Below are 56,105 nucleotides of genomic sequence, written 5' to 3' on the forward strand. Positions count from 1 at the left end.
GACTGACACACCGCTTTCGCGAGCAAGCCCGCTCCCACATTGGTTTGTGGTGGTTTTGAAGATTAATTACCCCGGCATCCCGGGCCAGTTATCACACAGCCCCATTTGGGCGTTTTTTTTGCAGCGTGGCGCGGGCATACTAGGCCGTCCTCATCCCTGGTGCTGCCCGCCTCTATGCTTCGCGTCCTGATAGCCCTTGCTCTGACTTGCCTGCTCCAACCGGCCTTTGCGGACGAGCGCGCGCAAACCCAACAGCAGTTGGAAGCCACGCGCCAGGACATCGCCGAGCTGAAGAAGCTGCTGGGCAAGCTGCAGGAAGAAAAATCCGGCGTGCAGAAAGACCTCAAAGGCACCGAAACCGAGATGGGCAAGCTCGAGAAGCAGGTCGAAGCCCTGCAAAAAGAGCTCAAGAAGAGCGAATCCGAGCTGCAGCGGCTCGATGCGGAGAAAAAAAAACTCCAGAGCGCGCGCACTGAACAGCAACAACTGATCGCCATCCAGGCCCGGGCCGCCTACCAGAACGGCCGTCAGGAATACCTCAAGCTGCTGCTCAACCAGCAGAACCCCGAGAAATTCGCCCGCACCCTCACCTATTACGACTACCTCAGCCAGGCTCGCATGGAGCAGTTGAAGAAATTCAACGAAACCCTGCGCCAACTGGCTAATGTCGAACAGGACATCGCCAAACAGCAGGCCCAGTTGCTGGTGCAGCAAGGCAACCTCGATTCCCAGCGCAGCGAACTCGATAAAGTCCGCGAAGAGCGCCAGCAAGCCCTGGCCAAGCTCAATGAAGACGTGAAGGCTCGCGACCAGAAACTGGCAGCCCGCGAGCAGGATCAGGCAGACCTGTCTAAAGTCCTTAAAACCATTGAAGAAACCCTGGCTCGCCAGGCCCGTGAGGCAGAAGAAGCGCGGCAAAAAGCGCTGATCGCCCAGCAGGAAGCCGAAAAAAAGCGTTTACGTGAGGCTCAGGAGCAGGCAAACGCCAGCGACGAAGCCCCACGCAAACCGGTCAGATCGACGCCTGGCGCGCTGGTTTCCAGCTCCGGCGAAACTTTTGGCGGTGCGTTTGCGTCTACTCGCGGCAAACTTCCCTGGCCTGTCGATGGTCGACTGCTGGCACGCTTCGGCGAAACCCGTGGCGACGATGCACGGACCAAGTGGGACGGCGTGATGATCGGCGCCTCTGCCGGCAGCGCCGTACATGCGGTGCACGGCGGGCGCGTGGTGTTCGCCGACTGGTTACGCGGTGCCGGGCTGCTGGTGATTCTCGACCACGGCAACGGTTTTTTGAGTTTGTACGGTCACAACCAGACGCTGCTCAAGTCTGCGGGTGACGTGGTGAAAGCCGGTGAATCCATCTCCACTGTCGGTAACAGCGGCGGACAGGACACCCCGGCGTTGTATTTTGCGATTCGTCAGCAGGGCCACCCAAGTGACCCGGCGCAATGGTGCCGCACGCAAGGATAAGCGTGCCGCCTAATTCAGGAGTTCGTTCGACATGCTGCATTTGTCCCGCCTTACCTCGCTGGCCCTGACGATCGCCCTGGTGATCGGCGCGCCGCTGGCGTTCGCTGCCCAACCCGCCCCGGCCGCCGCGCCTGCGGGCACTGCGGCGACCACCAAGGCGCCATTGCCGCTGGAAGAGCTGCGCACCTTTGCCGAGGTCATGGACCGCATCAAGGCTGCCTATGTCGAACCGGTCGATGACAAGACCCTGCTGGAAAACGCTATCAAAGGCATGCTCAGCAACCTCGATCCGCACTCCGCCTATCTGGGCCCTGAAGACTTCGCCGAATTGCAGGAAAGCACCAGCGGCGAATTCGGCGGCCTGGGCATCGAAGTCGGCGCCGAAGACGGCTTCATCAAGGTGGTGTCGCCGATCGATGACACTCCTGCCTCCAAGGCCGGCATTCAGGCCGGTGACTTTATCGTCAAGATCAACGGCCAGCCGACTCGGGGCCAGAGCATGACCGAAGCCGTGGACAAGATGCGCGGCAAGATCGGCCAGAAAATCACCCTGACCCTGGTACGCGACGGTGGCACGCCGTTCGACGTGACCCTGGCCCGCGCCATCATTCAGGTGAAGAGCGTGAAGAGCCAGTTGCTGGAGTCCGGTTACGGCTACATCCGCATCACCCAGTTCCAGGTCAAGACCGGCGAAGAGGTCTCCAAGGCCCTGGCCAAGCTGCGCAAGGAAAACGGCAAGAAGCTCAACGGCATCGTGCTCGACCTGCGCAACAACCCGGGCGGCGTACTGCAGGCAGCGGTGGAAGTGGTCGACCACTTCATCACCAAAGGCCTGATCGTCTACACCAAGGGCCGCATCGCCAACTCCGAACTGCGCTTCTCGGCCACCGGCAAGGACGAAAGCGAGGCCGTGCCAATGGTCGTGCTGATCAACGGCGGCAGCGCCTCGGCGTCGGAAATCGTCGCCGGCGCCCTGCAGGACCAGAAACGCGCGGTGGTCATGGGCACCAACAGCTTCGGCAAGGGCTCGGTGCAAACCGTACTGCCGCTCAACAACGACCGCGCGCTGAAGATCACCACGGCGCTGTACTACACGCCGAACGGCCGTTCGATCCAGGCCCAGGGCATCGTCCCGGACATCGAAGTGCGCAGGGCCAAGATCACCAGCGAACAGGACGGCGACTACTTCAAGGAAGCCGACCTGCAGGGTCACCTGGGCAATGGCAACGGCGGCGAAGACAAGCCGACCGGTTCCGGCGGCAAGGCCAAGGCAATGCCGCAGGATGACGATTACCAGTTGGCCCAGGCCCTGAGCCTGCTCAAAGGGCTGAGCATCACTTCCGGCCGCTGAGGATGGGTTTGCGCTTCATCTTCGTCCTGTTGTGCTGTCTGGCGGGTACGGTTCACGCCGAACCCGCCGGACAGGTGCCTCACAAGCCCAAGGCCTACCTGAGCCTGATCATCGATGACCTGGGGCAGAACCTGCCCCGGGATCGTCGCGTGCTGGCCCTGCCCGGCCCGGTCACCGCGGCGATCATGCCCGACACACCCCACGCCACCGAGTTCGCCCGCGAAGCCCATCGCGCCGGCAAGACCGTCATCCTGCACATGCCCATGGATCCGGCCACCGGCCCGTTCGCCTGGCACCCTGAACTGCCGCAGGAAGAACTGGAAAAACGCCTCAATGCCGCCTTCAAAATGGTGCCCTACACCGCCGGCATCAATAACCACATGGGCAGCCGAATGACCGCGCAACCGGCGGCCATGGCGTGGTTGATGGCTGAGTTGCAACGGCGCCACAAGTTCTTCGTCGACAGCCGCACCAGCGCCCAGACGGTCGCTGCGCAACAGGCGCAGAAGATTGATCTGGCGAGTGTCTCTCGGGACGTGTTTCTCGATGACGAACGCACGGAAGCGGCGATCTACAACCAGTTGCAGACCGCGATCAATCTGGCCCGCAAACAGGGTTCGGCGGTGATGATCGGCCATCCGTATCCGCAGACCCTGGCGGTGCTCGAGCGTGAACTGCCCAAGCTAAAGGCTCAAGGGATCGACTGGATCGATATCAAATTGATGATCAGCGTACGCAGCAACAAGGCGATGGCAGGGCATGGGAAGGACGGGGTCTACCGCTAAGGCTCGCGATTCTTTCAGCCAATCAGAGATACCGCGCCATGATCTCGTCGACCACACCGTCCTTGCGCAACTGATCGAGCGCGGCCTGCAGCCTGGCGACGGTTTCGTCGGGTACGTCCTTGTTCAGCGCCAGGTAGAGTTCGGCGCTGTTGAAACGCAACACCGTCTTGAGCCCGGTCACGCCGTCCTGCCTTGCGAGGTAACGGCCGGCCGGGTCGCCGGTGGCCCACAGATCGATCTGGCCGTTGAGCAGCTTCTTCGCATTGTCCTGGTCGCGCAGCACCACCAGCGGTTTCAAACCCTGTTTGGTCAGGGTCTCGGCAATCGCATCGCCCTTGTAGGCGCCGATCTTGTACTTGCGCGCATCGTCCAGGGAGTCGAGGGTGATCTTGCTGTCGGCCTTGGCCAGCATGATCCAGTCGTCGGGACCAATAGGGCCAACCCACTTGAACAGATTTTCACGGTCCGGCAGGCGGGCCATGACGAACACGCCATAGCCGGGCTTTTCCAGGGTGAGTTTGTAGATCCGCTCCCAGGGGAAACGCAGCGTCAGGCTGTAGGAAATGTCGGCGCGCTTGAAGATCTCGCGGACGATGTCAGTGGCGATGCCGCTGATGTTTTCGTCCTGGGCGAAGTTCTTGCCGTTCTTCGCCATGTTGTACGGCGGGAAGTTTTCCGTCAGCAGCACCATGTCGACATCGGTGTTGGCGGCGGCAGGTGCAGCGTTTATGAGCAGGGGCGCAACGCTGGCGAGAGCAAGAAGCAGACGTTTGATCATGTCGGGCTACCGAAATCCTTGGCGTACCCAAGAGTGCCTTGAGCGTGTGGTGCTGTCTACTGGCCTTTTGATCTCATTGCACGGCAAACCCTCGGAGCGTGCCGCTCCGAGGGCTCGGCAATCAGCGCATCACGATTCCGCGATGTGCCATATAGGCCTTGGCTTCCTGAACGGTGTATTCGCCGAAGTGGAAAATACTCGCCGCCAGCACGGCGCTGGCGTGTCCTTCGAGGATGCCGTCGGCCAGGTGCTGCAGGTTGCCGACGCCGCCGGATGCGATCACCGGAATGCCCAGCGCATCGCTGATGGCGCGGGTCACACCCAGGTCGAAGCCGTTTTTCATGCCGTCCTGGTCCATGCTGGTCAGCAGGATCTCACCGGCGCCCAGACCTTCCATCTTCTTCGCCCACTCGACAGCGTCGAGGCCGGTCGGCTTGCGGCCGCCGTGGGTGAAGATCTCCCAGCGCGGGGTTTCGCCGGGAGCGGAAACCTTCTTGGCATCGATCGCAACGACGATGCACTGCGAGCCGAAATGCGCCGCCGCTTCGCCGACGAACTCCGGATTGAATACCGCAGCGGTGTTGATCGAGACCTTGTCCGCACCGGCATTGAGCAGGTTGCGGATGTCCTGCACGGTGCGCACGCCACCGCCGACAGTCAGCGGGATGAACACCTGGCTGGCCATGCGCTCGACGGTGTGCAGCGTGGTATCGCGGCCGTCGACGCTGGCGGTGATGTCGAGAAAGGTAATCTCGTCGGCACCCTGCTCGTCGTAACGACGGGCAATTTCCACCGGGTCACCGGCGTCGCGGATGTTCTCGAATTTCACACCCTTGACCACCCGGCCGTTGTCCACGTCCAGGCAAGGGATGATGCGTTTGGCCAGCGCCATGGTCAGTCCTCAGCCTTTGTACGAATCGCAGAAAGCTTGCGCTTCGGCGACGTCGAGGGTGCCTTCGTAGATTGCACGACCAGTAATCGCACCGATGATGCCGGGTGCCTTGGCGTCGAGCAGGGCCTTGATGTCGCCCAGGTTGTGGATGCCGCCGGACGCGATCACCGGGATCGAAGTGGCAGCCGCCAGCGCAGCGGTGAACGGTACGTTGCAGCCCTGCATCATGCCGTCTTTGGCGATGTCGGTATAAACGATGGCGGACACGCCGTCGGCTTCGAACTGCTTGGCCAGGTCGATCACCTGGACCTTGCTGATTTCGGCCCAGCCATCGGTGGCGACAAAGCCATCTTTGGCGTCGAGACCGACGATCACTTTGCCCGGGAACGCGCGGCAGGCTTCAGCGACGAAAGCCGGCTCTTTCACGGCCTTGGTGCCGATGATCACGTAGCTCACGCCAGCCTTGACGTAGTGCTCGATGGTTTCCAGGGAACGGATGCCGCCGCCGATCTGGATCGGCAGGTTCGGGTAGCGCTTGGCGATGGCGGTGACCACTTCGCCGTTGACCGGCTGGCCTTCGAAGGCGCCGTTCAGGTCGACCAGATGCAGACGGCGGCAACCGCCTTCCACCCACTTGGCAGCCATGCTCACCGGGTCATCGGAGAACACTGTGGAATCTTCCATGCGGCCCTGGCGCAGACGAACACAGGCACCGTCTTTAAGATCGATAGCGGGAATAATCAGCATCTGGCAAACCTTCAGAATTGAATGTTCAGCTTGGCTCGGAAATCAGTTTTTCTCGAGCGCCCACAGGTCGCTTTCGATGCTTTCGAACCTCTCTTTGAGGTGCGTCTGCACATCGAAAATCGCCCTGTTGTAATAGTGCGGAGCAATTTCGCGGGTAAACAGCTCAAGAATCTCGGCCGCCTCGAACGAGCCCAGGTCAAGGTCAAAGCGATCTTCCATGAAGCGCTTGATCTTGCGATTGGCCTCGGCCTCCTGCTCAGGGGTGAGCGTGAGGATCGGCGGTCTGGATTTCTTGACAGCCATTTACCAACGACCGTCCCACGCCGCGAAGTTCTGCAACAATTGCAGGCCGTGGGTATGGCTCTTCTCAGGGTGGAACTGCACGGCGAAACGCGAGCCATCGGCCAGCGCCGCGGCGAAGTCGACGCCGTAGTGACCGCTGCCCACCACCTGACGCGCATTGGCGGCGGCGATGTAGTAGCTGTGCACGAAGTAGAAACGCGCCATGTCCGGGATGTCGTGCCACAGCGGGTGATTGACCGCCTGCTTCACTTCGTTCCAGCCCATGTGCGGGACTTTCAGGTGTTCGCCGTCTTCATGCAGGTCCTTGCCGAAGAACTTCACCTCGCCCGGGAACAGGCCGATGCAGTCGACGCCATCGTTCTCTTCGCTGTGGTCGAGCAAGGCTTGCATGCCGACGCAGATGCCGAGAAACGGACGGTCCTGACTGACTTCACGCACCAGCGAGTCAAAACCCAGGCGACGGATCTCCGCCATGCAATCGCGAATCGCGCCGACGCCGGGGAAAACCACCCGGTCGGCTTCGCGAATCACGTTGGCATCGCTGGTGATCAGCACCTTGCCGGCGCCTACGTGTTCGAGGGCCTTGGCCACCGAGTGCAGGTTGCCCATGCCGTAATCGATAACTGCAACCGTCTGCATTACAGAACGCCCTTGGTCGATGGCATTTGCCCGGCCATGCGGTCATCGAGCTCAACGGCCATGCGCAGCGCGCGGCCGAAAGCCTTGAACACGGTTTCGATCTGGTGGTGGGTGTTGTGGCCACGCAGGTTGTCGATGTGCAGGGTGACGTTGGCGTGGTTTACGAAGCCCTGGAAGAATTCCTGGAACAGGTCAACGTCGAAACCGCCGACGGTGGCGCGAGTATACGGAACGTGCATCTGCAGGCCAGGACGGCCGGAGAAGTCGATCACCACGCGCGACAGCGCTTCATCGAGCGGCACGTAGGCGTGGCCGTAGCGACGGATGCCTTTCTTGTCGCCGATGGCCTGGGTGAAGGCCTGGCCGAGGGTGATACCGACGTCTTCCACGGTGTGGTGGTCGTCGATATGCAGGTCGCCTTTGCTGACGATATCCAGGTCGATCAACCCGTGACGGGCGATCTGGTCCAGCATGTGCTCAAGGAAAGGAACACCGATATCAAATCGGGCCTTACCGGTGCCATCGAGGTTGATCGAGGCTTTGATCTGGGTTTCCAGAGTGTCGCGCTCGACAGACGCCTTACGTTCGGCCATCACCAGCTCCGCAAAATCATTGGGCGAAAAAGGCAGCCATTATAGGCGTGCGGGCGCCAAACAGAAACACGGGAGGTGATATCGCTGACGGACAGAACGCCCGGTCATCGGCGATAGACATGTCCATACAAGCCATTTCAGACACCACAAAACCAAATGTGGGAGCGGGCTTGCTCGCGAAAGCGGTGTGTCAGCCAGCACAGATGTCGACTGAAACACTGCATTCGCGAGCAAGCCCGCTCCCACAAGGTGTTGGATGCCCGGACCATTGAGGCCCGGGCCAGAGCCTTAGTGGAACAACACCGCCGTCTTCTGCAGCGTCACCCACACACCCCACGCCAGTGGAATACCCACCACCAGCCAGGCAGCCACCGCCAGCGGCTTGGTGCCAGCAGCGGCTTTCCACTCCAGCACGGTGCTGCCGTCAGCGCCCTTGTCGTGACCCAGCGCCTGTTCGGCCGCCAGTTCGGCGTCGGTCATGAAGTACTTGTCGGCCACCGGGCGCACCATCAGGTTGCACAGGAAGCCCAGCACCAGCAGGCCCGCCAGGATGTACAGGGTGATGTCATAGGCCGCGGCACGTTCAACGCCGATGCTCAGCTGATACTCACGCAGGTAGTTCACCAGCACCGGACCCAACACGCCCGCCGCTGCCCAAGCGGTCAGCAGACGACCGTGGATCGCGCCCACCATTTGCGTACCGAACAGGTCCGCCAGGTAAGCCGGAACGGTCGCGAAACCGCCGCCGTACATCGACAGAACGATGCAGAACGCCGCCACGAACAGGGCGATGTGACCGCCGTGGCCGAGGTTCGGAATCAGCGAGTAGAGCGCAATGCCCAAGGCAAAGAACAGGAAGTAAGTGTTCTTGCGGCCCAGGAAGTCCGAGAACGATGCCCAGAAGAAACGGCCACCGATGTTGAACAGGCTCAGCAGACCGGTGAAACCTGCAGCGATCGCGGCGATCGACGCCAGTTGCGACGCGTCCAGCTGACCGAATGCCAGGTCATTGCCCAGCAACTTGCCGCCGAACACTTCCTGCAGCAGCGGCGAAGCCATGCCCAGGATGCCGATACCGGCCGATACGTTCAGGCACAGCACCAGCCAGACCAGACGGAACTGCGGGGTTTTCCACGCAACGCTCACGTGTACGTGACGGTTGGTGATCATCGCATTCGAGGCTTTTTTCGCAGGAGCGGTCCAGCCTTCAGGCTTCCAGCCGGTTGGCGGAACGCGGTAGGACAGCGCGCCACCGACCATGAACACGAAGTAGATCGCAGCCATGGCCACGAAGCTCTGCCACACGCCGACGCCTTCCGGCGAACCGAAATGGCTCATCAATGCTGTCGCCAACGGCGCACCGACCATCGCGCCACCGCCGAAGCCCATGATCGCCATGCCGGTCGCCATGCCGCGCTTGTCCGGGAACCATTTGATCAGGGTCGACACCGGCGAGATGTAGCCCAGACCCAGGCCGATACCGCCGATAACGCCGGAGCCGATCCACATCAGCCAGATCTGGTGGGTATAGATACCCAGCGCCGAAATCAGCAGACCGCCACACCAGCACAGGGCCGATACGACGCCAGCCTTGCGCGGACCGGCGTGTTCCAGCCAGCCGCCCCAGATGGCTGCCGAGCAACCCAGGAAGATGAAGAACAGGGTGTAGATCCAGCCGAGCATCGAGATCGGCCAGTCGCATTGCGAAGAGAAGACTTGAGCGATGAAGCTCATGTCCGGTGCGCACGCCAGCGGCTTGGAGATGCCCAGCGCCTTGGACAGCGGCAACCAGAACACCGAGAAGCCGTAGGCCATGCCGATGCACAGGTGGATGGCCAGCGCGGCCGGTGGTACCAGCCAGCGGTTGAAACCGGGCTTGGCGATGATTCGTTCCTTGGACAGGAACGAGGGCTGGCCGGCGTAGCCGTCAGCCGCAATACTCGTGGTCATTGGTGTATCCCCCAGATATTAGTATGGTTCGCCAGCCACTCTTCACCCCCAGCCTTGGCGCACGCAGGCACGACTGTTTTTTCAGGTAAAGCTCCATTTTGGTGCGACATCGGGTCGCAGAAGGGCAGGCGAACGGGCGAAGGGTACCATTTGCACGTGACAGAAAAACCAAAGTGACATCACGTTTTTCGAAGTTGTCTGTTCTCGTATCACTATTGGCTCAGACGCTCCCCTTGCCGGGGCACGGTTCAACCCACAGGAGAGACCATGCCGGTCATCGTCCAATTGCTGGTCAATCTATCGACCTGAATCAGCTGGGTCTGGAGAAAATTCACCGATTTCCTGTCCGAATGATCGCTGACCGGTCATCCACTGCGGGGCGCTATACTCCTCGGCTAAATTTTTAATTCGACCAACTGCGTCGACTCACTACAAGGACTCGCCCATGAAAGCGTTCGGCAAAATCCTGGGTCTGGTACTTCTCGGGTTGTTGCTGATCATTGTGGCGCTGGGCTTTGCCCTGACCCACCTCTTCGATCCCAACGACTACAAAGACGAGATCCGTCAGATTGCCCGCGACAAGGCCCACATCGAGCTGACGCTCAATGGCGATATCGGCTGGAGCCTGTTCCCGTGGCTGGGCCTTGAGCTGCACGACGCCGCCGTGGCGACCCTGGCCAAACCGGCCGAACCTTTCGCTGATCTGCAGATGCTCGGTTTGTCGGTGCGCGTACTGCCGCTGCTGCGCCGCGAAGTGCAGATGAGCGATGTACGTGTCGAAGGCCTGAACCTGCGCCTGAACCGCGACAAGGACGGCCACGGTAACTGGGAAGACATCGGCAAGGTCCCGGCCACCGCGAGCACCGCCGGCACCCCGCCTGCCACCACCGGCGAGCCTCAAGCGCCAGCCACCGTCCCGGTGGAAAAGCCTGCGCAGCCCATTCGCCTGGACATCGACAGCCTGACCGTCAACAACGCCCGGGTCGAATACAGCGACGAGAAAACCGGTCGCCAGTTCAGCGCCGAAAGCATCCAGCTGAGCACCGGCCCGGTGCATGATTCGACCAACATCCCGGTCAAGCTCACGGCCTTCCTGGGTACCAACCAGCCTGTGCTGCGGGTCCGCACCGAGCTCAACGGCGAACTGCGCTTCGAACGCGCATTGCAGCGTTACAAGCTCGAAGACATGAAACTGACCGGCGAACTGGCCGGCGATCCGCTGCAAGGCAAGACCATGACCTTCGCCGCCCAGGGCCAGCTGCTGCTGGACAGGGCCGCCAATGTCGCGGAATGGACCGGTATCAAGATCTCCGCCAACCAGCTGCGCGCGTTGGGTGAGCTGAAGGTCAACGAACTGGACAAGACTCCGCAGGTCAGCGGCGGTCTGTCGATTGCCCAGTTCGACCTGGCGAAATTCGTCGACAGCATCGGCCAGCAGATGCCGAAGATGGCCGAAGGCAGCCTGAGCAAGGTCGAACTGGTCAGCCGCCTGGCCGGCACGCCAAGCAGCGTGGTGCTGGATGACATCAACCTGAAGGTCGACGACAGCACCTTCACCGGGCGCATCGCCGTCGAGGACTTCGCCAAGCAATCGCTGCGGGCCAACCTCAAGGCCGACACCTTCAACGTCGACCGCTACCTGCCGCCGAAATCCGCCGAAGCCAATAGCACGAAAGAAGTGCGTCAGGCCGAAGTCGCCAGCACCGAAGCCGATGCCATGGCCGGCGCCGGCACCACACCGCTACCGCAGGCGCCGACCAAGGAGGCGTGGAGCAACGAGCGCTTGCTGCCGGTGGAACGCCTGAGCAAGCTGGATGTGGACGCCGACCTGACCTTCGGCCAGTTGACCCTGGAAAAACTGCCGACCCACAACGCCACCCTCAAGGCCAACGGCCAGGGCGGGCTGCTGACGCTGTCGAACCTGAGCGGCGAGCTGCACGAAGGCAGCTTCGAAGCCAAGGGCACGCTGGACGTGCGGCCACAGGCGCCACTGCTGAACCTGCAGACCCGGATCAACCGGGTGCCGGTGGAGAAGATCCTCGAAAGCCAGGGCAAAAACCCTCCGGTCAAAGGCCTGGTCACCCTCAACAGCATGCTGACCGGCGCCGGCAACAGCCAGAAAGCGCTGATCGAAACCCTCAACGGCAACGCCAGTTTCGTCATCACCAGTGGCGTGCTGCTCAATGCCAACCTCGAACAACAGCTGTGCCGTGGCATCGCCACGCTCAACCGCAAGACCCTCAGCGGCGAACCGCGGGGCAAGGACACGCCGTTTCAGGAGCTCAAGGGCAACCTGAATTTCCGCAACGGCGTGGCCAGCAACCCGGACCTGAAAGTCCGCATCCCGGGCATGACCGTCAATGGCGACGGTGATGTCGATCTGCGGGTGCTGGGCACGGACTACCGCGTCGGCATCATCGTCGAAGGCGACAAGAGCGACATGCCGGACCCGGCCTGCCAGGTGGGCGAGAAATTCGTCGGCATCGAATGGCCGCTGCGCTGCCGTGGCCCGCTGGAGCTCGGCGCCAAGGCTTGCCGACTGGACAACGAACGCATGGGTCAGGTCGCCAGCAAGATGGCTGGCGAGCGGATCGGCGAAAAAATCGAAGAGAAACTTGGCGACAAGGTCAGCCCGGAACTCAAAGACGCCCTCAAGGGGCTGTTCAAACGATGAGAGCCGAGCAGTTTTCAACGGCGGTGCTGGACTGGTTCGACCGCCACGGCCGTCACGATTTGCCCTGGCAACAGGACATCAACCCGTATCGGGTCTGGGTCTCGGAAATCATGCTGCAGCAAACCCAGGTCAGCACCGTGCTGAACTACTTCGACCGTTTCATGGCCTCGCTGCCGACGGTCGAGGCCCTGGCGGCTGCGCCTGAAGATGAAGTGCTGCACCTGTGGACGGGCCTGGGTTATTACACCCGCGCACGCAATCTGCAGAAAACCGCGAAGATCGTCGTCGAGCAGTACGGCGGCGAGTTTCCGCGGGATGTGGAAAAACTCACCGATCTCCCCGGCATCGGCCTGTCCACCGCCGGGGCCATTGCCAGCATCAGCATGGGCCTGCGCGCGCCGATCCTCGACGGCAACGTCAAACGGGTGCTGGCGCGCTTTACCGCGCAAGAGGGCTACCCCGGCGAGCCGAAGGTCGCCAAACAGCTGTGGGCGAACGCCGAGCGCTTTACGCCCCATGACCGGGTCAACGCCTACACCCAGGCGATGATGGACCTGGGCGCCACGCTCTGCACCCGCAGCAAACCCAGCTGCCTGCTGTGCCCGCTGGAAAGGGGTTGCGAAGCGCACATGCTCGGCCTGGAAACCCGCTACCCGATCCCCAAGCCGCGCAAGGCCATCCCGCAGAAGCGCACGCTGATGCCGATGCTCGCCAACGGCGAAGGGGAAATCCTGCTTTACCGTCGCCCCTCGACAGGCCTGTGGGGCGGCCTGTGGAGCCTGCCGGAACTCGATGACCTCGACGACCTGCAGCATCTGGCTTCGCAGCACTCGCTGGAACTCGGCACCCGGCAGGCATTGCCAGAGCTGGTGCACACCTTCAGTCATTTTCAATTGTCCATCGAACCCGTGCTGGTTCAGGTCCAGGAGGCCGGCCATCACGTGGCCGAGGCCGACTGGCTCTGGTATAACCTCGCCACCCCGCCGCGCCTGGGCCTCGCCGCCCCGGTCAAGACCTTGCTCGAACGCGCGGCCGTCGTATTGAACGCAGGAGAGTCGTCATGACCCGCACCATCATGTGCCGCAAGTACAAAGAAGAACTGCCCGCCCTGGAGCGCGCGCCCTTCCCTGGCGCCAAAGGCCAGGACATTTTCGATCACGTCTCGGCCAAGGCTTGGGCCGACTGGCAAAAGCACCAGACCCTGCTGATCAACGAGAAACGCCTGAACATGATGAACGCCGAAGATCGCAAATATCTTCAGGGCGAGATGGACAAGTACTTCTCCGGCGAGGAATACGCCAAGGCCGAGGGCTACGTACCGCCGTCGGAATAACCCGCTTTTGCGGGGGTCGGAACGTAAGCGACGGTAATAATTAAATTTTTTTTGAAAACTTGCTTGACGACCCCCTGAAAAACCCGTTTAATGCGCCCCGTTGCCCAGATAGCTCAGTCGGTAGAGCAGGGGATTGAAAATCCCCGTGTCGGCGGTTCGATTCCGTCTCTGGGCACCACCTTCCGTTTTCAGGTGGTGCCAAGCACACCTGAAGACACACAAGAAGCCCGCCTAGTGCGGGCTTTTTGCTTTCTACGGTTCCCAACCGTTCCCTTGTAAGCCCAAACAGATGTGAGTAGATTCGTGAGTAGACCCAGTTCGGTCTACAAATCTACTCACACCGCGGCGGAACAGCGCCGGCCTGGTGCGGCCTGCAAGGGGGCGCTGCTATGCCACTGTCAGATACCACCATCCGTACCGCCAAGCCGAGGGACAAGCTCTACCGTCTGACAGACGCTAACGGCCTGTGTTTAGAAGTCACCACGACTGGCTCCAAGCTCTGGCGATACCGGTATCGCTTCAACGGCAACGCAAAAATGCTGGCGCTGGGTAAATACCCTGCTGTCACTCTGCTGAAGGCCCGCCAGCTACGCGATGAGGCCCGCCAACGCCTGATCGAAGGCACAGACCCAGGCGAGCACAAGAAAGCTGCCAAACAGGCTCAGAAGGTCCATGGACTGACTTTAGAGACGCTAGCGTGGGAGTGGTACGACTACAACTCGCCGCGATGGGCAGAGGCAACCAGCTACAAAGCCAAGCTGTACCTGGACAACGACATTATCCCCGGCATCGGCGCACGTCCGGTTAAAACCATCACCAGACCTGAGCTGGTGGAGTTGGTGCGCACAGTCGAGGCAAGGGGCACGCTCAATGCCGCAGGCAAGATCCGCCAATGGCTACACCAGATATTCAGGTATGGGTTGGCCAAGGGCGTCGTAGAGGTAAATCCGGCTACCGATCTGAACGTGGTGGCCGCGCCAGCAAAAGCCGCCCGTCACCACCCGCATATCACCTTTGCCGAATTTCCCGAACTACTGAACAAAGTCGAGGCCGCGAACATTCACACCCTAACCCGGCATGCCATTCGGTTGTTGACGCTGACCGCGGTTCGTCCTGGTGAATTACGCCAAGCGCCGTGGTCTGAGTTCGATCTAGACGCCGCCGTCTGGACAATACCGGCCGCCCGCATGAAAGCCCGTCGCCCCCATATCGTCCCCCTGCCCCGCCAAGCCGTAGCTATTTTGCGCCAGCTTCACGAAATCACCGGGCGTTACTCGCTGGTCTTTACTGGCACCAACCCTGAACGCCCTATGAGCGAGAACACGATAAACAAGGCTTTGCGGCTGGCTGGGTACGAAGGCCGGCAAACAGGCCACGGCTTCCGCCACCTGTTGAGCACTGAGCTCAATGGACGCGGGTACAACAAGGATTGGATCGAGCGCCAGCTTGCTCACGGTGACCGCGACGAAATACGCGGTACCTACAACCATGCGGCCTATGTCGAGCAGCGAAGGGAAATGATGCAAGACTGGGCCGACTCAATTGACGCGCTATGTGCAGGTGCCAACGTGGTAAGCATCAAGCGCAAGGCATAGTTTTCTCCGGATGTGCGCGGTCTCGTTTGGGCGTGGTTGGGAATTGCTGATAACATAATGGCTATCGCTGTATATTCATACAGACGGCCTATATGAGCTAGCTAAATGGCAGGAGCCTATGGAGACAATCAGATAACACCTTTCGGGCGGATAAAGCTCGACGGGATCTATTCTGACTGGGAGTCAGGCCACCATCTGAACCCCCGCCTTCTGGCTTTCGAACTCGCCGCAACACTCGAGACCTTGGCACCGTTAAATCAAGCAATTCAGCCTCTGCACGCAAGCGTCTTTTCGGAAGGCCGTTCCGACAGGAATATTCAAATCACTCACGGTGCCCTCGCCGACTATTTTACCGCCGCCAGCACCGGCAGAGCTGTCCCAACTATATCAACCAGCTTGGGGCCGATACCTGCTGCTAGCGTCCTGATATGGCGGCAATGGATTGAGCGCCTTGTTGATGAAGCGACTGCCCGCAACGGGCTGGCCGCTGCGTTCGCTCAACCGGCAAATGACAGCGCGTCATTCTCAATGGTAGTCAATAGCGCTGCTGCAACCAGCCACGTAACTCCCACTCCCGTACCAAGCAACTCATCGATAGTTCTCAAAGCACAACAAGCTCAATTGCGCCGCGAAGGTGAAAAAAGCGCCGGCGAACAACTCGACGAGCACCAGATCGCCCGCGAAAACGCGGAAAAAAAGGTGGCTGAGCTCTCGGCCCAACTCGAAATAAAAACAATTCAAAACCAACAGCTTATGGATGAGCTGGAATTGCAGCGCCGCGAACTCAACGACGAACGCCGAGCCAGGCGCGAAGCTGAAGACGAAAGCATTCGCATGGAGGAACGACTTGAACAGGTTATGGGGCTTGCCGAGTTCATGAACCAAGACAATCAACTTTCGCCACCTGATGGGCGATTGATTGTCGAGTGCTGGTGCGACGTCACACAGAACGGAACAAACGCTCCAAACATTGGCTGGAACGCGACCGTTACCAAGTGGTTTAAGGCAAGAGGAGTGACACTTCCAGCCGTGAAAGCAAAATTGTTCGTCTCTGCGCTCACTGGGCCCGGGCGAAAAAAAGGCGGCGCCATCGCTAGATCAAGTAATAAGGGGTGACAGGTTACAGCCCGCGCCCTGCTTGATCTGCAGAAGTTATCCCCGTAGTAAATCGATCAACCTGTGACACGTTAAATCCCACCTGTTACCTGTTCCGTCTCAGCCTCTACCTCCAGCATTGCCATCGTCGATCACCCAAACCGCCCCAGGAGGCGCAGACGATGGCAAGCACAACTCACCAGATCCATAAGCAGACCGAACAGGTCGTGCTTGTTCCAGACGACAAACCAGCAATCCAGTTCATCAAGCGCCAGAAAGTGGAAAGCATCACCGGCCTTTCCTGCACTGAGATTTATCGTCGCATCGCCGCAGACAACTTCCCTAAACAGGTCGTACTCGGGCCGAAGTGTGTTGTATGGGTAGAAGCTGAGATTTACGGCTGGATGAATGACCGTATTGCTGAAAGCCGAGCGGTGGCCTAAATGAAAAAGGCCACGATCTCCGAAGAGAAACGCAGCCTGTCGCAGGGCAATATTACCACCAACGCTACGCCTGACGTACTGCTGGAAACAGCGCCCACCAAGATCGCCAGAGCCCTGGTGTACTTCCGTCACTTTGGCTCGCTCAACCGCTTTGAGGCGCCGAAGTGGGTGGGCGACACCTGCCTTAACTCGACAATCCCCGTGCTGGAAAATAGCTACGGCCTGACATTTGAACACCTGCCAGAGAAGTCGCCGAACAATTGGGGCGCGCCCTGCGACTGTACCCGTTACCGATTGCTGGAAAGCTCGCACGCCCGGGCTGACAAGGTACTTGCACAGATGTTCAATCGGACGGCCAAGCGCCAAATGGTGGCGGCATGAACGCTATAGCTTTGACCCAATCCAACGGTGAGACCCGCGCAGATAGCCGTACACTCGCCGACCAGTTGGGCGTTAAACCAAAGAACACGCTTAGCTTGATCGAGCGGTACCTCTGCAAATTTGAGCGGCTCGGGGTTGTTCCGTTTCAAACGGAGAAACCTCGCGCCGGTACCGCTGGTGGCAGGCCTGAACGGTTCGCGCTGCTCAACGAGGATCAGTGCTACTTCCTGCTATCCCTCTCACGCAACACTGATCGCGTCGTAGAGCTGAAGTCGAGTCTGATTATGGCATTCCGTGAAGCCCGCTACGGGCACGCCTGCCAGACGCTTGTGGCTCGCAAGAATGAGGCGAGTCAGAGCGGTCGCCGGTTAGCCCATTGGCGCTATGACAAGCCTGGCATCCACCAGCATGTTGAGCACTTGAGGGAGCAACTGAAGTTACCTATCGACCTGGAGGACGTGCGTCCATGAACGCCTTGCTCATACCCCACGATGAGTGGTCTATAACTTCTCTTGCCAGCAGTCACGCCCGCCGGTATGGTTTGACTTGTCACATTGCTGACAACGACCTTGGCGGGTCGAATAGTAAAGGCGCAACAGCGCCCCCATTACGACTGCAGGCGCTTTTTTTACGCCCGCATTCTTGTGTTATGGCGGGTTGCGCAGGAGCACCTTCGGGTGCGTCGGGCTCCTTTACCCCGATCCGCCAATCCTGTGCGACTCGCCACCCTTCCCTGCTTGGCGGCAGAAAGGAGTGGCTCCAAAGTAAAGGAGCTACACCCATGAAACACGCCCTCATTCCGTCCGCAATCCGCGCTTTTGCTCACCGCCGTATGGCTCTGAGTGCCCTCCGCGCAAACTCATCTCTTTTCTCTCGTCTCGCCTGCTACAACGCCAACATAGCCATCGCTCGCTCCCTTGAAGCTGCGGGAGGTGCGCAATGAGCCAGGCCAACACCGATTTTCTGGACGAGTTGCGCGATGCCCAAGACATCCTGCTACTTCTCAGCCTCGTCCTGGCCATTATCGCTTCGCCCACCACACCCATCATCACTGCGCGTGTCGGCGCCGTTATTGCGCAACATACGGCAATGGCCTGGGCTGATCTGCTCGAGGGCATGATCGAGTCACAAGGGGGCTTGCTATGAGCGCGCCACAATCATCAGCCCCTAAACTTAAAATGCGAGCAAAGTGCCTTTGCGCTTTGAGCAGTGCTGTTGGCCCTGCTTATCCCGTGCAGAGCAATACATCTGACTCGGCGCACTCTTCAGACACACATCACTCGCGACCTAAACATTGTCGGAGGTGTGAAATGAACATGGCTCTGAATTGCAATTCCGCTGAAAACCACTCGCACAAATTCCAACCTGGTGTACACCAACAGGATTTGGAAAGCTCGACTGAAGAAGTCGACATCTCCCGCCAGTCCTACTTCAGCATCTGCGCACCACTGCCAGACATGCCTACTGGGAATCGTTTTCCCTATGGCGTCTGCGGCCCGTTTCTAGACGAAGACGAAGCGTTCGACGCACTGCATGCGCTCCGCGCAAAAATGCCAAATCGGAAGCTTGCCGTCATGTATGGGCAGAACTTCTTCGAAACGCCGTACGCGGGCTTAGAACGCGATCAAGAACTAGCTAGAGCCAAGCTCGTAGCGCTGCTAACAGCGGAGTAAACGATGGAAAACCTTCAACAACGCTCTTCAGCGTTGACGGGATCGGCTTGCCCGAAGAATGCCACTGAGTTGTTTTACGTGACTCACCCAAAGGTGCCCAAGCCGTTGCTGGGCCCCTTTCTGACCGAAACCGACGCCGAGTGCGGACGCTTAGTTATGCGTAGTCCCGAAGCTCACGTGACGGCCTGTTTGGTTGATGACATCGACGAAATTACCCACTGGCACGCCGTGAACAACGGACAGGTCTGCCGGGCCTTTGCGGGCACTGATCGCCGGGAGGTGGGCCATGGGTGATCCCGCGACCCTTTTCCGTGACGCGCTCCAAGCCGCGTATGGCCCGCTCGATTGGCTTCCAATGGCTGATGGCGCCATTCACCGCTTCCGCGTACCTGGCGACAAGCCCGGCACGCTCAACGGATGGTATGTCCTGTATCAGGACAATATCGCCTCTGGTGCGTTCGGTAGCTGGAAGGCTGGTGGTGCTAGCACCTGGTGTAGTCGGGAGCCGATAGACGCCCGTGAAGCCGAGCAGGTGCGTGAGCGGATTGAACAGGCCCGACGCCAGCGCGAAGCCGAGCAGCAACAGCGCCAGCAGCAGACCGCAGAGTGGGCCAACCGTTGGTGGCGTGATGCCCGCCGCGCCGATCCTGCTCACCCCTACCTGGCTTCCAAAGGCGCTCGATCCCACAGCTTGCGGCAGCGTGGCGACGAACTTCTGGTGCCGCTGTATGCCGGTGGCGCGCTGGTCAACCTGCAACGGATCGCCCCGGACGGTGGAAAGCGCTTCCTATTCGGGGGCCGGATCAAAGGCGCCTATTCGCCTCTTGGCCGCATCACGCCAGGCAGGCCGCTGTGCATCTGTGAAGGCTGGGCCACCGGGGCAACGCTTCACGAAAGCGGCTACACCGTCGCCTGCGCGATGAATGCCGGGAACCTCAAGTCGGTGGCGCTGGTGCTTCGGGCTGAGTATCCCGACACCGAAATCATCATTGCGGGTGACGACGACCGCCAGACCGCGGGGAGCCTTGGCAGTAATCCCGGCTATGTCGCAGCCATGGCAGCCGCTCAGGCGGTTGAGGCTCTGGTCATGTTCCCAGAGTGGCCCGCCGACGCGCCGCTGGCGCTCACCGACTTTAACGATTTGCGCTGCTGGCTCGCCTTACAGGAGGCCTACCCATGAGTGACAAGGTTATCCCGATGAAACCTTTGGATGTGATCGCCAGCGCAGTGAAGCGGTTGTCGGTCGATGCTGGAGCGCTGTTCGAAGCGCAGGTATTGGATGAGCTGCGCAAGACCCGAGACAGCGACCCGGCGCGCTTTGCCCGCGTTCGTCAGCAGGTCAAGGAGGCCAAGACGGTCAGCATGTCTGAATTCGACCGCCTCAGCGCACCATGGGCGGAGGATCGCGAGCCAGGCAAGATCGAGATATTCGATGAGGTTGAGCCATGGTCTGAGCCGGTAGATGGCGCAGATCTACTGGACGATGTTGCGTTTGCGCTGGCGCGCTATGTGATTGCAGACAAGGAGACGATCCGTGCCGCTGCGCTCTGGTCTGCATTCACCTGGTTGGTGGACGTGGTGCAAGTCGCCCCCATTGCTAACATCACGGCTCCCGAAAAGCGGTGCGGTAAATCAATCCTGCTGACGGCGCTGAGCAAGTTGTCGAATCGCCCATTGCAGGTCGCCAACATCGCCCCTGCCGCCCTGTTTCGCGCAATTGAGTTGTGGTCGCCAACCCTGCTGATTGACGAGGTGGACGCATTTCTGGCCTCGCATGAGGATGCGCGGGGCATTCTCAACTCAGGGTTTACCCGTGATAGCGCCAGGGTGATTCGCTGCGTGGGTGATGACCACATCCCGACACCCTTCAATGTCTGGGGCGCCAAGGCCTTGTGTGGGATAGGCAAGATTGCCGACACCCTGGCCGACCGAAGCGTGCCGCTACGCCTACGTCGGCGGACACCCGGGGAGTCGGTCGAAAGCCTGCGCCATTCAGACCCTGATCTGTGGACACGCCTGCGCTCTCGCCTGGCCCGCTTTGCGCTGGACAACGCCCCCGCTATCGAAACCGCAAGACCAACCCCCATACAAGGACTGAATGACCGCGCCAACGATGCCTGGGAGCCTCTACTAGCGATTGCTGAGGCAGCTGGCGACCACTGGCCGAAATCGGCACGGCTCGCAGCCATTGCCCTCCATGGTATCGAGGGAGAGTCACCCAGCATCGGCGCCGAACTGCTGGCCGATATCAAGGCGATATTCGACGACAAGCGCGTCAGCAAGATTTTCAGTACCCAACTACTGGAGTCGTTGATCGCCGATGACGAGGCACCCTGGGCGACGTGGAACAGAGGCAAGCCAATGTCGCCGCGACAGCTTTCCTCCAAGCTGAGCGAGTTCGGGATCAAGTCAGGGACTGTTCGCCAAAGCTACGACACCAAGAAAGGTTACTCAATCGACCAGTTCCGTGACGCGTTCGGCCGCTACCTTCCCAGCAGCCCCCCCGTCACAAGCGTCACAACGTCACACACCAGCAACGACGCGGCCTCCAGCGATATTTTATCCGTCACAACACATGGCAGTGTGACGGATAAAAAGTCGCTACAGCCCAGCAACGACGCGGGTTGTGACGCTGTGACGGTTACAGCACCTACCCAGCCGGGAGGCGAAGACGACGAGCCCGACCTTAATGACGACGAGGATGCGTTATGAGTGCAGCTATCGACTATCTGACCGAGCGCGGCTTGTCCGTCCGCAAGAAGGGAAGTCGGGTCGTTATATCGCCCAAATCCCTGATAAGCGACGACATACGTAAGTACGTCATGTCCCACCGACTGGAGCTGCTGGCGGAGCTGTCAGCCAATGACGGCGTTGCGCGCTCACTCCACTGGCGCGTCACACGCGATGGCAAACCACTTTGCACCATGATCGGCGACCCCATGACCCGTGCTGAAGCACTGGAGATTGTCCGCTGGCGCTGGCCTGACGCTGATCTGGCGTCGTGATGAGTGTTCCCATGACCTGCGCCTTGTTGGCGAATAACCCTTTCAATACGCGACACGTTTACTGATCACGAAACCGTGTCACCGCACAAAGCAACACCACCCGGCAGCAACCCATAACCAGTGCCAGCGGCTCATCAGAGGTACACATGACAGAACATGACAGCAACAAAGCAAGCCAACTGCCGACGCATCTGGAACGCTTTAATGAGGCATGCAAGACCACCCACATGGAGTCGTACCTGCAACATGGCCCGGATTCTGGCTATTTGGTTTGGGACGTCCAGCACGTCCACGATGGCGAGAATGTGACCGTCGACGGGCCGTTCTTCACCGAAGAAGAAGCACAGATTTCGGCAGAGTTACTGAGAGGAACGTTTCTCGGAGCCCGAGCACACAAGGTCATCCATAACCGAATTCGGTGTTTCGACCGCCATCACGAACAGGTGACATTCGATCAGGCATGCATGTCGCGCTCCGTACTCGCCATTCGGCTGAGCTCCATATCCACCCCCTCCACGAAAAGCGGCTTACCAGGTCGCGACCAATGCCTCACAACACTGTACAAACATACAGATTAGGCCTAATCTGACCTAATTAGGCCTAATTAGGTTATAACCTTACATAGGTGAATGAACATGAACGCAAGCATCAAGATGCGAGGCCGCCAGGCCAAGCCAACGCAAGCAGAAGTTGCCGCCGCATATGAACGGCTACGCACCGCGGCAAACTCCGGAAATGTACAGGCGAGTGCCGCACTTATCGCTCTAGCAGAACGCCTTCCTTTCGAGGTCTCGGTCGCATGAATGGATGCCAGGCCGAAGCGTCCATCCTCGTCGGTCATTTACTCATCAAACGCCCAAGACCCTCTTCTTTCCCGCCGTCAGCAAATGATGGCTCAACACCAACCCATGTGAGGTTGATATGGACGGACTTCTCGATTTCGTGAAAACCCCTGAAGGCCAAGGCCTTCTGTCAGCTGCTTTTGGTGGTCTGGCCGGCGCTCGTCGTGGCGCTCCCGTGAATACCCTGGGAATTGCCGGCCTCGCCGGGATCAACGGCTACAGCGATGCGCTTCAGCGTGATTCGACGGCGCAATACCGCAACATGCAGGCGCAGCAAATTCAATCCAACCTTACGCAGAGACAACGTCAAAATGACTGGCTGCAACAGCACATGCCGGGCAGCACGCCAGTAGCAGCTTCAGGTAACACCCAGCCCGCTGTTGGCACCGATGGTGTCCAGACCTTCCCGCAGCCTGACCGTCAATCGCCGATCCAAATTGGCGGTGCTGATGGGTATCAAATGCCGAGCTCACCAGGGTCGCCGAGCACCGCGCCCGGAGGCATGCCACAACGCCAAAAAGCTCAAGGCGAATTCCCGCTTAGCCTGACTGACATCATGACCTATCAAATGCTGGGCATGGATGGCGGCGGCACCTTGCTCGACCTCTACAAGCAGGCTAACAACCCGCAGGAACGCAAGAGCGGCAATTACTACATCGACCCGCGCACAGGTCAGCAAACCTACATGCCGAAAGTCGCTGAAGGCGTGATGATGAACGATCAAGGGCAGGCAGTACCTGTCCCCGGCGCAGCGCAGGCCAACGCAGGCTATAAGGGCTCAGAAGCTGGTTCAGTGGCTGGCGCACAGTTCCCGTTCAACGTGGCGCAGAAGCAGGCTGAACAACGTGGTGCTGCTGGCTATGACCCCGTTAAGGTTGTCGGCTCCGATGGGAACGAATACTGGTCAAACCGCCTTTCCGTATCTGGTGGTGGAACTGCGTCTGCCGGTCAAGGGAATGGGCAAGGCCCATTTATGGCTGGGCGTAATCCAGTAGCCCAAGAAGCCACCAAAGGGCTGAACAACGATTTCATTTCCAACTCATACCGAACAGCTCTCGACGCAGGAAAAGCTGCTCAGGATATGAACGGGAATATCACAGCCATGAGGACTATTCCGATTGAAACGGGCTGGGGGTCTGACGCGAAAGCGGCGGCCGCTAACGTACTGACTAGCCTTGGGGTTGCGCCAAAAAATGCTGAGCTGTTTGGTGCAAACGCTCAAAAATATAGATCAGTTGCCATGTCGCAGATCAACAAGCAATTGCAGGACAACAAAGGTACTCAAACCGAAGGCGATGCGGCGCGTGCACTGCAAACTTTCGCATCGCTCGAGAAAACCCCAATGGCCAACGCGTACATCCTCGATTTGGCGCAGGCCAAGAACAACTCAGCCATCAGGAAGGCTGACTACTACGAAAAGGCTGTGAAAATTGCCCAAGAGCGTGGGCTGCCACTTTCCGAAGTCGACGCACAGTATCGCAAGGTACAGCAATCAATCTGGGCAGATCCTGTCATGGCGCGCTGGCTTCCCCAGGGTAAGCGGTGATGAGCGGGCTTTTCGCGCAGCTTGAGCAGGAGAACAATCTCCCGTCAGGGCTTCTGGATGCTGTCTGGTCGACTGAGTCGAGCCGCGGCCAAAACATGCAGTCTCCGAAAGGCGCCCAGGGCCATTTCCAGTTCATGCCGGCAACGGCTCAGCAGTACGGCCTGACCGACCCGAACAACCTCCAGCAGTCGGCGGCCGCAGCCGCCCGCATGCTCTCCGACATGATGCAACAGACCGGCAGCGTGCCTGGCGCGCTGGCTGCCTATAACTGGGGCATTGGCAATGTGCAGCGCAAGGGAATGGACGCAGCGCCGGAAGAGACGCGCAACTACATCCAGAAGGTGACCTCGAACATGTCTCAGCAATCAGACCCATTTGCCGAGCTGAATCGTGAATTCAGCCAGGCCGCCCCTTCCCAGCCGCACGACGACCCGTTTGCCGAGCTGAACAAAGAATTTATGACGCCTGCGGTGTCGACTGCGCAACCTGCAGCTACAGGCCAATCCGTTCAGGTCGCTCCTACAGATGTCCCTCAGGCCCCCAGCGCTTCACCAGATCGCCTCGCTGGCCGAAACTGGCTGGAGAAGGGTACGCTCGGTGCCGGCAAGGCGGTTGCCGATCTGCTGGAGGGTGTCGGTCTTGGCGATGTTCTCTGGCCTCGCGGCTGGCAGCGCGCCCCGGGCGCAGACGCCGACCTGATGTCCGACCCGGCAGGCCTCAGTGGCAACATCGGCGGCCAGATTGGCCTTGCATACCTGGGCGGCCGCGGCCTACAAGCTGGCGGCAAAGCGATTCAGGCGGCGAGCGCAGCTCGCGCAATGCCAGCGGTAAAAACTGTCGGCGGCCTAGTCGAAGGCGCTGGTAATGCCTTGATCAACCCTGCGAGCTATAAGCAGGCAGCAGGCGGTGGGGCAGCCTTTGGCGTGCTTTCTCAGCCTGGTGATGCCGCTACCCGCGCCACCAACGCAGTAACTGGCGCGGTAGGTGGGACATTAGGTATGGCAGTTGGGCGAGGCATCGGCAAAGTAGCTGGTGGAGTTAAATCTATGGTCACTCCTGTCGCGCCTGTTGAAACACAGATTGCGACGAAGCTTGCGCAAGATGGCATTGATTACAGCTCTTTGCCACAGGCCACCAAAGACCAGATGATTTCAATTGCCAAGCGCAATATGGACGACATCGGGCTGGTGGATACTGAACAGCTCGCGCGCATGGCAGATTTTAACAAGTTAGAAATCACCCCGATGCGCGGCTGGGTCACGCGTGATCCCAAAGCCTGGTGGAAAGAAAACAACCTAAATACCGTCGACAGCCAGGTTTCTGCGCGCTTCAAGGATGCAAACAGCTCGTTGCTCCAGCATGTCTCCAAGGGGGTTGGGGATGCGACTGACTATGAGCGCGGCCGAGTGCTGCAAAATACCGTGACTGGCTATGATGATGCGCTCAAGAAAAGGGCCGACAATCTGTACCAGTCCGCACGAAACACAGCAGGTCGCGACATTCCCCTCGATGCGACTCGATTCGTAAACAATGCCTCGGCTGATCTTGATCAACAGATGCTCGGCTCGAAGCTACCGGCCGATACGTTGGCCTGGTTCCAGAAAGCAACCGGGGGGCAGGAACCGTTCGATATGGGTACGGCCCTGCAACGCCTCCAGGCATTGAATGGGCGCATCTACGGCACGAACGATCCGGCTGAAGCTAAGGCGCTAGGGATCGTCAAGAAGCACCTAGTCAACGAAATTGAAGGCCACGGCGCGTCACCAACAGGCGCTCAGGCTGACCTGTCGAATGCATTCAAGGAGGCCAGGGCCGCCGCAGCTGACCGCTTCCGCTTTCAGGAAGCCAGCCCCCTGATCGAGAAAATCCTGAAGGGCAACTACGCGCCAGAGGATCTTCCAAATATCGTCGGCAAAATGAAGGTCGACCAGCTCAAGGGGCTTTCGCAGCTCGAACAGCAACGGGGTGTGCCGATCATGAGCTCCCTGCAGGATGCCGCTCGCGTCTATGTACGAGACGCCTCGACGCTCCAGAGCGAAACAGGTGGCGCCTTCTCCGTCAATGGCATGCGCAAGGCGTTAGATAAGATTGGCCCTGAAAAAGGCCAAGCACTGTTTGGGAAGAACGGCTGGGAGCACTACCAGACCATGCTCCGAGTTGCCGGCGATATCCATAACGCGCCACTGAAGCCGGTAGGGTCAAGCACCTTCCCCAACTATCTCCGCATGCCGCTGGGAGTTCTAAAAAAGCTTCCGGTGCTACCTGGATTGCTGGATGTAGTCGCGTCAGGGGCTGGGAAGGTTAAGCAGATGGCAGACGCCAATGCGGCATTGAATCCGTCACTGAATTTGGTAGTTCCGCGGGCGCCACAGCAGAGCCTGCTTCCGCTGCTGACCGCTCCAGGATTGCTCGGCATCACAGAGCAGTAAGGGCCTAATCCTCGTCGGGATTGATCAGGACGAACTTTCTGATGCGGCTGCCTTTCGGGAGGTACTTCTTGGCCAGGATGGTCAACCAGTCCTCCAGCCTGACCAGCAGTTGCACGCCGACGAACACGGCGGACATCTGAATCACCTTCAACCAATGCTCATCGACCACAAACACCTCCAGGGCCTGACGCCCTCACTCCAACAAAGACCGCCACTGAGCGGGCTTTCTATTTGGATGGCCAAAAACGCCGAGCCCGACTTCGATCACCGCTGGCGCCCTGAGCTCATCCGCCGCAGCGGTCGCCATTCGACTGCTGGAAATCCCGCTCCCACGTTATCTAGCGCCTTCAGCCAGTACTCGTCGCGGGTATCCAAGCAATAACCAATCGCTGGCAAGATGCGCCCGGCCGGTACCAGGTTCGCCAATGAGTCTAGTCGTTAAGTGTCGCCAGGAAGGTCAACGAGCCTGACCATTAATCAGGTCAACCGAGCTTCGTTAACCGCCGCGGTAACCACCAAAAGTAACCACCTCGCCTGGTTACCATCGCCCGGTATCCACTCCGGTATCCGCGGTTTTAGGTCATCTCGAGGCGGATGCCCGCGGTGGTGGCCAGCATTGGTTGCCACGCTGGTTACCACGGAAACATGGGTTTCGGAGGCCATAAAAAAGGGAACCGCCACCCATGCCGACGACGCGTTACAAGGCAGGCTGTTACAAGCCCTGTTACAGCAAAATGCGCTGTTTCACGCAGAGTTTCACGCACCCTGAGTGCGCGGAAATCATCAAAGTACGCAGGCAGGTACGCACCATTGGTACGCGTTCGCACACGAAGTTCGCACGTTTAGTTCGCAGCCTAAACTGCGAACTGATCAGTGGTTACCAGTGTGGTTACCACGGTTGGTTACCAGTTTGGAATGGTAACCAGGCACAGGTTTCCACTCTGGTTGCCACGGTTGGTGCCAGCCGGGAGTGGTAACCAAGTCATCGGGGAGTCATGGTTACAGGCAAGGTTTCAAATGAAGATACTGTGATCCGTTACGCTTACCGCTTAATAGCGAGGGTTTTTGAGGGTTGGGGGTGATCTCAAAACTGGGCAGGGGGTGCTTTCGAGCAATGGTAAGTTGGAGGGTTGCTGGCATAAACCACGCCATCATCGTAATAACGATAGTCACCGTTTAGCCGATTCAAAGTGTGATGTTCTAACGTTGGCTTGCCGGTCACCGGATTTTGAACGCCAGAAGTCCATTTGACCTCATCCTCGGTGATGACTGCGACCACGCCATTGGCCGCTTTCGAAGCAATATCCAAATGGATCGTTTTTGTATAGCGCTGGCCGTTAATCGCTGCCTCGCAAAGTAAGTTAAATGGCCCGGAGGTGGCTGCGGCGGCCGAAGAGACAGAAGGGGTGAGACTGATGGGCGCTGGCTCTTGCGAAGTAACTACCAGGCCAGCAGCCTTTACAACGGCGATGGCCTTTTCCAGAGGGATGGGCTTTTCAGCACCCAGAATGCAACTTTGAATGTCTGAAAATTTGTGGTCGCACCCGCTTATGCCCAGCAACATGCAGGCGCCTGCAAGAATAATTATTGCTCTCATGTGATCTCCATTAAAAACAAGGACGCAGACCCAACTCTCAACTTTTAACATGGTGTCCGATGCAATTGCACCGAACTTATTCGGGCCGCTTTCAAACAGCCTCTAGCCAGTGCAAAGTCAACGTTTGAACATCCAAGTGCCTGCGTGTAGAAAACAACACTCTGCGTAGGAATAAACACGGTTTACGCACAGTGACCACTACCGACCGCAATCCCACCCACTTTCCCAAAACGAGTGGTGGTGAGAACGCCTCAGTGTGGCGCTATTGCCACGTCTGCCCCGGGGATTCGCTTAAGCAAGTCGGCGAGTTGCCTGGCCAGCCGATCAGCACGTTCCTTTTCCCGCCCAGCCTTCAGCAGCGCTATCTCCAATGCGTGATCAACCTCGTCCAGACTGTTAGCTCGCTTTTCTAATGTGATCTCCAGTTCCTCAAGCGCCCGCTGGGCCTGCCGGTGTTCGACCGCCTGCCGATCCAGAGCCGCCTGCCGCGCCTTTAGCGCCACAGTGGCTGAGCGCTGAAGCTTGTCCTGTATAGCCGAAGTTTTCGCCCTCAGCAGCAGAGCCTTGTAGTTTGGCATCTGTATGCCTATGGCAGCAGCGGCCAAGTCTGCACGATCAACGATGGGATCAGCAGCAACGAGCGCCAGGTAATACTGGCTGACCTTCTGGTGGGTGGCTTTCGATCCTTCGACGCCGCGCAACAGCCCGAAAGGCTTCCCGCACCACTGGTGGAAATCAGTCTGCATCCTGCGTAGCTTGGCGGCACCACCGAGGAAGTCACGCGCCGACAGCCTTCCGTCCTTGGTCAACGGCACTACATACGCGACGAGGTGGGGCGTCCTCTCATCCAGGTGAACGGTAGCGCTGACAATATTCGCTCCGCCGTGCCGCGCCTTCAGCCAGGCCATGGCCCGATTAAAGTAGCCGCCCGTGTCGGGCATCGTGCCGCCGTGACGGGCGAATGCCTCGGGGCTGGCGGTGATCAGATATTCAATGCAGAGCACCGCCCCCTTGCGCCTGCGTTCTGGCAGCTTGGCCAAGACCGCATTGGCAAGACCGCCAGCAGTCGACGCGCCACCAACGTGCACATTGGCCGCGCCATTGGAGTTCGGTGTGGGCATCTCTCGAAAGGTGTGTCGACCAGATCCAATAATCCCAGCGACCGACTTCAGCTTTTTTGTTCTTAGTATCGTGTAAGACATGACTGCCTCCCCCGTGCTGAGTGTTTTCATCTTCAGCGTGCAGGTGGAGCAAAGACCTGCGCAAGCCGCCCCAAGCGAAGCTTGTGTACTCACTACACAAACTACGTTTGTTGTTCGCTTCCTGCGGAAGAAAAGCAGCGCCAGAGCACACTGCCTTTGCGACTTCCCTATCGTGATATCGCCGACCTCAAACGCCACAAACGACAAGTGTGGAATTAACACCATGAGCGCCCTGATGGATAAGCGCTGCTACGCTTTCGTTTTTTCGAATGGAGTCGATGCGATGCCTTCCCCGGAATACTCTCTCCCCGACGTCCTTGAACGCATGTATCAAAACCAGCTCGCTTTGGAGGCTGCTTTGATGGAGCTGACGTTATTGGTCGAAAGCCAGGGGCATGGCGAGACCGGCGACAATGTTCGCGGTGCTCTGGACGTGATTGGCGAAAACGTCGGCCATATCAATCAAGGGTTGGCCAGGCTGAAGTCGCAGAGCGCGAAATAAACCAACATCGGAGTCAGAGATCGATCAGAGACGAGGCAAGATATGACTGAGAGCATTGATCGTTTCCTGCGCCTTGACGAGGTACTCCATATAACAGGTCTCGGGCGAAACACGATTTATCGGCGGATCAGGGAGGGCACCTTCCCCAAACAGATCAGGATAGGCCCAAACTCAGTGGCCTGGCGTCAGTCAGCAATCGTTAAATGGATGTCCGATCCGACCCCGGGCAAGTGAAGGTTTTAAAGACGGGAGCTTCGTTTTCTCACTTATAGTCAGTGCATACGGTCGCTGCTGAGCAAATGGTCAAAACTCGGAAGTCCAAAGCCGTTAGTGTGATACCGTTCGTCCGACCGACAGCACTGCCTAAATATCTCTGGTAGTGACACGTAAACGATGGAAAAACCGGTGCTAGATTCTAAAAAGCGAGTAGATTTGTGAGTAGATCTATCGCCACACTGAAAAATTATTCAACCAATACAGTAAGTTATCAAAGCAGTTCGATTCCGTCTCTGGCACCACCTTCCGTTTTCAGGTGGTGCCAAGCACACCTGAAGACACACAGAAAGCCCGCCTCGTGCGGGCTTTTTGCTTTCTGCGATTCTTGACCGCCCTCCCCCGGCTCGCCCGCGTCAAAAGCCATGACCTGCCGCCTTCGAAAAACACAATTTGTAGACCAAACAGCGTTGACCCTCACCTTGACGCACGGATAATCCCGTCGCAGATTTGTGGTGTGCCCAGCCTATCCACAAAGCACCAACAGGGAGCGATTGGATCATGGCCGTTTGCAACGCCAACGACGTGGCGGACTACCTCATAAATTTCGCCAGGGAACACGGCGACTACCTCACGCCGCTGAAACTTCAAAAGCTGGTTTTCTATGCCGACGCCTGGCACATGGTCGTCAAGAGCGGCCAAGAGTTGATTCCTGACCGATTTGAAGCATGGGTGCACGGCCCAGTGGTGCGAAGCATTTATCAGCGCTTCAACCACTACCGCTGGAACCCCATCACTGAAGAACTCCCCGCCTCGAACCTTGCTGAAGAGACAGCGGATTTCCTGAATGAGGTGTACAAGGTCTTCGGTGGTTTTTCGGGGTATGAGCTGGAGCAGCTCACCCACCAGGAGGAACCGTGGAAAACGGCGAGAGGCATGCTGCCTGCCGACGCGTCATGCACTGAGATGATCGACAAGGATCTTACTCGCCGGTTCTATACCCAAATGTCAGCTGCACAGTAAGCATGGCGAAAGGAACGTCCATCAAGGCTGGAAAGTTAACTGCCAGCCCGAACATCAAGGCTGGTGATCCAGATAGGCCCAAACTGCTGAGCTTTTCATTTCGCCATATGGATCGCCATCACCAAAAGTTCGATTACTCCGACCGGGATGCCGGCTATTTCTGCAAAGTTATCGAACGGCTTTCAGCGCTGAGCTCATGCACGGTTCAGCAACTGTACGCGGAGCGCTCAGCAGCATTGCGAGCTCACCCTATTGCATGGGATGACACTACCGAGCCGAACGGATTCTGCCACTTGAATGAGCAGCTCCGTCAAAGCCGCCCCTACCAATTCAGCATATCGAGCAACGCCCATGGAAGGATTCACGGCTTCTTCCTGGATCACGTGTTCCACATTGTTTGGCTCGACCCGGCCCACAGTTTGTACGCGTAGACCACCTGCCATCAAAACGGAACACTACGGCTGCCCCCGCAAAGGATTGTTCATCCGCATCACGAGGACTATCGTTGGCCACTACCCGCAAAGGTCCGACGCCGATGAACCTGCAGGACATGCCCTCACTGGCTCCCAACCAAATCGAGCTGCAACTGGCAGCTGATGTCGCGGGCGAGCCGTTCAAGCAAGCCGCCGCCGACGGCTTCATCCTCGGCGGTTTCACCTGGCGACACGCTGCCCAGGACGCATGCCGCCCGGTCGTCATCATCAACGCCGCCACCTCGGTTCGCTGCCGACACTACTCGCGCTTTGCCGATTACCTGTTCGCCAACGATTTCGATGTCATCACCTATGACTACCGCGGTATTGGTGAGTCGCGCCCGGCATCGATCAAAGAACTCGAAGCCTCTTGGACCGATTGGGGTGCGCTGGATTTCGAGGCAATGCTCAAGCGCACACAGCGCGAGTTTCCGGGGCAGCCCGTCGATGTGGTCGCTCATAGCTTTGGCGGCTGTGCAGCGGGCTTGGGAGCTTCTGGTGCGATTATTCGACGGGTAGTGACGGTCGGGGCACAGTTCGCTTACTGGCGCGATTACGCGCCGGCTCACCGCTGGCGCATGTTCGGCAAATGGCATGTGGTGATGCCGATCGTGACGATGCTGTGCGGATTCTTTCCCGGCAAACGGCTGGGCTGGCTTGAAGACACTCCCTCAGGCGTAGTCCGCGACTGGGCCACACCCACTCCACGCTACGAAACACGCCCCAGCGGCCGCCTGCTGCACGAATCCACTGGCGGCCTACCCTTCGCCGCCCTGAAAGCGAAAATCCTCGCCATCAGCATCAGCGACGATCCCTATGGCACCATCCCGGCCATCGAGCGCCTGCTGAGCTACTTCACCGGCAGTGCCAATACCCACCTGCGCATCGCTCCGGAAGACATCGGCGAGAAAGAAGTCGGACATTTCGCCTTTTTTCGCAGCGCATACCAAGCCACACTATGGCCCATCGCATTGTCCTGGCTGCAGCACGGCGAACTGGCACCCGGCACTCCCGGGCAGACCGTGCCACGCACCTGAATCATTGCTCATTCAACGAATTACGGAACGACGCCCATGGCCTCCGCCAACAAGCAGCAGAAACGCGCCTCCCGCGCCAAGGCCAAAGCCAAGCAGAACCGCACCCAGCGCGCCGCCGCGCCGGTGGAGCTGGACCCGAATGACGAGCGTATCGATTTCGAATCGGTGGACCTGACCGAGCTGTTCAAGAAGATGATCGACGCCGAGAAAACCAGCCAGCAGGCCATGTGCCTGGCCTTCCTCGAAGACCCGCTGCTGGAGCTGGTGTACGAGCAGGAAGGCGAAGAAGGCGCGATGGACTTCATCCTCGCCGCGCTGATCGAATACCGCCAGTGGTCCACCGAAACCGACGAAGCCGGCGCCCTGGCCTGGATCGAATCCCCGGCCTTCCAGGCCGACTACGTGGCTGCATCCGACGCCATCGCCGCGCAAACCCAACAGAAACCGAACTGAGTTCCCATGGCCTCCCTGAACAAGCAACAGAAACGCGCAAAACGCGCCAAGGCAAAAGCCAAACAGATCAATATCCACGGCAGAAAGCCACTCGCCCTGGACGATGAGCAAGGCCACCTCGCCGAGCCTATCCCGGAATACACCCTGGCCATGTTCAGCAAGATGCGTGACGCCGAAGCCGCCAGCCGCAGCGAAATGCTCTCGATCCTGCTGAACGATCTCTCCGGGATCATCAACGATCACCCCGAACTGCTGGACCTGGAAAACGCCGACAACGAAGCCATGGCCTCCACCCACCTGGCCGCCGACATGCTGATCGACTACCGCATGTGGGCCGACGGCATGGACCGCGAAACCGCCCAGGCCTGGCTGAGCGAGCCGCAGTTCATCAAGGACTTCGGCGACGCGCTGGATGCGTACCGCCAGTCGCTGGAAGCTCAGGAAGAAAAAGGCGAGTAACTCGCCGGTGCTGCAAACAAAAACGGCCGCTCGTCATCACTGACAGCGGCCGTTTTTTATCAACGACGATGTTACAAGGCGATGCGCGATCCATGTAGCAGCTGGCGAAGCCTGCGTTCGGCTGCGCAGCAGTCGTGAAATCAGGCAACACGATGCTTCTGACAGACCTCGTACTCAGGTTTTACGACTGCTTCGCAGCCGAACGCAGGCTTCGCCAGCTGCTACAGGTCCTGCGGCAACTTAAATGGCTGGGATTAAGGCCCCCTCGCCACAGTAATGTGTTCGGCTTAACTGACAGACATTGGCTGTATTCAGCGACCTGCATGAATTAAGGGTTCCCACTCAGGCTCAAGCACCTTCCAGACGCGGAATCTCCATGCCGATTTTCTTACTGGCAGTGCTCCAGTCGCCCTTGGTGATAGAAAGGGCCTGGTAACCCGCATCGATCAGGTCGCACGCATACCATCTGTTATAGGTGAACATAAGCACGAGATTGGTCAGGCCTCCGGTGAAACAAGCCAGGATGAACATGATCACAGCCCACTTGATATCACCGCGAAACAACGGTGCAATAAATCCGAAAACGAATACCGACCACGAGAAGCCGATTGGCGCCTTTTTCAAAACGCCGGTGTCTGGGTTTCTGAAAGTTACCAACGTAAACGCCATGCCTCTCTCCTTGATGCCCCATTGGGTTGGCTCTGTCCAATCGTTATAGGAGCGGGCACAGGCAAATGCATCCATGACTTAGTGTCTGATGATGACACTGACAGCGAGGAGTAACGGAGGGACTTGGCCGTGAAGGCCAATCGAACAATCCATGCTCCGAAGCTCCATCGCATTCGGAAACACTGCGATGCACACTCCCACGACGGCCGCTATTTTGGCATTAGCGTTTCCATTGGGCGCGCCTTGTAAAAAAACGCCTCAGAGAAAACAAAAACGGCCGCTCGTCATCACTGACAGCGGCCGTTTTTTATCACTTCCAAAATCCGCGTTTCTCTGCCAGCCATGTATATCCCATTGACATATCCCTTATGAAGCCTATCCTTTGAGCACATCATTCCAGCCAAACGCGCAGGAGGTCCAAATGGAACAAACCACTCTATTCATGAGCAATCGAAGTCAAGCGGTTCGCCTGCCCAAGGCCGTAGCGATGCCCAGCGACGTAAAACGAGTCGATGTCGTCGCAGTAGGCCGAGCTCGCATCATCACGCCTGCCGGTGAATCCTGGGACAGCTGGTTCGACGGCGACAATGTCACCGCAGACTTCATGACCGATCGGGAGCAACCCACTGATCAGGAGCGCGAATCGTTCTGATGATCAAATACATGCTCGATACCAACATTTGCATCTTTACCATCAAGAACAAGCCGCAAGTCGTGCGCGAAGCCTTCAACCGCCATTACGGTCAACTCTGCATCAGTTCCGTAACCCTGATGGAACTGGTTTACGGAGCGGAAAAATCTGCAGCACCCGAAAAAAACCTTGCCGTGGTCGAGGGGTTCGTAGCCCGTCTTGAGATCCTGCCTTTCGACAATGAAGCAGCCGAACATACCGGAATCATTCGATCCGAACTGACAAAGAGCGGGACACCCATTGGCCCATACGATTACATGATCGCCGGTCACGCACGCTCGCGAGGATTCATCGTAGTAACGAACAACCTGCGAGAGTTTCAACGAGTACCAGGCTTGCGAGTAGAAGACTGGGTCGAGGCCAGCTAAATCGAATCGCCCCGACAAACAAAAACGGCCGCTCATCATCACTGACAGCGGCCGTTTTCTACATCTACAACAACTACCTCAACCCATCACTCAGCGCGTAACAGCAGCACCCAGCTGCTCATTACGACGGCGGCGAGCCACCAGCATGCCGGCGGCAACCACCAGAACGCTGAGCAGGCCGGTCGCGAGGATTTCCACGCGGTGGGCGTCCTGGAAGCCCATGATGGTCAGGGCCGCGACGATGAAGATGATCACCGCGTAAGTCAGGCCCGGGAACAGCCACATGCTGAAAGCGATTTTCTCGCCACGCGCCATACGCTGCTTGCGCATGCGCAGTTGCGAGATCGCGATCACCAGGTACACCAGCAGCGCGATGGCGCCGGAGCTGGCCAGCAGGAACTCGAACACTGCAGCCGGAGCCACGTAGTTGGCGAAAGTGGCGAGGAACGCAGCGCCGGTGGACAGCATCACCGCCCAGTAAGGGGTGCCGCTCTTGTTGGTGCGGGTGGCCATGGCCGGCGCGTCACCGCGCTTGCCCAGGGAGAACAGCATGCGCGACGAAGTGTACAGCGCCGAGTTCAGGCAGCTGGTTACGGCAACCAGTACGACGATGTCGACGATCATCTTGGCGTTAGGGATGCCCATGCGATCAAGCACGGTCTGGTAAGAACCCAGGCTGGCCAGAACCGGATCGTTCCATGGCACCAGGGCCACAACGATGAAGATCGATACGAGGTAGAACAGACCGATACGCCAGATCACCGAGTTGGTGGCCTTGGAGATCTGCTTGCCCGGATCCTTCGATTCCGCGGCCGCGATGGTCACGATCTCGGTACCCATGAAGGAGAACATGGTGGTCAGAATCGCGCCCAATACCGCGCCCATGCCATTTGGCAGGAAGCCCTGGGTGTCGAAAATGTGCGAAACGCCGCTGACCTGGCTGTTCGGCAGGAAGCCGAAGATCGCCAGAACGCCGAGAACGATAAAGCCAATGATCGCAACGACTTTGAGCAGGGCGAACCAGAACTCGAATTCACCGTAGTTCTTCACGCTGAACAGGTTGGTCACGGTCAGCAACATGGTGATGACCAGGGCGAAGGCCCAGATATCCACGCCCGGGAACCAGGCGTGCAGGATGGTGGCAGCGGCGTTGGCTTCCAGCGGGATTACCAGAACCCAGAACCACCAGTACAGCCAGCCGATGGTGAAGCCGGCCCAGTGACCGATCGCACGGTCGGCGTAAGTAGAGAAGGAGCCTGTATCAGGCGAAGCCACGGCCATCTCGCCGAGCATGCGCATCACCAACACCACCAGCATACCGGCGGCAGCGTAAGCCAACAGCACAGCCGGGCCTGCAGCAGCGATAGCGTGGCCGGAGCCTACGAACAGACCGGCACCGATCACACCGGCAATCGACAGCATCGTTACGTGACGCGGTTTGAGCCCCTGTTCGAGGCCGTTAGAGCTTTGGGTACTGCTCATTGAAACTACCTTTGTAAGGAAAAGCGAATGCATGCATCCCGCTTGTGTTTCTCTTCTGTAAAAAGAAACCAACGGAGCGTTCTTGAATCTGCACGCAATAATTGCGCCAAAATGTTTCAAAACCTTCTAATCCGGTGATCTCATCAAGACCGGACAGTCATCGCAAGTCATTGAAAGTAATGGCACTTCGCCAAAGCGTTACTCTGTGACCCACTTTATGGACGAAACAGCGCACCGGAAACACACCCCAAAACACCCTAGACGCACGATAAAAGTGCAGATCGTCCACGTCCGGTCCTATAACGCTTCCAACACCCCGCCAAAGCTGGCAACATCGCGCCCTTTTTGCGACAGCCAGCCTGCAATGTGGTTAAAAGCACGGTTCAAACGGCTGTTCGGTTGTTGGTGGGGCGACAGTCTGCTGTGCCGATGCGACAACCTGCTCAATGCCACCCGTTTACCGCCCGTAGCGCGTTGGCTGCCATCGAAACGCTATGCTAGGTTGGCCGCCTCGCCAGGAAGGCCGCCAACAGCAGGAGCGAAACATATATATGAGGAACGCACATGGCTGAGGCCACGCCCGCGCTTGAAATCCGCAACTTGCACAAACGCTACGGTTCGCTGGAGGTGCTCAAGGGCATCTCGCTGACCGCCCGTGACGGCGATGTGATCTCGATCCTGGGTTCTTCCGGCTCCGGCAAATCCACGTTCCTGCGCTGCATCAACCTGCTGGAAAACCCGCATCAGGGGCAGATCCTGGTGGCTGGGGAAGAACTCAAGCTCAAGGCCGCGAAGAACGGTGAACTGGTCGCTGCCGACGGCAAACAGATCAATCGCCTGCGCAGCGAGATTGGTTTTGTGTTTCAAAACTTTAATCTGTGGCCGCACATGAGCGTGCTCGACAACATCATCGAAGCCCCGCGTCGCGTGCTCGGCCAGAGCAAAGCCGAAGCCATCGAAGTCGCCGAAGCCTTGCTGACCAAGGTCGGCATCGCCGACAAGCGCCACGCCTACCCTTCTCAGTTGTCCGGCGGCCAGCAGCAACGCGCGGCCATCGCCCGCACCCTGGCCATGCAGCCCAAAGTCATCCTGTTTGACGAGCCGACTTCCGCCCTTGACCCGGAAATGGTCCAGGAAGTACTTAATGTCATCCGCGCCCTGGCCGAAGAAGGCCGCACCATGTTGCTGGTCACCCACGAGATGAGCTTCGCCCGTCAGGTGTCCAGCGAAGTGGTGTTCCTCCACCAGGGCCTGGTCGAAGAGCAAGGATCGCCACAGCAGGTGTTTGAAAACCCGCTTTCGGCGCGCTGCAAACAATTCATGTCCAGCAACCGCTAACGGAGCTACCCGCATGCAGAACTACAAGAAGGTCTTCCTGGCCGCCGCCGTCACCCTGGCGTTCAGCGCCGGTGCCATGGCCGAGACTCTGAAGATGGGCATCGAAGCGGCCTACCCGCCGTTCAACAACAAAGACGCCAGCGGCAACGTCGTGGGCTTCGACAAGGAAATCGGCGACGCCCTGTGCGCCAAGATGAAAGTCGAATGCACCGTAGTGACCTCCGACTGGGACGGCATCATCCCGGCCCTGAACGCCAAGAAGTTCGACTTCCTGATCTCCTCGATGTCGATCACTGACGAGCGCAAGCAGGCGGTGGACTTCACCGACCCGTACTACTCCAACAAGCTGCAATTCATCGCCAAGAAAGACATCGACTTCAAAACCGACGAAGCCTCTCTGAAAGGCAAAGTGATCGGCGCACAACGTGCGACCCTCGCCGGTACCTGGATGGAAGACAACATGCCTGGCGTTGAAGTGAAGCTCTACGACACCCAGGAAAACGCCTACCTCGACCTGACCGCTGGCCGCGTCGACGGCATCCTGGCCGACAAGTACGTCAACTACGAGTGGCTGAAAAGCGACGCTGGCAAGTCCTACGAATTCAAGGGCGACCCGGTGGAAGAAAGCGACAAGATCGGTATCGCAGTACGTAAAAACGATCCGATCCGCGAGAAGCTGAACGTCGCACTGAAAGAAATCGTTGCTGACGGCACCTACAAGAAGATCAACGACAAGTACTTCCCGTTCAGCATCTATTGATACTGACCTGCCGGACCGACGCCGCCCTCTGACGGCGCCGGTCCCCGGCCTTGCCTGCCGCGATTTGAAAAGAAATTCATGATTATCGACCTCTACGGATTCGGCCCGGCGCTTGCCGCTGGCGCGCTGATGACTGTGAAACTGGCACTTTCGGCCCTGTGCCTGGGGCTGGTGCTCGGTCTGCTTGGCGCCTTGGCCAAGACCTCCCCGTACAAGCCGCTGCAATGGCTTGGCGGCACCTATTCAACGTTGGTTCGCGGCATTCCGGAATTGCTCTGGGTGCTGCTGATCTACTTCGGCACCGTCAACATGATGCGTGCCCTGGGCGAGTTCTTCGGCAACCCCGACCTTGAACTCAACGCCTTCGCCGCCGGCGTGATCGCGCTGGGCCTGTGCTTCGGCGCCTACGCCACGGAAGTGTTTCGCGGCGCGATCATCGCCATTCCCAAAGGCCATCGTGAGGCCGGCGTGGCCCTGGGCCTGTCGAAATGGCGCATCTTCACCAAGCTGATCATGCCGCAGATGTGGCGCATCGCCCTGCCGGGCCTTGGGAACCTGTTCATGATCCTGATGAAGGACACCGCGCTGGTGTCCGTGATCGGCCTGGAAGAAATCATGCGTCACGCACAGATTGGCGTAACCGTGTCCAAGCAACCGTTCACCTTCTATATGGTCGCGGCCTTCATGTACCTGGGCCTGACGATCCTGGCCATGATCGGCATGCACTTCCTGGAAAAACGCGCCGCTCGCGGCTTCACGAGGAGCGCCCAATGAACTGGGAAGTCATCATCAAGTGGCTGCCGAAGCTCGCTCAGGGCGCAACCCTGACCCTCGAGCTGGTGGCCATCGCCGTGATCGCCGGTTTGCTGCTGGCGATTCCGCTGGGCATCGCTCGCTCCTCGCGCCTGTGGTGGGTGCGGGCATTTCCCTACGGCTACATCTTCTTTTTCCGCGGCACGCCGCTGCTGGTGCAACTGTTCCTCGTCTACTACGGCCTCGCGCAGTTCGACGCGGTCCGTAACAGCTCCATGTGGCCCTACCTGCGCGATCCGTTCTGGTGCGCCACGGCCACCATGACCCTGCACACCGCCGCATACATTGCCGAGATCCTGCGCGGCGCGATCCAGGCGATTCCGCCGGGCGAGATCGAAGCGGCAAGGGCGCTGGGCATGTCCAAGCCCAAGGCGCTGTTCTACATCATGTTGCCCCGCGCCGCGCGCATCGGCCTGCCGGCCTACAGCAACGAAGTGATACTGATGCTCAAGGCCAGCGCCCTGGCCAGCACCGTGACCTTGCTGGAACTGACCGGCATGGCCCGCACCATCATTGCCCGGACCTACCTGCCGGTGGAAATCTTCTTCGCCGCCGGTGTGTTCTACCTCGTGATGGCTTATGTGCTGGTGCGCGGCTTCAAGCTGCTGGAGCGCTGGCTGCGCGTCGATGCCTGCCAAGGGCGCTGAGTACAGCGTGCTGACGGGCGAGGCCCTGCTCGCCCGTTTCACCGCGCTGGATGCTTTTCTGACAGAGCATCAGGCACTGTGGAAACCCCGCCCGTTCACACATCTGCACCTGCCTTGGGAATTGTCCTACCCTGAACTAGCCGCCTGGCTACGCGGCCGTTCGCTGGAAGAAGCGGAAAGCACACACAACCAACCTGCCCTGATGGATGCGCCAGAGCCTTTTGCTGCGCTTGCGGCGACGTCGCTGGCGTTGAGTGCTTTGGATGAATTGCCCGCTCATGCATTGGAAGCGACGGGTCATCGATTGAATGTCGATGTACCGGGTCGCAAGTGGGAGCAGATCGAGGCGTTTGCCAGTCGACTGCAATTCGCCGAGACGCCGAAGCATTGGCTGGACTGGTGTTCGGGCAAAGGTCATTTAGGGCGACGGTTGCTGAATAGTGGCCAACAGCTGACTTGCCTGGAATACGACCCGGCACTGGTCACCAGCGGTCAGGCCCTCAGTCAGCGTCATCAACTGCACGCACTGCACGTGGAACAGGATGTACTCGCTGCCGACGCGGCCGCGTTATTGGATGGTCAACACACGCCAGTCGCACTCCACGCCTGCGGCGATCTGCATGTACGCCTGATCCAGCTCGCCAGCGCCGCCGGCTGCAAACAACTCGCCATCGCTCCCTGCTGCTACAACCGCATCAATCTGACCCATTACGCGCCGATTTCCTCGACAGCCAAGGGCTCTGACCTACAGCTCTCACTTGACGATCTGGCGTTACCGGCGAGCGAAACCGTAACCGCCGGCGCCCGGGTCCGACGCCAACGCGATACTTCCATGGCCCGGCGCTTGGCCTTCGACCTGTTGCAGCGGCACGTGCGCGGCATCGATGAATACCTGCCCACCCCTTCCCTGCCGAGCGTCTGGCTGGACAAACCCTTCGCCGAGTACTGCCATCATTTGGCCGAGCTTAAAGAGTTATCCACAATCGGCACTCAGGACTGGGCAGCATGGGAAGCAGCCGGCTGGCAACGCCTGGCACAGGTACGCAACCTGGAGCTGCTGCGCGGACTTTTCCGACGCCCACTGGAGCTTTGGCTGGTACTGGACCGTACCCTGTTCCTGCAGGAACAGGGTTACAGCGTTCGCTTGGGCACATTCTGCGAAACCCCACTCACCCCGCGTAATCTGCTGATCCTGGCCGAACGCCCCTAATGGCTCATAGGCTGTGGATAACTCTGTTGATGAAAATAACGTGGATCCAATATTTACAGCTGTTTCAGCGTTGAAACGAGACTGTTCAGTTTTCGTACACATTAATAAAAACCCGAAAAACAGTGATTTGCGTGTTGATGGGAATGGATCCAGAAATTGACCGAATCACCCGCGCATGGAAAATCCGGTTGTGCATAAGCGTTCGATCAAAAGGAAGTAAACGGGAGGCTGATGGGTTGTTTGAGCAGAAAATGCGGGGGTTTAGTAGAAGTGAATCCGGGAAGTTGGTCACGCCAAAAGCGTAGAAAAGCTCGACCTTTGCCCGACATCAATCCCGCGCAACCGGCCAAGCAAAAATAGTCAGAATTCAGGGGTTTACAGAACCCACCCAATCGCTATAATCGTCGCCCTGACACGCCGGTATAGCTCAGATGGTAGAGCAACTGACTTGTAATCAGTAGGTCCCGGGTTCGATTCCTGGTGCCGGCACCATATAAATCAAGGGCTTGCAGCGATGCAGGCCCTTGTTTTTTGTCCCAGACGTAACAAGCGACGTAACAAGCGACTGAGACTCGCCACGCGGTTAACCTAGAGACGGCGTTGTTATGAAATGGAACTTCGACTGGAAATACCTTTTAGGCATCGCCATCGCCATCGCTGCCTTGGCCCTACCCGCCTACCAGTGGCAGTCGGATTTAAACGCGCATTCTCTTTCCGTACGTAAGCTTTCATCCTCTCCGTTGCAGCCATTTGCAAATTCAAAAACGTATGACGTGAAAATGACGGTGAACGGGGTTGAGCTTACTAACCCTTATTTCAACTCCTTTGAAATCGTCAACTCCGGCTCGAAACCAATTTTGAGCACTGATTTCGAAACTCCGATTGAATTCACAGGTGCAAGCGGCTTGCAATTCGTGTCGGCGAGACTTGATTTGACCGAACCAAAAGAGATCCCTGTCAAGATTTCGGTTGATAACAGTCGCCTGTCCGTCGCCCCATACCTATCAAATCCGAAAGACAAGATCGTTTTCTCAACGATCACCTCCGGACCTGATCCCCTCATAACCGTCAAGGCCAGAATTGCGGGCATCCGTGAGGTATCAATTGAGGATTCATCAGTTGAGCACGTCGATATTGCACGCCTGATCATTTCGGCGGTGCAATGCCTCGTGTCGCTCACTATCTACTTCACTTATGCCTGGATCATTCCAAGACAACGCAAACACCAATCGGCCCGGACTCTGGACTGGCGCTTTCTGCTGGCCTCAGCCCTTTGCTGTGGGTTGGGTGCGAGCCTAGCACTTGCCAAAACCATGTCCCTGCTCAAGCCGATCCTTGGCGAAACTTACGCGCTTGGCAATTGGTCGCTAGTTATTTTGGGGCCTGTGTGCACCGTAATTGGGTACTGGCTAGCCAATCGGGTTCGTGGCAAAGACTTGCCTACGATCCGCAACTGGAGAAGGGAGAAAAGTAGCGGTATGGCGGAGTGATACCCCGAAAGTTTAGAGCCATAGCTATGTGAGCGCGTTCTACGCACCAAAAAGGGGACAGATTTATTTTTCCGAAAATAAATCTGTCCCCTTTTTGCTGTCCCCTTTTTGCTCGTCCCCTTTTTGCTCCAGAAACCTGAAAGGCCGCGCCGCAACCGCGGTGGTTTACCCCCCAAGTACGATTCGCGTCCGGTAGCTCGTACGGTCACTACCCATGTGATGGATGCCAACTAAACATCGTTGCCCCTGCGGCGACCACCCTACCCTTCTGCCCTGCAGCAACCATTCCGCTTGGCCATTTCATATGCGCCAACCTGTGCCCGTCTCTGTCTCTGGAAAGAGACGGGCGCTCCTACCACTGCTGCAGCCCTTATCGCACATGGCTTTGCGGCAATTCCCCTCGTGACAAACGCCGATGTCACCAGCAACAGCGATGTAGATGATGGTGCCGCAGACCAGGGAATGGACTGCACCTGACTGACAGTCAGGCATGCCCCAGTTATCGCATCGCTGTGTTCACCCGGCTCAGGATCTCGCGGCACTGGTCTCGTCAGCCAATGCAGCCTCCACCCGCCCACTGGTAACGGTGTTCATGAGGCCAGATCATGAGATGCCCTTGCTCCCGGACGTAAAGAGCCGCCAGTCCCGCGTAGTGGACATTCCCCACAGGTCGCAGGGGCCTTGATCCCTGATAACACTCAGCATTCTTGGCGGGATGACGTGGGGAGAGCTTGATCAGGAGGTTGTGCAAGGATATGTCGGCTACCAGACAGGATGCATTCTGAAGGCTTGAAAGATGGAAATAGCCCTACACATTGCAACCTGAGGTGAGAGACCTCTATTTACTAAAACCATGGCAACCGCTAAATTGTCATAGTAGCAATATGCCAAGCCAGCTGTTTAGCCATCCAATCGGATGCAGCCAACCATTGAAAACACTGTTATAGGCATGAAAAAGCAAAAAGCTTAACAGTACGACTTTATAAAAGAGAGCAATCACTTTGAACTGGGAAAATGCAATTAAAGTAGGTGGGCCATCAGTTATAGCGACGTTTGTTTTCCAGCACCTAATTACCACCTACTTAGACAAGTCAGAAATATTCAAAAATAGCCTAGCATTAAACTTAACTCTAATTGCGACAATTTTTTTATTCTGCATAGCAATGGGTTGGATTTGGGTAAAATCTGACCAGAAAAAAAACGCCAACAACAAGTCAATCGCCAAAAACACGATAGAAGAAAACGAAGTAGATGGTAACTTCAGGATCGGAAGTTCCTCGGACATTACAGATAACAAAATCAATAAAAACAAAGTTAAAGGCGACTTCAGCATCGGCGGCAAAGATTGACAACGCCGTGCGCGAGCAAGGGAGTCGTGAAATGGTGTCAATTTCTGGTAACGAGATCAATAATAATGAAATTCACGGCGATCTTAATATCGGGTCAACCGTAATAAAATTTCCTTCTTTTGACGTTACGGTAGGTGCAGAGGCCTTAAAAAAGCTTATAACTCAACACGAACTACTTAAAGAAAGCGACCCTATCTACCAGATGGTATTAGAGGAGCTGGAGAGCAAAATCAAAAGCTCTCCTTCGAGGACTGTCATTGGATTAGAAGCTAAATTAGAGATTGCAGGGCGAGAGGTCTATCTCAACCAAGCGCTCATCTCTAGTCAGAAAGCTGCGAAGATGATTTCTAAGCTTCAACATGTAAAGTCTTACCAGATCATATTCAACCATCTTCTAGGACTGATACTAACAAGGTTTAATGCCCACATTTTACCAATGCTTAAAAGCGGCCAAGGCGACATCACGATTCGCTCTGCAATTAACGCCACCATCATAGAACCACTTTATCAGGAAGTCACGTTGGCTGGCGGTTTTGTAACCAGCGATCTTGTCGAAGGAATGCTATATTTCTTAACCGAAAAATGTCACGTGGAGTGGACGTGATGGTAATTTATCACCCAGGTTATGATGTAAATCACTGCGTTTATCGAATATTGAATATCTTAAACTCTGTAGATAATCATGAAATTCAGAAAGACGCATTACGCCTCATAGATTTTTATTATCTGTACCCTCATCTTTTAAAGTCAGTCAATCTTCCTCGACCGCTCAATCGATACAAAGATATCATTTTTAGTACGCCCGAGCCATTTGAAGTAACACCAAACCCTAGAAGTTTATTCTATGAGCTTTCTCGCATTCAAGATTCAGCGATGCTCGCCCTACAACAAAAATCAATAATAAGGTTAACTGCGAGCACCATTACATTACTTTCTGATTCTCTACCAACCGACTTAATCAGAACCTTCAACAACGATTCATTCTCAAAAAGCGAATTATTTAAAGGTCTGATTTCCGCATTACCAAAGGTCAAGCTCGAAGGAAAAACAGGCTTTAAATTCAAAAGCGGGTTAATGGAATATCGCTATGATTAAATCGACACTTTCTATTGAGCGCTTCATTGTAAAGAAGTCCGGATTCAGCGTTTATGATGAAAAATTCCACAGAGGAATAAATGTTATTCGCGGCGATCACTCCGTCGGAAAAACCACTATTCTTGAGTTGATTTTTTATATCTTAGGCGGAGAAATCAAGGATAACCAATGGCTGTACCCAGCAGACAAGTGTGACTATGTGTGCTGCCAAATCAATATAAATGGAAATATTTTTACTATAAAAAGAAACATTGAGAAAGGAAAAATACCCCCCATTTCAATACGCTCTGGCAGTTATGACGAAGAAACCAGCGATGTAGAAGCATGGGGCAATTATGGCCCACGTCGGAGTGACGAGAAAATGTCTTTCTCTCAGAAGTTTTTTGAGCTTCTTGGATGGGAAGGTCACAAGACAGAAGATTACGCTAACCTTACAATGCACCAGGTCTTAAGATTTTTGTATGTTGACCAAGAAACTGCCTCTACAAAAATTTTTAGAGCGGAGGACAACCCACGTGCAGACAGCGAAGGTACTCGCTTGGCAATTGCAGAGTTCCTCTTAGGGCTCGATAACTTAGACACACATCAACTGCGCCAAGAGCTTTTGATAGCTGAAAGAGAGTACGAACGCGTCGCTTCAGATCTCGCCGCAATGTATAAAATATTGGGGGAAGACTCAGCTGTTACGCTGCAGACACTGCAACTCAATATCGCATCCAATATTGCTGAAATAATAAAATTAAGAAGTGCTCCACCAGAAGCGACTGTCAGCTCAAATGCTGATCAAACCAGAATTTCAGAATTTCAACGTATAAAATCTCATATAGACACCTATAACAGACAATTGCAGAGCTTTCAATCAGATCTATTTCTGGCAAATGGCGAAATTGTAGACTGCCAGCTATTCGAGAAGTCGCTCCAATTTAGAAAAAAATCTTTGCTAGAGTCCAAAGCAGCATATGAAACAGTTGGGCTCCTTAAATATTCACAATGCCCATGCTGCCTCAACGAGATCGTGGCTTCCGACATGCCCGAAACCTCTGCAAATTGCCATCTTTGCAAATCCCCGATTGAGGGAGATAAGCATAACTCCAACTATATGGAACTTCTTAATGAGCTAGACTTCCAACTACTCAGTAACAAGAAAGTACTACAAGACCATATTGAACATAAAATTGGCTTGGAGTCCTCCATTGAAATTTGCAAATTAAATTTGGCAAATGCGCAGAGCAAAATTTCTGAGTTCACTGGATTGTTCGACCCTGCGTCTCATGCCGCGCTAGAGCGCGCACAAAAAATTGGATTCTTAGAATCAGAAAATATAAATCATGAGAAAAAAGTCAGAATCATCACTGACTTGGATGCGCACAAATTAAAAAAACTCGATTTGATTGCCGACATATCAAAAATTAAAGAGCTTATTCAAAGCGCATCTTCTGCAAATAAAAAGAGACGCGAAACCGTATACCATGGAATTGCAGAAAACGTCGTAAGCATTCTACAGCCTGAGCGCAGGGTCAATGGTGAACCTTATGAAGAGGAATTCGCTGAGTCCAACATTGAAGAGATTGAGATCGACTTCGCAAAGGACCGAATGCTCATAAATGGAAGGGTGAAGTTTTCTGGTAGCTCCAATTACATCAAAAAAAACTCGCTTCACATTTCAGCGTTATTAGAATCACTGGATGATCCAAATTATCGACTCCCGCGCTTTTTACTAGTTGATGCAATTGAAAACGGAGGCATGAAAGAATATCGCAGCCACAACTTTCAGCGAGCCCTAATAAATTGTTTCAAAGATCGTTCTGATTTCCAGCTTATTTTTTGCACTTCTATGGTTCTAGATGAGCTTAACAATGAAAAGTTTGGGGTTGGGCCATTCTATTCCGGAAACGTTCTTAACATTTAATAAAACTAAAGCCCTGAGAGCTGTCTGGTCGACGTTAGTGAAACATCCCTAAAAGGATACTTTTAGGGATATCCGAAAAATATCTCTATCAATTCTTCATTGCCGCCAAGAAGTTAGCTGTGATTTCGACTCCTGGTGCCGCACCTTACAAAACAAAGCCCCCGTATCGCTACGAGGGCTTTGTCATTTCACCCGTTTGAAGCCCGGCGCTTAGTGCCCCGCGCTCTGCCCACCATCAACGTGCAGGATCTCACCAGTCACAAACTTCGCGCCATCCAGATACACGACCGCGTTAGCAATATCGTCGATCTCACCCATATGACCAACCGGATGCAGCGCGCCCAGTGCAGCGTGGGTTTCTTCGCCGTGCATCGGGGTTTTGATGATGCCTGGGGAGACGGCGTTCACCCGGATGCCACGCTTGGCATATTCGATGGCCAGGGAGCGGGTTGCCGCGTTCAGGCCGCCTTTGGTCAGCGAAGCCAGAACCGATGGCACGCCGTCGATGGCGTGGTCGACCAGGCTGGTGGTGATGTTCACCACGTGGCCGCTGCCGTGTTTTTCCATCTCGGCGATGGCCAGTTGAGTGATGTAGAAGAAGCCGTTGAGGTTCACCGACAGCACGTTGGCGTAGTCTTCGGCGGTGTACTGGGTGAACGGCTTGGCGATGAAGATACCGGCGTTGTTGACCAGGGTGTCGATGCGGCCGAAACGGGCGATGGCTTCACGGATTACGCGCTGGGCAGTTTCAGGCTCGCCGATGTCGCCGGCCACGGTGAGGATGTCCGGATCGGTCGACGGTTTGATCGAACGCGAAGTGGCGACGATCTGGTAGCCCAGTTCACGGAAGGCCTTGACCATGCCGTCGCCCAGACCTTGGGATGCGCCAGTGATAACGATGACTTTTTTCGAATTGCTCATGATGTATACCTCTAACTGATAATGGGATTTGAAATTGGGTGGATCAGGCTTCAGCAGGAGCCGCCGCCATTTGCCGCAACACTTGTTCGTAGTACTGGACCGACTGCGATCCGGACACCAGGTGACGACCGTTCAACACCATGGCCGGGACCGAATTGATGCCGTGCTGACGGTAAAACTCCTCAAGTTCACGCACTTCGTTGCCATACGCGCCGGACACCAGCACCTTGCGAGCCTGGGCTTCGTCCAGCCCAGCTTCACCGGCCAGGCGCACCAGCGTCTGCTGATCACTCGGGTTCTGGCCTTCGCTGAAGTAAGCGCGAAGCAGGATCTTCTTCAGCGCCACCTGACGCCCCTCTTCCTGCGCCCAATACAGCAAACGGTGGGCGTCGAAGGTGTTGTAGAAGTGCGTGCGTTTCTCCAGGTCGAACTTGAAGCCGATGGCCTCACCGCGAGCGATCTGCATCGCTTTCCCGGAGGCCACGTCTTCGGCGGTGCGTCCGTATTTGCGCATCAGGTGCTCGACGGCTTTCTCACCTTCTGGCGGCATGTTCGGGTTCAGCTCGAAAGGCTTGTAGGTCAGCTGTACCGAGACCTCACCCGCCACGTTTGCGATCGCCTGCTCCAGCGCTGTGGCGCCCAGTGCGCACCAGGGGCACACCACATCGGAGACGAAATCGATGGTCACCGGCGCGGTCATGACTTCCCCTCTTCCGCCAGCTGTTTGCGGTACTGGGTGGTGGTAATCCCGGCGTAACCCCAGTTATCGGTGTCGACTTCCTCGATCACGATGTGGGTCAGGTCAGGGCGCTTGTTGAGAACGCGTTCCAGTGTTTCAGTGATTTCGGCGATCACCTGAGCTTTCTGCTCAGTGGTCACGCCATCGCGGGTAATGCGGACGCTTACGAAAGGCATTGAGGAATCTCCAGTGACCTTCCCGTCGGGATGATGGGAGAGGCGTTGGAGCTCAATTTAGGGATTTGGGGCGAGGGGAAAAAGATGGGACGGGGAACATCATTAGTTACGTGGAGTAATAGATCTCACATGCAGAAGCAATAAAGCGATGGTTTATAAATTTCCCCTTCGCTAGCCTGCTTTTATCTTAAATATTAGATAGAGAAGGGAATGCTCATGACCATTCAATACTTCGACAGCCCCTTTCACGTCACGCATGACAACGAAGCTGCCAGCAAAATGGCCATGAAAATGGAGCTGTCGATTTTCATTGCTGAGCAGATAAAAAATCTGGGGCTCAAACAAAGCGAGGCAGCCGCCAGATTAAACGTGACCCAATCACGTGTGTCCGAGCTCACCACAGGCAAAATCCACAAGTTCACGATTGATGCAATGATCGACATGCTGGATAAACTTGGCTTTCGAAGCACGATTACCTTGTCACCCAAAAGCTCTTGAGCAAGCAAGACCTGATCACATTTCGCACCCTGAACAAGGCCGCCATGCTGGTGCGATCGCAAGTGAATACGCTTTTATGTAGGAGCTTCGCAGACTGAGATCTTTTGATCTTGCCTTTGAAAAGATCAAAAGATTGCAGCCTCGCTTCACTCGACAGCTCCTACGACACGTTCCCCACGCCACCACCTAGCCACGATTGCGCACGCTCTGCTCCCACGCTAACTTCGACCCGTCGCTGCCAATTCAGCGACCGGGCCTGAGAACCCAAGTAAGATACAGGCGCACAAGCGCCCCAAATCACGATTTTCGGCGCTTTTTTGTGTCCGCATTTCCGTGCAATGGCGGCTGTGCGTGGGAGACCTTCGGGTCTGCCGGGTTCCTGTATCTCCGGTTTCTCAGCCCGCGCACAGCTGCCACCCATTCGCCTGAGAACGAACGTGGCAGCTCCAATTTGATTCAGGAGATGTTGCCAATGTCCGTTACTAGTCCGTCAGAAATTCGCAGGTTTGCTTCAACAGTCAGTAGTCACCGCCAGCCCGCTTGTGGAGGTGCTCAATGACCAATCCCCAAGATCTCAAAACCATCGGCCTCACCCCCTTCTCCTACCACGACAACGAACCACTGTTTCACATCAGCGCCGGCGTACCTGTCATCCGCGCCCTCTCTCACGCCTCGGATCTGCTCCACATCGCAAAACATCTGGCATCAGATGCAGCCATGGTTCGCGGCAGTGACCGACACGCCTGGGCATCACATTTTTTGCAAGAGATGAGCAAGGCGATCGTCGATGACGTGGTCAAGGTGCTGGAGGCGCCGATGAACAATCGCAACGAATAAAGCAGCAGGGTAAATACGATCCATGCAGATGAAGAAGCCCCGAATCAGTCGGGGCTTCTTCATTCAATCCAGGCACTTAACCAACGTAAGGCCTGAATTCATTGCTGTCGCGTGTGAGCAATTGCATCAACTTGGGATGAATAAAAAGCTTTTCCTTGCCCAGTTGAATTTCTTCCAGCACGCCAACGGAAACCAGATCCTTAAGGTATCGCGACGCAGCCTGACGTTGAGCGACTTTCTTATCGACCACGTTGCTGATGCGGCAATAGGGTTGTTCGAAAATGACGTCGACCAACTCGCGTGAGTACGTCTTGGGAAGCTGATCACGTACAAATTCAGTGGTGTGCTCGGACAATGCACGAATGGCCGCAATTTTGGCTGTGGTCCAACGAGCGGTTTCCTCTACTGCACTCAACATGAACAACAACCAAGGCTCCCACGCCTGTTTGGTCGTCACCTCCAACAAGAGTCGGTAGTAATCGGCACGCTGGGCAATGATGTATCGGCTCAGATAAAGGATCGGCAGATTCAACAGCCCCTCCTGAATCAAAAACAGGGTATTGAGTACTCGCCCGGTCCGACCGTTACCGTCGACAAAAGGATGGATTGCTTCGAACTGATAATGCCCGACCGCCATGCGCACGAGAGGGTCGAGATCAGTTTCGTTGTGCAGAAACCGCTCCCAGTTGGCGAGCAGATTTCGCAGGTGCTCCTCTCCTTCTGGCGGGGTGTAGATGACTTCACCTGTTCGATCATTCGCCAGCTGCGTCCCAGGAGTACGACGGATATCCAGTTGCGCCCCCTTCAACGTTCGGCAGATTTCTACCGCAGTGTTGGTCGATAGCGGCCTTTGAATCAAAGAATGAAATCCCTGATTAAGCGCCGTTCGATAACGCAGAGCTTCCTTGGTCGCCGGATCTGCATGGCTTTCAATGTCTTGCGCGTGCTGAAACAGCAAATCCGTAGTAGTGACGATACTTTCTATTTCCGAGCTGTCCTTGGCTTCCAGCAGGGGAATTGTGTTGATCAGGACCGTCTGATTCGGGATCAGCTCCGCCGCCTGTTTCAGCTCGGCCAACGCAGTGCGCGCCTCAATACATTTTTTGAGGACCGCGCGAGTTTCCAGTTCGACGCCTGGCGGCAGCAGAGGCAGCTGGTTGTATGGCCTGTCGGCTTGCCATGGCAACACGAGGTCGGTCATAAGGATGAAGTCCTGATTTTGTATGTTTTTTGAGCAAAACGGGCGTCACTCATGTCGCCAGTGTAGACATGAGCCCATAACGTGTCGCAATTTTCCACTTTTTGCGACACATCCTCACAACATGTCGCCGCCGACGACATGTTCACAACTCATGTCGCCGAAATCGAGTTTCGACGACATGAGCCACCAACCGCGCACAAAAAAGCCCCGAACCAGTCGGGGCTTTTCCTATCTCAGCCCAAAATCAGGCCTCGATCCCAAAACCAATCATCAGAAGATGTTGATCGGGTAATCCACAAACACGCGCACTTCGTTGCCGCTGACGTTGTACTCGCTCGACTTCTGCGACACGCGCAGGATGGAGCTGCGCAGTTTCACGCTGAGGTCTTTGGCCGGGCCGCTTTGGACGACGTATTTGAACTGGTTGAAGATTTCGCGCTCGGTGCCGCCGCTGCTGGTGGAGGTGGTGATGTTGTCACCGCGCACGTAGGCGAAGTTGTAGCTCAGGCCCGGTACACCGAAGGAGCCGAAGTCCAGGCCGTAGCCCAGTTGCCAGCTGCGTTCGTCTTCGGCGTTGAAGTCGGACCAGTAGGAGTTGGCCAGGTAGATGGTGTTGCCACCGTCACCGATACGACCTTGATCCTTCTGGTAGCCGCCGTACGGGTAGCCCAGGTTGCTGTCGCCGGTGCTGCGCTGATAGCCGAGGGTGAACGAGTGCGGGCCGGTGGCGTAGATGGCCGCCAGGCTCCAGATCTTGTTGTCGTCGCCGGTCAGGTTGTTGGCATCGACGTAGGAGCTGTCCAGCTTGGTGCGGTAGCCGTTGAAGTCCAGGGTCAGGGACTGATCCTTGGACAGCGGGAACACGTAGTTGGCGTTCACGTACTGCTTCTTCAGCACGTCTTCGACGTCGGAAGCGTACAGCGCGGCCTTGAACTGTTCGGTGAACTGATAGCTGCCGCCCAACACGTTGATCGACTTCAGGCCACCGCTGTCACGGCCTTCGGCGCTTTTGCGCGATTCGGCGGTGAAGCGACCGGCGTTCAGTTCCAGGCCCTTGATCTCTTTGGAGGTGATCAGGGTACCGGTGTAGCTTTCCGGCAGCAGACGCACGTTGTCGTAGCTCAGCACCGGCAGCGCCGGCATCTGGTCGCCGTAGGTCAGCGTGGTGCTGGACAGGCGGAATTTCACTGCCGCGCCGGCTTTGGCCAGGTCGTCTGCAGGATCGCCGCTGGCGCCTTTTTTGAAGAAGTCGATACCTTGCGCGCCGCTGCGATCTTCGCTGCGCTCCAGGTTCAGGGCGTACAGGCCGAAGGCGTCCACGCCGACACCGATGGTGCCTTGGGTGAAGCCGGACGAGAACGTACCGATGGCCGCTTGGCCCCACTCGGATTTATCCGGGTTGCCGTCCTTGTAATCACGGTTCATGTAGGCGTTGCGCAGCAGCACCTTGAGGCTGCTGTCTTCAACAAATCCCTTGGATTCGGCCTGGTCGTTAGCCATGGCCTGTGAAGCGCTCAACATCCCCAGAGCGATCAGACTGATTCGCTTGTTCAACATTTTGTTTTCCTTATTACGGGTTGAAACGCGCTGTGTCGAACGGCTGAAACGGCACTATCGCGCTCTTTTTTCATTCGGCAAACAAAAAGGCCCGCCCACGACGAATCGCGGCGGGCCTTTTTATTATTTTCGGGTTATGGCGGTCTGCCACAGGCGTTGGGCCGAATCGTAGTGCGGCCTTAATGGTGTGTCAATTTCATGAATCGTCTTGAATTAGGCAAAAAACGTCTAAGAAATGAATTTACGCAGCAGAAAAATTCAATAGTAAGCCAATGATCCATCCAAGGAAGTAAGCGAGCCCGCCCAAACGTAGCAATTCCGACACAACTGGAAACAAACCGGCACAAAGCTTTATCAAGAATAATTAACGCAAGTAAATAACAAGCATTACCATTCGCACCGTTCGAGCTACACCCCTAAAAATCCCACGGATGCGCTTTTCAATGCCTGCCCCTTTTCGCCTGCTGCCCTTTAGTCTTGGGCTCTCTGCATTTCTGTCTGCCGGTTTTACCTGTGCTGCCACCACCACTCTGCCTGCCACCGCGATCAGCGCTGAAGAGCAGGAAGATGACCCACGCGTAAAGGAAACCAACACCGCGACCCGCACCAACACGCCCGTACGTTACGTCCCTCAGGCCATCGATTCGATCAAAACCGAGAACGTCGCCGATTACGGCACCAACGACCTGGGCACGGCGCTCAGTGGCATCCCCAACGTCAGCAGCGGCGCCGACACCCGCTTCGACAGCCTGCGCATCCGCGGCTTCGATGCCAGTAACGACTTCTACCTGGACGGCATCCGCGACGACAGCCAATACGTGCGGGATTTGCACAACATCGAGCGCATCGACGTGCTTAAAGGCCCCGCCGCCGTGTTGTACGGCCGCGGTAGCCAGGGCGGGATCGTCAACCGGGTGAGCAAGCTGCCGGAATTCGGCCGCCGCTCGACAATAGAAGCCCAGGGCGGCAGCGACGATCTGCGTAGCCTTTATGCCGATCTCAGTACCGACCCGGCGGAGAACATCAGCCTGCGCCTGAACATGGGCAACATGGACCAGAACAGCTTCCGCGACGGGGTAAGCGGCAATCGGCAATTGTTCGCGCCGTCGATGAGCTGGCAGCTGACGCCCGACCTGAACTGGCTGGTGCAGTATGAATACAGCCGCTACAACCGCACACCGGATCGCGGCATTCCCGGGGTGAACGGTCGCCCGGCAGACGTCGGGCGCGATACCACCTACTTCAGCGACAACGATTTCATCGACGACAAATCGCAATCCCTGCGCTCCAAGCTCACCTATGAACTGAGCGACAACTGGCAACTGCGCCAGACCCTGGGCGTGTTCAAGCTCAACAGTGATTTCGACAACACCTACCAGACCGGCTACACCCCGGCCACCAACCGGGTCACGCGCCAACACTGGCAACAGGACCTGACCACTCGCAACGTTTACAACAACGTGGAGCTGGAAGGCGGTTTCGATACTTTCGGCCTGGAACATCGCCTGCTGACCGGGATCGAGATCGGCAGCCAGCGGCGCGACCCGACGCTGTACACCGCTGCCACCTCCGGGCCTGGTAGTTCGCCGGTGCCGTCGCTGGACCTGAACAACCCCAACCGCGACCTGCGCCACACCGGGCGCATGCAGGTCAGCAGCAGCTCTCACACCGAGGTCGAAAGCCGCGCGGTGTATGTGCAGGACCAGTTGCAACTCAACGATCAATGGCAATTGCTCGGCGGCCTGCGCTACGACACCTTCGATATCGAGTCGACCAACAAGCTGCGGGACATTTCCGAAGACCGTGACAGCCACAGCACCAGCCCACGTGTAGGACTGGTCTGGACTCCGCTGCAGAATCATTCCTTCTACGCCTCGTGGTCGAAGACCTTTTCCCCGGTCGGCGGCGGCCTGATCGGCATCACCCCGGGCGCTGCGGGCAACACCAACGACCTGAGCCCGGAACTGACCAAGCAGAAAGAAATCGGCGTGAAAAGCGACTGGCTGGACGACCGCCTGAGCACCACACTGGCGATCTACGAGCTGGAGCTCTACAACCGCCGCACCAGCGACCCGAACAACCCGACCATCACCCTGCTCACCGGCCTGCAACGTTCGCGCGGCATCGAGCTGACTGCGGCCGGCAAGATCACCGGCAACTGGTACGTGCGCGGCGGCGTGGGCGTGCAGGACGCCACGGTCGAGAAAGACAACAACGGTTTTGAAGGCAAACGCATCAGCAACGTGGCCAAGCACAACGGCAGCCTGTTCGTGACCTGGAAACCGGAGATGGGCTGGTACGCCGAAACCGGCTTGACCCTGGTCGGCGATCGTTATGCCGATAACCTCAACACCACCGTGCTGCCGGGTTATGGACGCTGGGATGCGCTGGCAGGCTTCCGGCAAAAGGATTGGGATTTGCGCGCAGCGCTGAACAACATCACCGACAAGACGTATTACTCGTCGGCGACCAGTGCGGCGCAGATTCAGCCGGGGGCACCGCGTAGCGTGGTGGTCACGGGAACCTACAGCTTCTAAACACAACACAACACCTGTAGGAGCCGAGCTTGCTCGCGAAGCGGTGTGTCAGCCACCACAAATGCTGGATGTGCCGACGCTATCGCGAGCAAGCTCGCTCCTACAAAGGTGCAAAAAAAAGCGCTGCCATCCCGGCAGCGCTTTCGTTTGTTCAATCCATGGTTTTTATTCTTAGCTTTCCATCAAATCCCACAACGCATCCAGTTCCGCTTCGCTGAATAAACCAGCGGGGTAGCGCTCGATCATTGTCCGGCGCGGATCAGTCTCGCTGATCGGACGCGTTCCATTGGACTTGAACCAGTGCGCCAGGATCTGGAGCGATTCACCATTTACGG

Annotated in this window: 60 protein-coding genes and 2 tRNA genes (1 of these 62 running past the window's edge); 44 read left to right on the forward strand and 18 right to left on the reverse strand. The window is 57.1% G+C overall.

The features are described from left to right. Positions 1-174 precede the first annotated feature (174 nt). Genes K9857_RS08460 through K9857_RS08470 form a run of 3 tightly spaced genes read left to right on the forward strand, consistent with a single transcriptional unit; the run spans position 175 to position 3,606 of the window. Positions 175-1,470 carry a murein hydrolase activator EnvC family protein gene (locus K9857_RS08460; protein ID WP_224534794.1) on the forward strand — a complete coding sequence of 432 codons (1,296 nt, stop codon included), beginning with the start codon at positions 175-177 and terminating at the stop codon, positions 1,468-1,470. Positions 1,471-1,501: 31 nt separating this feature from the next. Next, the gene (locus K9857_RS08465; RefSeq protein ID WP_224534795.1) at positions 1,502-2,821 is read left to right on the forward strand and encodes a S41 family peptidase; all 1,320 of its coding nucleotides are present in this window, start codon (positions 1,502-1,504) and stop codon (positions 2,819-2,821) included. Between the two features lie 2 nt (positions 2,822-2,823). Beyond that, the gene (locus K9857_RS08470) at positions 2,824-3,606 is read left to right on the forward strand and encodes a divergent polysaccharide deacetylase family protein (RefSeq protein ID WP_224534797.1); all 783 of its coding nucleotides are present in this window, start codon (positions 2,824-2,826) and stop codon (positions 3,604-3,606) included. A gap of 22 nt (positions 3,607-3,628) precedes the next feature. On the opposite strand, the gene K9857_RS08475 is transcribed toward K9857_RS08470, so the two are convergent. From K9857_RS08475 to K9857_RS08505, 7 genes are all read right to left on the reverse strand, one after another. Continuing rightward, complete coding sequence (locus tag K9857_RS08475; RefSeq protein ID WP_224534799.1) at positions 3,629-4,384, reverse strand: substrate-binding periplasmic protein; 756 nt, start codon at positions 4,382-4,384, stop codon at positions 3,629-3,631. A 121-nt stretch (positions 4,385-4,505) separates the two neighbouring features. After that, on the reverse strand, positions 4,506-5,276 hold the full coding sequence (hisF, locus tag K9857_RS08480) for an imidazole glycerol phosphate synthase subunit HisF (RefSeq protein ID WP_175376547.1): 771 nt from the start codon (positions 5,274-5,276) through the stop codon (positions 4,506-4,508). A 9-nt stretch (positions 5,277-5,285) separates the two neighbouring features. Further along, complete coding sequence (gene hisA / locus K9857_RS08485) at positions 5,286-6,023, reverse strand: 1-(5-phosphoribosyl)-5-[(5-phosphoribosylamino)methylideneamino]imidazole-4-carboxamide isomerase (protein WP_224534801.1); 738 nt, start codon at positions 6,021-6,023, stop codon at positions 5,286-5,288. Between the two features lie 42 nt (positions 6,024-6,065). After that, complete coding sequence (locus K9857_RS08490; RefSeq protein WP_224534803.1) at positions 6,066-6,326, reverse strand: DUF2164 domain-containing protein; 261 nt, start codon at positions 6,324-6,326, stop codon at positions 6,066-6,068. Beyond that, positions 6,327-6,965, reverse strand: coding sequence for an imidazole glycerol phosphate synthase subunit HisH (hisH, locus tag K9857_RS08495; protein ID WP_224534805.1), 639 nt, complete (start codon positions 6,963-6,965; stop codon positions 6,327-6,329). Then, on the reverse strand, positions 6,965-7,558 hold the full coding sequence (hisB, locus tag K9857_RS08500) for an imidazoleglycerol-phosphate dehydratase HisB (protein ID WP_024778052.1): 594 nt from the start codon (positions 7,556-7,558) through the stop codon (positions 6,965-6,967). Before hisB ends, hisH begins: the two co-directional genes overlap by 1 nt. A gap of 288 nt (positions 7,559-7,846) precedes the next feature. Next, positions 7,847-9,508: an OFA family MFS transporter gene (locus tag K9857_RS08505; RefSeq protein ID WP_224534807.1), complete on the reverse strand. Its 1,662-nt coding sequence runs from the start codon at positions 9,506-9,508 to the stop codon at positions 7,847-7,849. A gap of 445 nt (positions 9,509-9,953) precedes the next feature. On the opposite strand from K9857_RS08505, the gene K9857_RS08510 reads away from it, so the two are divergent. The 18 genes from K9857_RS08510 to K9857_RS08595 all read left to right on the forward strand — a co-directional run bounded on the left by K9857_RS08510 (position 9,954) and on the right by K9857_RS08595 (position 26,524). Beyond that, on the forward strand, positions 9,954-12,182 hold the full coding sequence (locus K9857_RS08510; RefSeq protein WP_224534808.1) for an AsmA family protein: 2,229 nt from the start codon (positions 9,954-9,956) through the stop codon (positions 12,180-12,182). After that, positions 12,179-13,246 (forward strand): A/G-specific adenine glycosylase, encoded by a 1,068-nt coding sequence (mutY, locus tag K9857_RS08515; protein ID WP_224534810.1) that lies wholly within the window; start codon positions 12,179-12,181, stop codon positions 13,244-13,246. The genes K9857_RS08510 and mutY overlap by 4 nt, the downstream gene beginning before the upstream one ends. Continuing rightward, positions 13,243-13,515: an oxidative damage protection protein gene (locus K9857_RS08520; protein WP_175376539.1), complete on the forward strand. Its 273-nt coding sequence runs from the start codon at positions 13,243-13,245 to the stop codon at positions 13,513-13,515. Before mutY ends, K9857_RS08520 begins: the two co-directional genes overlap by 4 nt. A gap of 102 nt (positions 13,516-13,617) precedes the next feature. Continuing rightward, positions 13,618-13,693 (forward strand) — tRNA-Phe (locus K9857_RS08525). 211 nt (positions 13,694-13,904) lie between these two features. Then, positions 13,905-15,110, forward strand: coding sequence for a tyrosine-type recombinase/integrase (locus tag K9857_RS08530; protein ID WP_224534812.1), 1,206 nt, complete (start codon positions 13,905-13,907; stop codon positions 15,108-15,110). Positions 15,111-15,215: 105 nt separating this feature from the next. Then, the gene (locus K9857_RS08535) at positions 15,216-16,226 is read left to right on the forward strand and encodes a hypothetical protein (protein ID WP_224534813.1); all 1,011 of its coding nucleotides are present in this window, start codon (positions 15,216-15,218) and stop codon (positions 16,224-16,226) included. Between the two features lie 161 nt (positions 16,227-16,387). Beyond that, a complete protein-coding gene (locus K9857_RS08540) occupies positions 16,388-16,648 on the forward strand; it encodes a helix-turn-helix transcriptional regulator (protein ID WP_224534815.1) in 261 nt (86 codons plus the stop codon). After that, on the forward strand, positions 16,649-17,029 hold the full coding sequence (locus tag K9857_RS08545; protein WP_224534818.1) for a hypothetical protein: 381 nt from the start codon (positions 16,649-16,651) through the stop codon (positions 17,027-17,029). Beyond that, positions 17,026-17,499: a Rha family transcriptional regulator gene (locus K9857_RS08550; protein ID WP_224534821.1), complete on the forward strand. Its 474-nt coding sequence runs from the start codon at positions 17,026-17,028 to the stop codon at positions 17,497-17,499. Before K9857_RS08545 ends, K9857_RS08550 begins: the two co-directional genes overlap by 4 nt. Positions 17,500-17,968: 469 nt before the next feature. Next, positions 17,969-18,175, forward strand: coding sequence for a hypothetical protein (locus K9857_RS08555; protein ID WP_224534823.1), 207 nt, complete (start codon positions 17,969-17,971; stop codon positions 18,173-18,175). A 164-nt stretch (positions 18,176-18,339) separates the two neighbouring features. Next, a complete protein-coding gene (locus K9857_RS08560; protein WP_224534825.1) occupies positions 18,340-18,702 on the forward strand; it encodes a hypothetical protein in 363 nt (120 codons plus the stop codon). Between the two features lie 3 nt (positions 18,703-18,705). Continuing rightward, positions 18,706-18,996: a hypothetical protein gene (locus K9857_RS08565; protein ID WP_224534826.1), complete on the forward strand. Its 291-nt coding sequence runs from the start codon at positions 18,706-18,708 to the stop codon at positions 18,994-18,996. Beyond that, positions 18,989-19,882, forward strand: a complete 894-nt coding sequence (locus tag K9857_RS08570; protein ID WP_224534829.1) for a toprim domain-containing protein — start codon at positions 18,989-18,991, stop codon at positions 19,880-19,882. The genes K9857_RS08565 and K9857_RS08570 overlap by 8 nt, the downstream gene beginning before the upstream one ends. Then, positions 19,879-21,414, forward strand: coding sequence for a DUF3631 domain-containing protein (locus K9857_RS08575; protein ID WP_224534831.1), 1,536 nt, complete (start codon positions 19,879-19,881; stop codon positions 21,412-21,414). The genes K9857_RS08570 and K9857_RS08575 overlap by 4 nt, the downstream gene beginning before the upstream one ends. Next, on the forward strand, positions 21,411-21,707 hold the full coding sequence (locus K9857_RS08580) for a hypothetical protein (RefSeq protein ID WP_224534834.1): 297 nt from the start codon (positions 21,411-21,413) through the stop codon (positions 21,705-21,707). The genes K9857_RS08575 and K9857_RS08580 overlap by 4 nt, the downstream gene beginning before the upstream one ends. A 146-nt stretch (positions 21,708-21,853) precedes the next feature. Further along, on the forward strand, positions 21,854-22,285 hold the full coding sequence (locus tag K9857_RS08585) for a hypothetical protein (RefSeq protein ID WP_224534836.1): 432 nt from the start codon (positions 21,854-21,856) through the stop codon (positions 22,283-22,285). Between the two features lie 343 nt (positions 22,286-22,628). Beyond that, positions 22,629-24,095 (forward strand): hypothetical protein, encoded by a 1,467-nt coding sequence (locus K9857_RS08590; RefSeq protein WP_224534838.1) that lies wholly within the window; start codon positions 22,629-22,631, stop codon positions 24,093-24,095. After that, on the forward strand, positions 24,095-26,524 hold the full coding sequence (locus tag K9857_RS08595) for a lytic transglycosylase domain-containing protein (RefSeq protein ID WP_224534840.1): 2,430 nt from the start codon (positions 24,095-24,097) through the stop codon (positions 26,522-26,524). Before K9857_RS08590 ends, K9857_RS08595 begins: the two co-directional genes overlap by 1 nt. Before the next feature lie 4 nt (positions 26,525-26,528). Here the strand turns inward: K9857_RS08595 and K9857_RS08600 are convergent, their stop codons facing one another. The 3 genes from K9857_RS08600 to mobV form a co-directional block, all read right to left on the reverse strand. Continuing rightward, positions 26,529-26,693, reverse strand: a complete 165-nt coding sequence (locus K9857_RS08600) for a hypothetical protein (protein ID WP_224534842.1) — start codon at positions 26,691-26,693, stop codon at positions 26,529-26,531. A 915-nt stretch (positions 26,694-27,608) separates the two neighbouring features. Next, positions 27,609-28,121, reverse strand: coding sequence for a hypothetical protein (locus K9857_RS08605; protein ID WP_224534844.1), 513 nt, complete (start codon positions 28,119-28,121; stop codon positions 27,609-27,611). Positions 28,122-28,372: 251 nt separating this feature from the next. Beyond that, positions 28,373-29,323: a MobV family relaxase gene (gene mobV, locus K9857_RS08610; protein WP_224534846.1), complete on the reverse strand. Its 951-nt coding sequence runs from the start codon at positions 29,321-29,323 to the stop codon at positions 28,373-28,375. A gap of 283 nt (positions 29,324-29,606) precedes the next feature. Here mobV and K9857_RS08615 point away from each other — a divergent pair, with 283 nt between their 5' ends. From K9857_RS08615 to K9857_RS08645, 7 genes are all read left to right on the forward strand, one after another. Then, on the forward strand, positions 29,607-29,825 hold the full coding sequence (locus tag K9857_RS08615; protein WP_224534903.1) for a hypothetical protein: 219 nt from the start codon (positions 29,607-29,609) through the stop codon (positions 29,823-29,825). Between the two features lie 42 nt (positions 29,826-29,867). After that, a complete protein-coding gene (locus K9857_RS08620; protein ID WP_224534847.1) occupies positions 29,868-30,059 on the forward strand; it encodes a helix-turn-helix transcriptional regulator in 192 nt (63 codons plus the stop codon). Between the two features lie 540 nt (positions 30,060-30,599). Beyond that, positions 30,600-31,061 carry a Panacea domain-containing protein gene (locus K9857_RS08625; RefSeq protein ID WP_224534850.1) on the forward strand — a complete coding sequence of 154 codons (462 nt, stop codon included), beginning with the start codon at positions 30,600-30,602 and terminating at the stop codon, positions 31,059-31,061. A gap of 2 nt (positions 31,062-31,063) precedes the next feature. Further along, a complete protein-coding gene (locus K9857_RS08630; protein ID WP_224534852.1) occupies positions 31,064-31,492 on the forward strand; it encodes a hypothetical protein in 429 nt (142 codons plus the stop codon). A gap of 104 nt (positions 31,493-31,596) precedes the next feature. Continuing rightward, positions 31,597-32,571, forward strand: a complete 975-nt coding sequence (locus tag K9857_RS08635) for an alpha/beta fold hydrolase (protein WP_224534853.1) — start codon at positions 31,597-31,599, stop codon at positions 32,569-32,571. A 36-nt stretch (positions 32,572-32,607) separates the two neighbouring features. Continuing rightward, complete coding sequence (locus K9857_RS08640; protein ID WP_224534856.1) at positions 32,608-33,024, forward strand: hypothetical protein; 417 nt, start codon at positions 32,608-32,610, stop codon at positions 33,022-33,024. A 6-nt stretch (positions 33,025-33,030) separates the two neighbouring features. Next, a complete protein-coding gene (locus tag K9857_RS08645; RefSeq protein ID WP_224534859.1) occupies positions 33,031-33,483 on the forward strand; it encodes a hypothetical protein in 453 nt (150 codons plus the stop codon). Positions 33,484-33,831: 348 nt separating this feature from the next. On the opposite strand, the gene K9857_RS08650 is transcribed toward K9857_RS08645, so the two are convergent. After that, complete coding sequence (locus K9857_RS08650) at positions 33,832-34,152, reverse strand: hypothetical protein (protein ID WP_224534861.1); 321 nt, start codon at positions 34,150-34,152, stop codon at positions 33,832-33,834. A 421-nt stretch (positions 34,153-34,573) separates the two neighbouring features. On the opposite strand from K9857_RS08650, the gene vapB reads away from it, so the two are divergent. Together vapB and vapC are read left to right on the forward strand one after the other, a co-directional pair. Continuing rightward, positions 34,574-34,804, forward strand: coding sequence for a type II toxin-antitoxin system VapB family antitoxin (gene vapB, locus K9857_RS08655; RefSeq protein ID WP_224534863.1), 231 nt, complete (start codon positions 34,574-34,576; stop codon positions 34,802-34,804). Further along, positions 34,804-35,211 carry a type II toxin-antitoxin system tRNA(fMet)-specific endonuclease VapC gene (vapC, locus tag K9857_RS08660; protein WP_224534865.1) on the forward strand — a complete coding sequence of 136 codons (408 nt, stop codon included), beginning with the start codon at positions 34,804-34,806 and terminating at the stop codon, positions 35,209-35,211. Before vapB ends, vapC begins: the two co-directional genes overlap by 1 nt. A 90-nt stretch (positions 35,212-35,301) precedes the next feature. Here vapC and gabP read toward each other — a convergent pair whose 3' ends face one another. Continuing rightward, positions 35,302-36,693: a GABA permease gene (gene gabP, locus K9857_RS08665; RefSeq protein WP_224534867.1), complete on the reverse strand. Its 1,392-nt coding sequence runs from the start codon at positions 36,691-36,693 to the stop codon at positions 35,302-35,304. 564 nt (positions 36,694-37,257) lie between these two features. Between gabP and K9857_RS08670 the strand changes: the two genes are divergently transcribed. From K9857_RS08670 to K9857_RS08720, 11 genes are all read left to right on the forward strand, one after another. Beyond that, the gene (locus K9857_RS08670) at positions 37,258-38,031 is read left to right on the forward strand and encodes an ABC transporter ATP-binding protein (RefSeq protein WP_224534869.1); all 774 of its coding nucleotides are present in this window, start codon (positions 37,258-37,260) and stop codon (positions 38,029-38,031) included. A 13-nt stretch (positions 38,032-38,044) separates the two neighbouring features. Further along, positions 38,045-38,791: an ABC transporter substrate-binding protein gene (locus K9857_RS08675; protein WP_224534871.1), complete on the forward strand. Its 747-nt coding sequence runs from the start codon at positions 38,045-38,047 to the stop codon at positions 38,789-38,791. 78 nt (positions 38,792-38,869) lie between these two features. After that, the gene (locus K9857_RS08680) at positions 38,870-39,565 is read left to right on the forward strand and encodes an ABC transporter permease (RefSeq protein ID WP_224534873.1); all 696 of its coding nucleotides are present in this window, start codon (positions 38,870-38,872) and stop codon (positions 39,563-39,565) included. Further along, positions 39,562-40,251 (forward strand): ABC transporter permease, encoded by a 690-nt coding sequence (locus K9857_RS08685; protein ID WP_175376521.1) that lies wholly within the window; start codon positions 39,562-39,564, stop codon positions 40,249-40,251. Before K9857_RS08680 ends, K9857_RS08685 begins: the two co-directional genes overlap by 4 nt. Next, on the forward strand, positions 40,232-41,461 hold the full coding sequence (locus K9857_RS08690; RefSeq protein WP_224534874.1) for a methyltransferase: 1,230 nt from the start codon (positions 40,232-40,234) through the stop codon (positions 41,459-41,461). The genes K9857_RS08685 and K9857_RS08690 overlap by 20 nt, the downstream gene beginning before the upstream one ends. A gap of 416 nt (positions 41,462-41,877) precedes the next feature. Further along, positions 41,878-41,953: transfer RNA gene (locus K9857_RS08695), tRNA-Thr, on the forward strand. A 113-nt stretch (positions 41,954-42,066) separates the two neighbouring features. Next, entirely contained in the window at positions 42,067-42,951 is an 885-nt protein-coding gene (locus K9857_RS08700; protein WP_224534877.1) for a hypothetical protein, read from the forward strand. A 1,001-nt stretch (positions 42,952-43,952) separates the two neighbouring features. Then, positions 43,953-44,300 carry a hypothetical protein gene (locus K9857_RS08705; RefSeq protein WP_224534879.1) on the forward strand — a complete coding sequence of 116 codons (348 nt, stop codon included), beginning with the start codon at positions 43,953-43,955 and terminating at the stop codon, positions 44,298-44,300. Between the two features lie 31 nt (positions 44,301-44,331). Further along, a complete protein-coding gene (locus K9857_RS08710) occupies positions 44,332-44,904 on the forward strand; it encodes an ABC-three component system protein (protein ID WP_224534881.1) in 573 nt (190 codons plus the stop codon). Continuing rightward, the gene (locus tag K9857_RS08715) at positions 44,904-45,395 is read left to right on the forward strand and encodes an ABC-three component system middle component 5 (RefSeq protein ID WP_318011749.1); all 492 of its coding nucleotides are present in this window, start codon (positions 44,904-44,906) and stop codon (positions 45,393-45,395) included. The genes K9857_RS08710 and K9857_RS08715 overlap by 1 nt, the downstream gene beginning before the upstream one ends. After that, positions 45,388-47,304, forward strand: a complete 1,917-nt coding sequence (locus K9857_RS08720; protein WP_224534885.1) for an ATP-binding protein — start codon at positions 45,388-45,390, stop codon at positions 47,302-47,304. The genes K9857_RS08715 and K9857_RS08720 overlap by 8 nt, the downstream gene beginning before the upstream one ends. A gap of 210 nt (positions 47,305-47,514) precedes the next feature. On the opposite strand, the gene K9857_RS08725 is transcribed toward K9857_RS08720, so the two are convergent. The 3 genes from K9857_RS08725 to K9857_RS08735 are packed head-to-tail and all read right to left on the reverse strand — an operon-like array spanning position 47,515 to position 49,140. Continuing rightward, positions 47,515-48,225 carry an SDR family NAD(P)-dependent oxidoreductase gene (locus tag K9857_RS08725; protein WP_224534887.1) on the reverse strand — a complete coding sequence of 237 codons (711 nt, stop codon included), beginning with the start codon at positions 48,223-48,225 and terminating at the stop codon, positions 47,515-47,517. Positions 48,226-48,268: 43 nt separating this feature from the next. Beyond that, positions 48,269-48,925 carry a DsbA family oxidoreductase gene (locus K9857_RS08730; protein ID WP_224534889.1) on the reverse strand — a complete coding sequence of 219 codons (657 nt, stop codon included), beginning with the start codon at positions 48,923-48,925 and terminating at the stop codon, positions 48,269-48,271. Continuing rightward, positions 48,922-49,140, reverse strand: coding sequence for a tautomerase family protein (locus K9857_RS08735; RefSeq protein WP_175376510.1), 219 nt, complete (start codon positions 49,138-49,140; stop codon positions 48,922-48,924). Before K9857_RS08735 ends, K9857_RS08730 begins: the two co-directional genes overlap by 4 nt. A gap of 216 nt (positions 49,141-49,356) precedes the next feature. Here K9857_RS08735 and K9857_RS08740 point away from each other — a divergent pair, with 216 nt between their 5' ends. Both K9857_RS08740 and K9857_RS08745 read left to right on the forward strand, forming a co-directional pair. Further along, positions 49,357-49,638, forward strand: coding sequence for a helix-turn-helix domain-containing protein (locus K9857_RS08740; RefSeq protein WP_224534891.1), 282 nt, complete (start codon positions 49,357-49,359; stop codon positions 49,636-49,638). Positions 49,639-50,193: 555 nt separating this feature from the next. Next, positions 50,194-50,475 (forward strand): DUF3077 domain-containing protein, encoded by a 282-nt coding sequence (locus K9857_RS08745; protein ID WP_224534892.1) that lies wholly within the window; start codon positions 50,194-50,196, stop codon positions 50,473-50,475. Between the two features lie 76 nt (positions 50,476-50,551). Here K9857_RS08745 and fic read toward each other — a convergent pair whose 3' ends face one another. Together fic and K9857_RS08755 are read right to left on the reverse strand one after the other, a co-directional pair. Further along, the gene (gene fic / locus K9857_RS08750) at positions 50,552-51,676 is read right to left on the reverse strand and encodes a protein adenylyltransferase Fic (RefSeq protein ID WP_318011748.1); all 1,125 of its coding nucleotides are present in this window, start codon (positions 51,674-51,676) and stop codon (positions 50,552-50,554) included. A 270-nt stretch (positions 51,677-51,946) separates the two neighbouring features. Then, entirely contained in the window at positions 51,947-53,233 is a 1,287-nt protein-coding gene (locus K9857_RS08755) for an OprD family porin (RefSeq protein ID WP_224534894.1), read from the reverse strand. A gap of 443 nt (positions 53,234-53,676) precedes the next feature. Between K9857_RS08755 and K9857_RS08760 the strand changes: the two genes are divergently transcribed. Further along, on the forward strand, positions 53,677-55,770 hold the full coding sequence (locus K9857_RS08760) for a TonB-dependent receptor (RefSeq protein ID WP_224534896.1): 2,094 nt from the start codon (positions 53,677-53,679) through the stop codon (positions 55,768-55,770). A 171-nt stretch (positions 55,771-55,941) separates the two neighbouring features. Here K9857_RS08760 and K9857_RS08765 read toward each other — a convergent pair whose 3' ends face one another. Beyond that, positions 55,942-56,105 carry the 3' portion of a hypothetical protein gene (locus K9857_RS08765; RefSeq protein WP_224534898.1) on the reverse strand. The gene runs 49 nt beyond the window's last position, so only the last 164 of its 213 coding nucleotides appear in the window; its start codon lies beyond the right edge, outside the window; it ends in the stop codon at positions 55,942-55,944.

The sequence above is a fragment of the Pseudomonas sp. REP124 genome (assembly GCF_020164475.1).
In the GTDB taxonomy this organism is placed as follows: Bacteria; Pseudomonadota; Gammaproteobacteria; order Pseudomonadales; family Pseudomonadaceae; genus Aquipseudomonas.

Bases quoted from the DNA above. Each gene is read 5' to 3' on its own strand.
- K9857_RS08460 (WP_224534794.1), top strand. From the start codon at position 175: ATGCTTCGCGTCCTGATAGCCCTTGCTCTGACTTGCCTGCTCCAACCG.
- K9857_RS08465 (WP_224534795.1), top strand. From the start codon at position 1,502: ATGCTGCATTTGTCCCGCCTTACCTCGCTGGCCCTGACGATCGCCCTG.
- K9857_RS08470 (WP_224534797.1), top strand. From the start codon at position 2,824: ATGGGTTTGCGCTTCATCTTCGTCCTGTTGTGCTGTCTGGCGGGTACG.
- K9857_RS08475 (WP_224534799.1), bottom strand. From the start codon at position 4,384: ATGATCAAACGTCTGCTTCTTGCTCTCGCCAGCGTTGCGCCCCTGCTC.
- hisF (WP_175376547.1), bottom strand. From the start codon at position 5,276: ATGGCGCTGGCCAAACGCATCATCCCTTGCCTGGACGTGGACAACGGC.
- hisA (WP_224534801.1), bottom strand. From the start codon at position 6,023: ATGCTGATTATTCCCGCTATCGATCTTAAAGACGGTGCCTGTGTTCGT.
- K9857_RS08490 (WP_224534803.1), bottom strand. From the start codon at position 6,326: ATGGCTGTCAAGAAATCCAGACCGCCGATCCTCACGCTCACCCCTGAG.
- hisH (WP_224534805.1), bottom strand. From the start codon at position 6,965: ATGCAGACGGTTGCAGTTATCGATTACGGCATGGGCAACCTGCACTCG.
- hisB (WP_024778052.1), bottom strand. From the start codon at position 7,558: ATGGCCGAACGTAAGGCGTCTGTCGAGCGCGACACTCTGGAAACCCAG.
- K9857_RS08505 (WP_224534807.1), bottom strand. From the start codon at position 9,508: ATGACCACGAGTATTGCGGCTGACGGCTACGCCGGCCAGCCCTCGTTC.
- K9857_RS08510 (WP_224534808.1), top strand. From the start codon at position 9,954: ATGAAAGCGTTCGGCAAAATCCTGGGTCTGGTACTTCTCGGGTTGTTG.
- mutY (WP_224534810.1), top strand. From the start codon at position 12,179: ATGAGAGCCGAGCAGTTTTCAACGGCGGTGCTGGACTGGTTCGACCGC.
- K9857_RS08520 (WP_175376539.1), top strand. From the start codon at position 13,243: ATGACCCGCACCATCATGTGCCGCAAGTACAAAGAAGAACTGCCCGCC.
- K9857_RS08530 (WP_224534812.1), top strand. From the start codon at position 13,905: ATGCCACTGTCAGATACCACCATCCGTACCGCCAAGCCGAGGGACAAG.
- K9857_RS08535 (WP_224534813.1), top strand. From the start codon at position 15,216: ATGGCAGGAGCCTATGGAGACAATCAGATAACACCTTTCGGGCGGATA.
- K9857_RS08540 (WP_224534815.1), top strand. From the start codon at position 16,388: ATGGCAAGCACAACTCACCAGATCCATAAGCAGACCGAACAGGTCGTG.
- K9857_RS08545 (WP_224534818.1), top strand. From the start codon at position 16,649: ATGAAAAAGGCCACGATCTCCGAAGAGAAACGCAGCCTGTCGCAGGGC.
- K9857_RS08550 (WP_224534821.1), top strand. From the start codon at position 17,026: ATGAACGCTATAGCTTTGACCCAATCCAACGGTGAGACCCGCGCAGAT.
- K9857_RS08555 (WP_224534823.1), top strand. From the start codon at position 17,969: ATGAGCCAGGCCAACACCGATTTTCTGGACGAGTTGCGCGATGCCCAA.
- K9857_RS08560 (WP_224534825.1), top strand. From the start codon at position 18,340: ATGAACATGGCTCTGAATTGCAATTCCGCTGAAAACCACTCGCACAAA.
- K9857_RS08565 (WP_224534826.1), top strand. From the start codon at position 18,706: ATGGAAAACCTTCAACAACGCTCTTCAGCGTTGACGGGATCGGCTTGC.
- K9857_RS08570 (WP_224534829.1), top strand. From the start codon at position 18,989: ATGGGTGATCCCGCGACCCTTTTCCGTGACGCGCTCCAAGCCGCGTAT.
- K9857_RS08575 (WP_224534831.1), top strand. From the start codon at position 19,879: ATGAGTGACAAGGTTATCCCGATGAAACCTTTGGATGTGATCGCCAGC.
- K9857_RS08580 (WP_224534834.1), top strand. From the start codon at position 21,411: ATGAGTGCAGCTATCGACTATCTGACCGAGCGCGGCTTGTCCGTCCGC.
- K9857_RS08585 (WP_224534836.1), top strand. From the start codon at position 21,854: ATGACAGAACATGACAGCAACAAAGCAAGCCAACTGCCGACGCATCTG.
- K9857_RS08590 (WP_224534838.1), top strand. From the start codon at position 22,629: ATGGACGGACTTCTCGATTTCGTGAAAACCCCTGAAGGCCAAGGCCTT.
- K9857_RS08595 (WP_224534840.1), top strand. From the start codon at position 24,095: ATGAGCGGGCTTTTCGCGCAGCTTGAGCAGGAGAACAATCTCCCGTCA.
- K9857_RS08605 (WP_224534844.1), bottom strand. From the start codon at position 28,121: ATGAGAGCAATAATTATTCTTGCAGGCGCCTGCATGTTGCTGGGCATA.
- mobV (WP_224534846.1), bottom strand. From the start codon at position 29,323: ATGTCTTACACGATACTAAGAACAAAAAAGCTGAAGTCGGTCGCTGGG.
- K9857_RS08615 (WP_224534903.1), top strand. From the start codon at position 29,607: ATGCCTTCCCCGGAATACTCTCTCCCCGACGTCCTTGAACGCATGTAT.
- K9857_RS08620 (WP_224534847.1), top strand. From the start codon at position 29,868: ATGACTGAGAGCATTGATCGTTTCCTGCGCCTTGACGAGGTACTCCAT.
- K9857_RS08625 (WP_224534850.1), top strand. From the start codon at position 30,600: ATGGCCGTTTGCAACGCCAACGACGTGGCGGACTACCTCATAAATTTC.
- K9857_RS08630 (WP_224534852.1), top strand. From the start codon at position 31,064: ATGGCGAAAGGAACGTCCATCAAGGCTGGAAAGTTAACTGCCAGCCCG.
- K9857_RS08635 (WP_224534853.1), top strand. From the start codon at position 31,597: ATGAACCTGCAGGACATGCCCTCACTGGCTCCCAACCAAATCGAGCTG.
- K9857_RS08640 (WP_224534856.1), top strand. From the start codon at position 32,608: ATGGCCTCCGCCAACAAGCAGCAGAAACGCGCCTCCCGCGCCAAGGCC.
- K9857_RS08645 (WP_224534859.1), top strand. From the start codon at position 33,031: ATGGCCTCCCTGAACAAGCAACAGAAACGCGCAAAACGCGCCAAGGCA.
- K9857_RS08650 (WP_224534861.1), bottom strand. From the start codon at position 34,152: ATGGCGTTTACGTTGGTAACTTTCAGAAACCCAGACACCGGCGTTTTG.
- vapB (WP_224534863.1), top strand. From the start codon at position 34,574: ATGGAACAAACCACTCTATTCATGAGCAATCGAAGTCAAGCGGTTCGC.
- vapC (WP_224534865.1), top strand. From the start codon at position 34,804: ATGATCAAATACATGCTCGATACCAACATTTGCATCTTTACCATCAAG.
- gabP (WP_224534867.1), bottom strand. From the start codon at position 36,693: ATGAGCAGTACCCAAAGCTCTAACGGCCTCGAACAGGGGCTCAAACCG.
- K9857_RS08670 (WP_224534869.1), top strand. From the start codon at position 37,258: ATGGCTGAGGCCACGCCCGCGCTTGAAATCCGCAACTTGCACAAACGC.
- K9857_RS08675 (WP_224534871.1), top strand. From the start codon at position 38,045: ATGCAGAACTACAAGAAGGTCTTCCTGGCCGCCGCCGTCACCCTGGCG.
- K9857_RS08680 (WP_224534873.1), top strand. From the start codon at position 38,870: ATGATTATCGACCTCTACGGATTCGGCCCGGCGCTTGCCGCTGGCGCG.
- K9857_RS08685 (WP_175376521.1), top strand. From the start codon at position 39,562: ATGAACTGGGAAGTCATCATCAAGTGGCTGCCGAAGCTCGCTCAGGGC.
- K9857_RS08690 (WP_224534874.1), top strand. From the start codon at position 40,232: ATGCCTGCCAAGGGCGCTGAGTACAGCGTGCTGACGGGCGAGGCCCTG.
- K9857_RS08700 (WP_224534877.1), top strand. From the start codon at position 42,067: ATGAAATGGAACTTCGACTGGAAATACCTTTTAGGCATCGCCATCGCC.
- K9857_RS08710 (WP_224534881.1), top strand. From the start codon at position 44,332: ATGGTGTCAATTTCTGGTAACGAGATCAATAATAATGAAATTCACGGC.
- K9857_RS08715 (WP_318011749.1), top strand. From the start codon at position 44,904: ATGGTAATTTATCACCCAGGTTATGATGTAAATCACTGCGTTTATCGA.
- K9857_RS08720 (WP_224534885.1), top strand. From the start codon at position 45,388: ATGATTAAATCGACACTTTCTATTGAGCGCTTCATTGTAAAGAAGTCC.
- K9857_RS08725 (WP_224534887.1), bottom strand. From the start codon at position 48,225: ATGAGCAATTCGAAAAAAGTCATCGTTATCACTGGCGCATCCCAAGGT.
- K9857_RS08730 (WP_224534889.1), bottom strand. From the start codon at position 48,925: ATGACCGCGCCGGTGACCATCGATTTCGTCTCCGATGTGGTGTGCCCC.
- K9857_RS08735 (WP_175376510.1), bottom strand. From the start codon at position 49,140: ATGCCTTTCGTAAGCGTCCGCATTACCCGCGATGGCGTGACCACTGAG.
- K9857_RS08740 (WP_224534891.1), top strand. From the start codon at position 49,357: ATGACCATTCAATACTTCGACAGCCCCTTTCACGTCACGCATGACAAC.
- K9857_RS08745 (WP_224534892.1), top strand. From the start codon at position 50,194: ATGACCAATCCCCAAGATCTCAAAACCATCGGCCTCACCCCCTTCTCC.
- fic (WP_318011748.1), bottom strand. From the start codon at position 51,676: ATGACCGACCTCGTGTTGCCATGGCAAGCCGACAGGCCATACAACCAG.
- K9857_RS08755 (WP_224534894.1), bottom strand. From the start codon at position 53,233: ATGTTGAACAAGCGAATCAGTCTGATCGCTCTGGGGATGTTGAGCGCT.
- K9857_RS08760 (WP_224534896.1), top strand. From the start codon at position 53,677: ATGCCTGCCCCTTTTCGCCTGCTGCCCTTTAGTCTTGGGCTCTCTGCA.